This is a genomic window from Methylomagnum ishizawai (genome assembly GCF_019670005.1).
Taxonomy (GTDB): Bacteria; Pseudomonadota; Gammaproteobacteria; order Methylococcales; family Methylococcaceae; genus Methylomagnum; species Methylomagnum ishizawai.
The window spans coordinates 1,878,716-1,936,201 of sequence record NZ_AP019783.1 but is presented as its reverse complement, the minus strand read 5'-3'; the positions used below and the strand labels follow the sequence as shown (position 1 = coordinate 1,936,201).

The 57,486-nt window shown below is 66.1% G+C and carries 52 protein-coding genes (2 of these 52 only partly in view); 29 read left to right on the top strand and 23 right to left on the bottom strand.

The genetic code is table 11. The annotated features are described in order from the left end of the window. A protein-coding gene (locus tag K5658_RS08905) for an efflux RND transporter permease subunit (protein ID WP_221066585.1) crosses the window boundary here: on the top strand, window positions 1-684 show its 3' end. It extends 2,421 nt beyond the left edge of the window; the window shows 684 of its 3,105 coding nt (coding positions 2,422-3,105); the start codon falls outside the window, past its left edge; its stop codon occupies window positions 682-684. Continuing rightward, on the top strand, window positions 681-2,042 hold the full coding sequence (locus tag K5658_RS08900; RefSeq protein WP_221066584.1) for a TolC family protein: 1,362 nt from the start codon (window positions 681-683) through the stop codon (window positions 2,040-2,042). Before K5658_RS08905 ends, K5658_RS08900 begins: the two co-directional genes overlap by 4 nt. An 11-nt stretch (window positions 2,043-2,053) precedes the next feature. On the opposite strand, the gene K5658_RS08895 is transcribed toward K5658_RS08900, so the two are convergent. From K5658_RS08895 to K5658_RS08820, 16 genes are all read right to left on the bottom strand, one after another. After that, complete coding sequence (locus K5658_RS08895) at window positions 2,054-3,127, bottom strand: GGDEF domain-containing protein (RefSeq protein WP_221066583.1); 1,074 nt, start codon at window positions 3,125-3,127, stop codon at window positions 2,054-2,056. Window positions 3,128-3,393: 266 nt separating this feature from the next. Next, the gene (locus K5658_RS08890; RefSeq protein ID WP_221066582.1) at window positions 3,394-5,781 is read right to left on the bottom strand and encodes a PAS domain S-box protein; all 2,388 of its coding nucleotides are present in this window, start codon (window positions 5,779-5,781) and stop codon (window positions 3,394-3,396) included. Between the two features lie 25 nt (window positions 5,782-5,806). Continuing rightward, on the bottom strand, window positions 5,807-6,163 hold the full coding sequence (locus K5658_RS08885) for a PilZ domain-containing protein (RefSeq protein WP_085212689.1): 357 nt from the start codon (window positions 6,161-6,163) through the stop codon (window positions 5,807-5,809). Between the two features lie 96 nt (window positions 6,164-6,259). After that, window positions 6,260-7,264: a DNA polymerase III subunit delta' gene (locus K5658_RS08880; protein WP_221066581.1), complete on the bottom strand. Its 1,005-nt coding sequence runs from the start codon at window positions 7,262-7,264 to the stop codon at window positions 6,260-6,262. Between the two features lie 90 nt (window positions 7,265-7,354). Further along, a complete protein-coding gene (locus tag K5658_RS08875) occupies window positions 7,355-8,986 on the bottom strand; it encodes an MFS transporter (RefSeq protein WP_221066580.1) in 1,632 nt (543 codons plus the stop codon). A 94-nt stretch (window positions 8,987-9,080) separates the two neighbouring features. Then, on the bottom strand, window positions 9,081-9,710 hold the full coding sequence (gene tmk / locus K5658_RS08870; protein ID WP_221066579.1) for a dTMP kinase: 630 nt from the start codon (window positions 9,708-9,710) through the stop codon (window positions 9,081-9,083). Window positions 9,711-9,737: 27 nt separating this feature from the next. Continuing rightward, entirely contained in the window at window positions 9,738-10,784 is a 1,047-nt protein-coding gene (gene mltG, locus K5658_RS08865; RefSeq protein ID WP_221066578.1) for an endolytic transglycosylase MltG, read from the bottom strand. Then, window positions 10,727-11,572: an aminodeoxychorismate lyase gene (gene pabC, locus K5658_RS08860; RefSeq protein ID WP_221066942.1), complete on the bottom strand. Its 846-nt coding sequence runs from the start codon at window positions 11,570-11,572 to the stop codon at window positions 10,727-10,729. Before pabC ends, mltG begins: the two co-directional genes overlap by 58 nt. An 85-nt stretch (window positions 11,573-11,657) precedes the next feature. Further along, window positions 11,658-12,899, bottom strand: a complete 1,242-nt coding sequence (gene fabF, locus K5658_RS08855; RefSeq protein ID WP_221066577.1) for a beta-ketoacyl-ACP synthase II — start codon at window positions 12,897-12,899, stop codon at window positions 11,658-11,660. A gap of 86 nt (window positions 12,900-12,985) precedes the next feature. Continuing rightward, a complete protein-coding gene (gene acpP, locus K5658_RS08850; RefSeq protein WP_085212675.1) occupies window positions 12,986-13,216 on the bottom strand; it encodes an acyl carrier protein in 231 nt (76 codons plus the stop codon). A 178-nt stretch (window positions 13,217-13,394) separates the two neighbouring features. Continuing rightward, the gene (fabG, locus tag K5658_RS08845; protein WP_221066576.1) at window positions 13,395-14,132 is read right to left on the bottom strand and encodes a 3-oxoacyl-ACP reductase FabG; all 738 of its coding nucleotides are present in this window, start codon (window positions 14,130-14,132) and stop codon (window positions 13,395-13,397) included. Then, window positions 14,129-15,085: an ACP S-malonyltransferase gene (gene fabD, locus K5658_RS08840; protein ID WP_221066575.1), complete on the bottom strand. Its 957-nt coding sequence runs from the start codon at window positions 15,083-15,085 to the stop codon at window positions 14,129-14,131. Before fabD ends, fabG begins: the two co-directional genes overlap by 4 nt. A gap of 13 nt (window positions 15,086-15,098) precedes the next feature. Beyond that, window positions 15,099-16,064, bottom strand: coding sequence for a beta-ketoacyl-ACP synthase III (locus K5658_RS08835; protein ID WP_221066574.1), 966 nt, complete (start codon window positions 16,062-16,064; stop codon window positions 15,099-15,101). After that, on the bottom strand, window positions 16,061-17,092 hold the full coding sequence (plsX, locus tag K5658_RS08830; RefSeq protein WP_221066573.1) for a phosphate acyltransferase PlsX: 1,032 nt from the start codon (window positions 17,090-17,092) through the stop codon (window positions 16,061-16,063). Before plsX ends, K5658_RS08835 begins: the two co-directional genes overlap by 4 nt. A 113-nt stretch (window positions 17,093-17,205) precedes the next feature. Further along, window positions 17,206-17,400, bottom strand: a complete 195-nt coding sequence (gene rpmF / locus K5658_RS08825) for a 50S ribosomal protein L32 (RefSeq protein WP_221066572.1) — start codon at window positions 17,398-17,400, stop codon at window positions 17,206-17,208. A gap of 9 nt (window positions 17,401-17,409) precedes the next feature. Next, window positions 17,410-17,913 carry a YceD family protein gene (locus tag K5658_RS08820; protein WP_221066571.1) on the bottom strand — a complete coding sequence of 168 codons (504 nt, stop codon included), beginning with the start codon at window positions 17,911-17,913 and terminating at the stop codon, window positions 17,410-17,412. A gap of 125 nt (window positions 17,914-18,038) precedes the next feature. Between K5658_RS08820 and K5658_RS08815 the strand changes: the two genes are divergently transcribed. Continuing rightward, a complete protein-coding gene (locus tag K5658_RS08815) occupies window positions 18,039-18,617 on the top strand; it encodes a Maf family protein (protein WP_221066570.1) in 579 nt (192 codons plus the stop codon). A gap of 18 nt (window positions 18,618-18,635) precedes the next feature. Here the strand turns inward: K5658_RS08815 and K5658_RS08810 are convergent, their stop codons facing one another. Both K5658_RS08810 and purT read right to left on the bottom strand, forming a co-directional pair. Beyond that, complete coding sequence (locus K5658_RS08810) at window positions 18,636-19,325, bottom strand: transglycosylase SLT domain-containing protein (RefSeq protein ID WP_221066569.1); 690 nt, start codon at window positions 19,323-19,325, stop codon at window positions 18,636-18,638. Between the two features lie 184 nt (window positions 19,326-19,509). Further along, window positions 19,510-20,706 carry a formate-dependent phosphoribosylglycinamide formyltransferase gene (gene purT / locus K5658_RS08805; protein WP_221066568.1) on the bottom strand — a complete coding sequence of 399 codons (1,197 nt, stop codon included), beginning with the start codon at window positions 20,704-20,706 and terminating at the stop codon, window positions 19,510-19,512. A gap of 72 nt (window positions 20,707-20,778) precedes the next feature. Between purT and recG the strand changes: the two genes are divergently transcribed. From recG to K5658_RS08775, 6 genes are all read left to right on the top strand, one after another. Continuing rightward, window positions 20,779-22,857 (top strand): ATP-dependent DNA helicase RecG, encoded by a 2,079-nt coding sequence (recG, locus tag K5658_RS08800; RefSeq protein WP_221066567.1) that lies wholly within the window; start codon window positions 20,779-20,781, stop codon window positions 22,855-22,857. Between the two features lie 55 nt (window positions 22,858-22,912). Next, a complete protein-coding gene (locus K5658_RS08795) occupies window positions 22,913-23,392 on the top strand; it encodes a Uma2 family endonuclease (protein ID WP_221066566.1) in 480 nt (159 codons plus the stop codon). 135 nt (window positions 23,393-23,527) lie between these two features. After that, window positions 23,528-26,677, top strand: a complete 3,150-nt coding sequence (locus K5658_RS08790) for a beta strand repeat-containing protein (RefSeq protein ID WP_221066565.1) — start codon at window positions 23,528-23,530, stop codon at window positions 26,675-26,677. Window positions 26,678-26,929: 252 nt separating this feature from the next. After that, window positions 26,930-28,771 carry an asparagine synthetase B family protein gene (locus tag K5658_RS08785; protein ID WP_221066564.1) on the top strand — a complete coding sequence of 614 codons (1,842 nt, stop codon included), beginning with the start codon at window positions 26,930-26,932 and terminating at the stop codon, window positions 28,769-28,771. Further along, entirely contained in the window at window positions 28,768-29,865 is a 1,098-nt protein-coding gene (locus K5658_RS08780) for a glycosyltransferase family 4 protein (RefSeq protein ID WP_221066563.1), read from the top strand. Before K5658_RS08785 ends, K5658_RS08780 begins: the two co-directional genes overlap by 4 nt. Before the next feature lie 140 nt (window positions 29,866-30,005). Beyond that, the gene (locus K5658_RS08775; protein WP_221066562.1) at window positions 30,006-30,170 is read left to right on the top strand and encodes a PEP-CTERM sorting domain-containing protein; all 165 of its coding nucleotides are present in this window, start codon (window positions 30,006-30,008) and stop codon (window positions 30,168-30,170) included. 45 nt (window positions 30,171-30,215) lie between these two features. Here K5658_RS08775 and K5658_RS08770 read toward each other — a convergent pair whose 3' ends face one another. Genes K5658_RS08770 through pyrF form a run of 3 tightly spaced genes read right to left on the bottom strand, consistent with a single transcriptional unit; the run spans window position 30,216 to window position 33,285 of the window. Further along, window positions 30,216-31,580 (bottom strand): NAD-dependent succinate-semialdehyde dehydrogenase, encoded by a 1,365-nt coding sequence (locus K5658_RS08770; RefSeq protein WP_221066561.1) that lies wholly within the window; start codon window positions 31,578-31,580, stop codon window positions 30,216-30,218. Between the two features lie 12 nt (window positions 31,581-31,592). Then, on the bottom strand, window positions 31,593-32,546 hold the full coding sequence (locus K5658_RS08765) for an MDR/zinc-dependent alcohol dehydrogenase-like family protein (RefSeq protein ID WP_221066560.1): 954 nt from the start codon (window positions 32,544-32,546) through the stop codon (window positions 31,593-31,595). A 10-nt stretch (window positions 32,547-32,556) separates the two neighbouring features. Continuing rightward, window positions 32,557-33,285, bottom strand: coding sequence for an orotidine-5'-phosphate decarboxylase (gene pyrF, locus K5658_RS08760; RefSeq protein WP_221066559.1), 729 nt, complete (start codon window positions 33,283-33,285; stop codon window positions 32,557-32,559). 95 nt (window positions 33,286-33,380) lie between these two features. Between pyrF and K5658_RS08755 the strand changes: the two genes are divergently transcribed. From K5658_RS08755 to K5658_RS08690, 14 genes are all read left to right on the top strand, one after another. Continuing rightward, window positions 33,381-34,307 carry an AEC family transporter gene (locus K5658_RS08755; protein ID WP_221066558.1) on the top strand — a complete coding sequence of 309 codons (927 nt, stop codon included), beginning with the start codon at window positions 33,381-33,383 and terminating at the stop codon, window positions 34,305-34,307. Window positions 34,308-34,436: 129 nt separating this feature from the next. Further along, on the top strand, window positions 34,437-34,850 hold the full coding sequence (gene ndhC / locus K5658_RS08750) for an NADH-quinone oxidoreductase subunit A (RefSeq protein WP_221066557.1): 414 nt from the start codon (window positions 34,437-34,439) through the stop codon (window positions 34,848-34,850). A gap of 13 nt (window positions 34,851-34,863) precedes the next feature. Next, the gene (locus tag K5658_RS08745; protein WP_221066556.1) at window positions 34,864-35,508 is read left to right on the top strand and encodes an NADH-quinone oxidoreductase subunit B; all 645 of its coding nucleotides are present in this window, start codon (window positions 34,864-34,866) and stop codon (window positions 35,506-35,508) included. 10 nt (window positions 35,509-35,518) lie between these two features. Further along, window positions 35,519-37,264, top strand: a complete 1,746-nt coding sequence (nuoC, locus tag K5658_RS08740) for an NADH-quinone oxidoreductase subunit C/D (RefSeq protein WP_221066555.1) — start codon at window positions 35,519-35,521, stop codon at window positions 37,262-37,264. 35 nt (window positions 37,265-37,299) lie between these two features. Continuing rightward, window positions 37,300-37,788 carry an NADH-quinone oxidoreductase subunit NuoE gene (nuoE, locus tag K5658_RS08735; RefSeq protein WP_221066554.1) on the top strand — a complete coding sequence of 163 codons (489 nt, stop codon included), beginning with the start codon at window positions 37,300-37,302 and terminating at the stop codon, window positions 37,786-37,788. Further along, window positions 37,781-39,031 (top strand): NADH-quinone oxidoreductase subunit NuoF, encoded by a 1,251-nt coding sequence (nuoF, locus tag K5658_RS08730; RefSeq protein ID WP_221066553.1) that lies wholly within the window; start codon window positions 37,781-37,783, stop codon window positions 39,029-39,031. The genes nuoE and nuoF overlap by 8 nt, the downstream gene beginning before the upstream one ends. A gap of 3 nt (window positions 39,032-39,034) precedes the next feature. After that, complete coding sequence (gene nuoG, locus K5658_RS08725; protein WP_221066552.1) at window positions 39,035-41,710, top strand: NADH-quinone oxidoreductase subunit NuoG; 2,676 nt, start codon at window positions 39,035-39,037, stop codon at window positions 41,708-41,710. Continuing rightward, complete coding sequence (nuoH, locus tag K5658_RS08720) at window positions 41,707-42,651, top strand: NADH-quinone oxidoreductase subunit NuoH (RefSeq protein ID WP_221066551.1); 945 nt, start codon at window positions 41,707-41,709, stop codon at window positions 42,649-42,651. The genes nuoG and nuoH overlap by 4 nt, the downstream gene beginning before the upstream one ends. Further along, entirely contained in the window at window positions 42,642-43,175 is a 534-nt protein-coding gene (nuoI, locus tag K5658_RS08715; RefSeq protein ID WP_221066550.1) for an NADH-quinone oxidoreductase subunit NuoI, read from the top strand. The genes nuoH and nuoI overlap by 10 nt, the downstream gene beginning before the upstream one ends. Then, the gene (gene nuoJ / locus K5658_RS08710; protein ID WP_221066941.1) at window positions 43,175-43,675 is read left to right on the top strand and encodes an NADH-quinone oxidoreductase subunit J; all 501 of its coding nucleotides are present in this window, start codon (window positions 43,175-43,177) and stop codon (window positions 43,673-43,675) included. Before nuoI ends, nuoJ begins: the two co-directional genes overlap by 1 nt. After that, complete coding sequence (gene nuoK / locus K5658_RS08705; RefSeq protein ID WP_221066549.1) at window positions 43,672-43,986, top strand: NADH-quinone oxidoreductase subunit NuoK; 315 nt, start codon at window positions 43,672-43,674, stop codon at window positions 43,984-43,986. The genes nuoJ and nuoK overlap by 4 nt, the downstream gene beginning before the upstream one ends. 205 nt (window positions 43,987-44,191) lie before the next feature. Next, window positions 44,192-46,024: an NADH-quinone oxidoreductase subunit L gene (gene nuoL / locus K5658_RS08700; protein WP_221066548.1), complete on the top strand. Its 1,833-nt coding sequence runs from the start codon at window positions 44,192-44,194 to the stop codon at window positions 46,022-46,024. Beyond that, window positions 46,021-47,505: a complex I subunit 4 family protein gene (locus tag K5658_RS08695; RefSeq protein WP_221066547.1), complete on the top strand. Its 1,485-nt coding sequence runs from the start codon at window positions 46,021-46,023 to the stop codon at window positions 47,503-47,505. Before nuoL ends, K5658_RS08695 begins: the two co-directional genes overlap by 4 nt. Further along, complete coding sequence (locus K5658_RS08690; protein WP_246628599.1) at window positions 47,502-48,941, top strand: NADH-quinone oxidoreductase subunit N; 1,440 nt, start codon at window positions 47,502-47,504, stop codon at window positions 48,939-48,941. The genes K5658_RS08695 and K5658_RS08690 overlap by 4 nt, the downstream gene beginning before the upstream one ends. Window positions 48,942-48,951: 10 nt before the next feature. Here K5658_RS08690 and K5658_RS08685 read toward each other — a convergent pair whose 3' ends face one another. Further along, window positions 48,952-49,806 (bottom strand): HDOD domain-containing protein, encoded by an 855-nt coding sequence (locus K5658_RS08685; protein ID WP_221066546.1) that lies wholly within the window; start codon window positions 49,804-49,806, stop codon window positions 48,952-48,954. Between the two features lie 126 nt (window positions 49,807-49,932). Beyond that, entirely contained in the window at window positions 49,933-51,144 is a 1,212-nt protein-coding gene (locus K5658_RS08680; protein ID WP_221066545.1) for an HD-GYP domain-containing protein, read from the bottom strand. 398 nt (window positions 51,145-51,542) lie between these two features. Between K5658_RS08680 and K5658_RS08675 the strand changes: the two genes are divergently transcribed. The 6 genes in view from K5658_RS08675 to K5658_RS08650 are tightly spaced (at most 35 nt apart) and all read left to right on the top strand, a layout consistent with a single transcriptional unit that may run on beyond the window. Then, window positions 51,543-53,159, top strand: a complete 1,617-nt coding sequence (locus K5658_RS08675) for a hypothetical protein (protein ID WP_221066544.1) — start codon at window positions 51,543-51,545, stop codon at window positions 53,157-53,159. Then, window positions 53,152-53,754, top strand: a complete 603-nt coding sequence (locus K5658_RS08670) for an RAMP superfamily CRISPR-associated protein (protein WP_221066543.1) — start codon at window positions 53,152-53,154, stop codon at window positions 53,752-53,754. The genes K5658_RS08675 and K5658_RS08670 overlap by 8 nt, the downstream gene beginning before the upstream one ends. A 1-nt stretch (window position 53,755) precedes the next feature. Continuing rightward, the gene (locus tag K5658_RS08665) at window positions 53,756-55,294 is read left to right on the top strand and encodes a hypothetical protein (RefSeq protein WP_221066542.1); all 1,539 of its coding nucleotides are present in this window, start codon (window positions 53,756-53,758) and stop codon (window positions 55,292-55,294) included. A gap of 10 nt (window positions 55,295-55,304) precedes the next feature. Continuing rightward, window positions 55,305-56,714 carry an RAMP superfamily CRISPR-associated protein gene (locus tag K5658_RS08660; protein ID WP_221066541.1) on the top strand — a complete coding sequence of 470 codons (1,410 nt, stop codon included), beginning with the start codon at window positions 55,305-55,307 and terminating at the stop codon, window positions 56,712-56,714. Then, on the top strand, window positions 56,711-57,232 hold the full coding sequence (locus K5658_RS08655) for a hypothetical protein (protein WP_221066540.1): 522 nt from the start codon (window positions 56,711-56,713) through the stop codon (window positions 57,230-57,232). Before K5658_RS08660 ends, K5658_RS08655 begins: the two co-directional genes overlap by 4 nt. A 35-nt stretch (window positions 57,233-57,267) precedes the next feature. Then, on the top strand, window positions 57,268-57,486 hold the start of the coding sequence (locus K5658_RS08650; protein ID WP_221066539.1) for a TIGR03986 family type III CRISPR-associated RAMP protein. The gene runs 1,713 nt beyond the window's last position; 219 of the gene's 1,932 nt are visible here — the first part of the coding sequence; its start codon is at window positions 57,268-57,270; its stop codon lies off the right edge, out of view.

Here is a 57,486-nt window from a genome sequence, read left to right as displayed (position 1 = left end):
CGCCGGTTCCTGGCGCTCAAGTTCAACGTGGAAGGCCGCGACCTGGGTTCGGTGGTCCACGACGCCAGGGCGGCGGTCGAGGGCAAGGTCCAGATGCCGGAAGGCCATTTCCTGGTCTGGGGCGGCGAATTCGAGAACCAGCAACGCGCCATGGGACGGCTGGGCGTGATCGTGCCGGTGGCGGTGTTGATCGTGCTGGGCCTTTTATACAGCGCCCTGCAATCGGCCCGCAGCGCCCTCGCCATCCTGCTCTCGACCCCGTTCGCCCTGACCGGCGGCGCGTTCGTGCTGCTCTTCACCGGGATCGCGCTCTCGGTCAGCGCCGCCATCGGCTTCATCGCCCTGTTGGGCCAAGTGTCGCTGATGGGCCTCTTGGTGCTGAGCGCCACCGAGGAGCGCCGCCACGCCGGGATGGAACTCAGGGCGGCCATCGTCAGCGGGGCCACCGACCGGCTGCGGCCCGTCCTGATGGCGTCCACGCTGGCCCTGCTGGGACTCTTGCCCATGGCGGTGTCCACCGGCATCGGCAGCGAGACCCAACAGCCGTTCGCCGTGGTCATCGTCGGCGGCATGTTCACCACCTTCTTCGTGGCGATGTTCGTGCTGCCCGTCCTCTATTCCTATATCACCCCCCAACATCTCCTCTCCCCCGAAGAAGAAGACGAATTGCCGGACCCCACATGAACCCACCACGCCATCGTTCCCGCGCGCCGCGCGGGAACGCCGTCCCGGACGCTCCGCGCTCCCCGCAATCCCGGCGATCCTGGCGCTGGCTGCCCCTGCTGCTGGCCCTGGCACTCCCGGCCCCGGCCGCGCCGCCACCCGACGCCCTGCCCCAGGCCATCGACCTGGGCCAGTTGTTCCGCATCGTCCGCGAACACAGCCCGCGCTACGCCGCCGCCCGCATCCGCGTCGATGCCGCCCAGGCCGAGGTGGTCGGGGCCGGGGTCCTGCCCAATCCACGGGTGACCTACGGCACGTTCCAGCTCAGCAGCCGCAGCAACACCATGTACGAGGGCAAATCCCAGGAAAACCTCCTGGTGGAAATCCCGGTCCTGATCGCCGGCCAGCGGGGGGCGCGGGTGGACGCGGCGGAAAAGAAGGTGGAAGCCACCGCGGCCGGGGTCGAGGCCGAACTCGCCGGCCTGCTGCGCGAAGCCTGGGGCTTGTTCCTCAAGCTGCAAGCGGGCCGGGAACGGGTGGATATCCTGGACGAGGCGGCGCGGGACATGGACCACCTGCGCGCCCTGGTCGAAGGCCGGGAAATGGCGGGCAGCGCCAGCCCCTACGACCTCCTGAAGATCGGCATCGAGACCAAGAACGTGGAAACCCGGCTGGAAAACGCCCGCACCGAGCAAACGGCCACCGCCGGCGAAATCGGCATCCTGTTGGGGCTACCCGGCTGGCGGCCCGAAGCCCTGGGCGAACCCGGCCCCCTGGGCGTGCCCGACGACCCGCGCCAGCTCTGGAGCGCGGCGGAGGAAAAAAACCCCGAACTCGAAACCATGCGCCGCGAGGAAATCGCCGCCGAGGCCGGCATCGAACGCGCCCGCCGCGAACGCTGGCCCACGCCCACCCTGCAAGCCGGGACCGCCTACACCGACAAGCCCTATGGCATGACGCCCTATGTCGGCATCGCGGTGGAACTGCCGATCTTCGACAGGGGCCAGGGTGGCCTGGCCCGCGCCGAGGCCGAGAAACGGAGGGTCCAGGCCGAGCGCGATTTCGTGGCTTCCCGCACCCGCGTGGAGTTGGAGCGGGCCACGGAATTGCTCAAGCGCCGCCGCGCGGCGCGGGATAGGTTCGAGCGGGAAGTCCTGGCCCACCTCCCGGACCTCAAGCAAATGGCGGAAAGCTCGTACCGGCTGGGCCAGGGCACGCTGTTGGAACTGTTGGACGCCTCCCGCTCGCGCACCGAAATCCGGTTATCGCACCTGGAATTGATCCAGGCCGAGACCGAGGCGGAACTGGACGCGCTCAAGGCTTCGGGCTTGCTGGTGGGGGTGGCCGAAGGACAATCGCAACCGAACCCCCATCCCTAAGGCCGGGCGGATCATATTTCGATCCAAGAGCCGGGATGTTGCTTCGCTTCGTACATCCTGGCATCGGCCCGCTTAATCAAATCGTCCGGGGAATCATAAATATCCAAGCCCGTCTGGGCGATACCTATGCTCAGCTCCACGCCCGGTATCTCCTTGGCGAGCACATCCAAAAGCCGCCCGGCATAAGACCCCCTGGCTTGCTCCAATAGCGTACCTTGCAAGATCACGCAGAATTCGTCCCCGCCATAGCGGAAGCACATATCCACATCCCTGGAAACCGAAAGCAGGATATGGCCTATGGATTGAAGAATCTCGTCCCCCCGGTGGTGGCCCAGCCTATCGTTGATGGTTTTAAAATTATCGACATCGAAATACACCAAGCACAACGGCAGCCTATTCCTCTGGGCATAGCGGATTTCCCGGCAGAGGGCTTCCTGCAAGACACGGCGATTGCTCAATCCGGTCAAGGCGTCGATCCGGCTCAGCCTTTCAAGCTCCCTGGTCCTATCCGCCACTTTTTCCTCCATGATCTTCGCATAGCGCTCCGCCTTATCCTTGGCCACCTCTATCTCCGCCAAAAGGCTGCGGATATAGGTTTCAAACACCAAGGTCACATCGAAATACAAGAGCTTTCCCAAGGCGCTCTGGATACTGGCATAGCCATCCACATCCTCTTCGTGCGGCCTCAGCACCCTGAAGAGCAAATCCTTGAGCGTATGTATGGCGGCCAGATATAGCTTGGGCTCGACCCCAATCCGCTTATGCACCAAACCAATACGCAAGCGATTATTGACATATTCCATGTCATAAATCCCTTGGAACAAATCCCGGATATAGCGCTTCTGGGCATCCATTAACCGCCCCAGGGTATCGGAATCCCCGATGAGCAATTGTATTTCGTCTATCGCCGTCTGCTTGCTATAAAAGTCGGCGACAATCGCCCCTATTTCATGTTCTATAATCGGCTTATACTTGAGCAAAATCTCCACATCCTTGACAGTAAAATTTAATAATTCCTTACGCCGCTCGATATCCAACTCGGTGATCCGCATTTGCTCCAAAAGTGTTTGGTCGGTTTGCCTCATCATCGACTCCATCGGGAAATCCGCTGCTTTGCCCACGGAAAATAAAATCCGACCTATTCCGCAAAAAGCCACGCTGCACCGGGCAGCGGCATCAATCCCATCCCTCCATTTCCAATGAGTATAGTAAATTGCCCCGCCATGCCAGGACCGGGATGGAATTGGGATACGCTCAAGATTCCGCTCCGGGCTTGCAAACGCCGGGGCGGTTCGATCTTTAGGAAAACGCGGCGAAGCCGCGGGCTGCGCCCGGCAGGCCGACCCAGCCCTCAACCCCGCCCGGCCCCGCCCAGCCACCGCAATAAAGCCCGGTAAAGCTGCTCCGGCTCCACCGGCTTGCTGAGGAAATCGTCCATCCCGGCCTCGAGGCAGGCCCGGCGATCCTCGCTGAAGGCGTTGGCGGTCATGGCGACGATGGGCGTCGTGGCGGCTCCGGGCAATTGGCGGATGGCGCGGGTGGCGTCCAGGCCGCTCAGGCGCGGCATCTGCATATCCATCAGGATCAGCGGATAGGCGTGGCGGCCCGCCATCTCCACCGCCTGGACGCCGTCCTCGGCGCAGTCCGCCAGGAAGCCCAGGTCTTTCAACATCAGGATGGCGATTTCCCGGTTGATCGGCTCGTCTTCGACCACCAGCACCCGGGTGCCCGCGTGGTCCCGCCGCAGCGCGGCCTCGGCGGCCCCCAAGGCCAGCGCCTCCGCCGCCGCGGCCACCGCCCCTTTCCGCAGCCGCGCCGTGAACCAGAAGGAACTGCCCTGCCCCAGGACGCTCTCGGCCCCCGCCTCGCCCCCCATCGCCAGCGCGATTTTCCGGGTGATCGCCAAGCCCAACCCGGTGCCGCCATATTTCCGGGTCATCGAGCTATCGGCCTGCTCGAACGCGCCGAACAGCCGGGACATCGCCTCGGGCGCGATGCCGATGCCGGTGTCCTTCACCTCGAAACGCCACAAGCCGCTGGCCACGTCCTCCTCGACCATCCGCGCCGAAACCCGGACCCGGCCTTCCGGGGTGAATTTGAGGGCGTTGCTGGCGTAGTTCAGCAGGGCCTGTTGCAAGCGCGTCGGGTCGCCCACGAACTGCCGGGGCGCGGATTGCACCTCGCTGATCAATTCCAGCCGCCGCTCGTCGGCCCGCTCCTTCAGCATCGAGACGACATTGGCGACCACGGCCTCGACCCGCAGCGGCCTTTCCTCCAGGGCGAATTTGCCCGCGTCGATCTTGGACAGGTCGAGGACGTCGTTGATGACCGACAACAGGTGCCGCCCCGCCTCCGTGATTTTCTCCAGGTGCTGGAGCTGGCGGGGATCGTCGGTTTGTCTACGCATCATATGGGCGAGGCCGAGCATGGTGCCGATGGGCGTGCGGATTTCATGCGACATGTTCGCCAGGAACGCGCTCTTGGAGCGGTTGGCGGCCTCGGCCTGTTCCAAGGCGACGCCCAGTTCGGCGGTTTTCTGGGAAACCCGTTCTTCGAGGCGCTGGCGGTATTCTTCGAGTTCGAATTCGGCCCGCTTGCGGGCGGAGATATCGCGCACCACGGCGTAGAGGATGTCGCTGTCTTCCAAGGCGAGGGAGGACAGGGTGACCTCGGCGTAGAAATCGCCGCCGTCGGCCCGCCGATGGACCCACTCGAAGCGGTTCAGGCCGTTGATTTCGGCCACCCGCATCATGCGCTCGGCCTTGGCCTGGGAATCCTCGCCGTCCGGCTGGGTGGGCGGGGAAATCTGCGCGGGGTGGACATCGAGGAAGGCCGATCTCTCGCCATAGCCGAACAGGTCGAGGGCGGCCTGGTTGCATTCCACGAAGCGGTGGCCCTCCATGAGCCAGGTCGGGTCCGGGGAGGACTCGAACACCGTGCGGAAACGCTGGTCGCTCCGCCGCAACGCCTGCTCCACCCGCCTGCGCTCGGTGATATCGCGGGAGGAATTGAACAACACCCGCCGCCCGCCGAATTCGAGTACGCACCCGCTGATCTCGACATCGAACACGCCGCCGTCCTTGCGCCGGTGCCGGGTCGTGAACAGATACCGCCCCGGCTGCTCGAATCGCCGCCCGAGCGGGGCCGCGAGTCCTCCGCCCACGGAATCCGCCTCCCATTGGGAGAAATGCATCCCCAAGACTTCCTCCCGGCGGTAGCCGAGCATCTGGCAGAAGGAATCGCTGGACTCGACGATATGGCCCTGTTCGTCGAGGATGTGGATGCCGTCGCTGGCGTTGCGCAGCAAGGCCTGGCTCTTGTCGTGTTCGTGGCGCAAGGCCCGCTCGGTGTCGAGGCGGGCGGAGAGCGCCGCCGAAGTACGGAAGGAATGGGCCTGGAGCTGCTTGACGATGAAACCGATCATGCAGGCGGAAGGCAGGAAGGTCGCGACCGCCATATCGCCCAGGGGCTTGTGCTGCAACAGCATGAAGGGCGGCGTCAGGGCCACGTAGCCGGTGACCACGCTAAGCAGGACGCTCAGGATGCCCGGCCCGGTCCCGCCCAGGTAGAAACTGAGGGCCAGGGCGGGATAGAACGTGGTGAAGGTCATCCGCGACTCCATGGGCAAGACCCAACAGCGCACCAGGGCCGCGGCGAGGAAGACCAGCGCGGCCAGCGCGTAACGCGCCGGGGCCGGCCAGCGCGCATGGATGGTGTTCATGGCCTTGAGGGAGATCATAGGCGTGGGTCCGCCCGGCACCCGTTCACATGGTATGGGTGGGCCGCTGGGATTCCAGGATGCCGGCCAGATGGTTCTCGATGCGGTTGCGGGTGGCCCCGCCGTCCTCGTCGCTGAACTGGACGCCGATGCCATGGGAACGGTAGCCCTCCGCGCCCTTGGGCGTGATCCACACGATCTTGCCGGCGATGGGGATGCGGTCGGCCTCGTCCATCAGGTTCAGCAGCATGAACACCTCGTCGCCCAGGTTATAGGCGCGGTTGGTGGGGATGAAAAGGCCACCGTTCTTCACGAACGGCATATAGGCCGAATACAGGACGCTCTTGTCGCGGATGGTCAGGGACAGGATGCCCTGCCGGGCACGGCTTTCGGTATCGCTCATCGGGAGGCTCGCTTTTTTCAATTCGGACTATGGGGACGCCAGGACACCAACGCCCCAGGCCCGCGTACAAACCGAAGCTTGTATCCCAGGCCGGCCTTAACCCAAGCGTGGTGGACTCGCGGGACGGCCCAGGCGCGACCCATGGATCAGCAATTCCTCCAACAGCAATTGCCGGTTGGCCTGGCCGCCCAAGGCCCGCTTGGAACGCAGGACAAGGTTCCAATACTCGAACAAGTCCCGCAAGTTTAGCCGCCCAGCCAAGGTCCGCATACCCTTGGCGAGATCGGGGTTATAGCGGGGCGGGGCGGCGGGGGCGCTCAGCAGCCGGATCAAATCCATGGTCCAGGTCGAAATCCATTCGACAAATTCCTCGTGGGCCTGTTTCTCCCAGAGTTCCGCCACCGCCACCGGCTCTTCCTGGCCCAGCAGCACCCCGCCCCATTGGCGGAACACCGTGCGCCGCCGCTCCGCCACCTCCGAACCGACCAGGGCCAAGGCCCGCAAGGGCGAACCCTGCGCCGCCGCCAACAGGGTGGCCACGTCGCAGCCGGGATGGCGGGCTTCCAGCCATTGGCAGGCGGTGGCCGTGTCCGGCGGCGCCACCGGCAAGCGTTGACAGCGGCTGAGGATGGTGGCGGGCAGGCCGGCCGGTGCTTCGCTCAGCAACAGCATGACGGTGCGCTCGGCGGGTTCCTCCAAGGTCTTGAGCAAGGCGTTGGCGGCGCTGCCGTTCATGGCCTGGGCCGGGGCGATGACGACCACCCGGTAGCTTTCGAACTGGGATTTGAGGGCGAGGTCGGCGATCAGATGGCGGATGGCATCGACGCCGATGCCCTTGCCCGGCTCGGCGGGCTGGACCTTGAGGAAATCGGGATGGCTACCGGCCAGGAACAAGCGGCAGGCGGGACACCGGCCACAAGCGAATTCGCCGGGGGCGGAACACAATAGGCGCTGGGCGAACAATCCGGCCAGATGGGTTTTGCCGATCCCCGCCGCGCCCTGGATCAGCAAGGCTTGCGGCACCCGTCCAGCGGACAGGTGCGCCCCCAGGGTGTGCCAAGCATCGGCCAGCCAGGGGTAAAGTTCGATTTCGGTGGGCATCGCCCCTCCACGGGTAAAAGGCGCATTCTGGCCTGTTCGCGGCCAAAAATGAACCTTGTGGCGGGAGGGCGCGGGACGGTTGCCCCGGCCCTAGCCACAGGCCACGCCGCCGCCGTCGCTGGCCACGGCGAGGTAATGGGAAACCACCGGCGGCCCGGCGGGTTCGAGCAAGCAGCGGCGGATTTTTTCCTGCAAGACCCGCTCGGCCTGGGTGACGCGCTCGTGCTGGCGCAGATGTTCCAGCCAGGACTCGGTGAGGAAGGTCTCCAAATAAGCATCGCCGGCGGCGGCATCCTGGAACAACTGCCAATAAAACGCCCCGCTGCGCCGCCGGGCGGCACCCTGCCTCGCCATCAGGCCCAGGAATTCGGCCAGATGCCCAGGGTCCACCCGGTAGGCCACGGTGACCAGGACCGGACCCCGGTCCGGTTCCGGGGTTTGGTCCACGGCGGGCGCGGGCCAATGCATCGAGCGCGTCAAATCGACGCCTTCCCGCGGCAGCAAGCGCACCCGCCAGGTGGCGAGCACCCCCAAGGCCAATCCGGCCGCCGCCAACCTCAGCGCCTCGGGCACCGAAAGCGCGGTCGCGACCCGACCCCAGGCCAGGGAGCCGCCCGCCATGCCGCCCATGAACACCATCATCACCAAGGCCAAGCCCCGCGCCCGCACCCAGGCGGGCAAGGCGGTCTGGGCCACGCCTTGCAGGCAGGTGATCGCGATCAACCAAGCCACCCCCGAAACCAAGGCGGTGGCCCACAACCAGGCCAGATCCGGCGCCCAGGCCAGCAGCGCCAACATGGCCGCGTAGAGGGTCGCGGCGGACTTCTGCAAGACATCGATCCCCATCCAACCGCGCAGCCGGGGCAAGGCGAACACCCCCAGCACCGCGCCCAGGCCCACGGCGGTCAAGGTCAAGCCATAATCACCCGCCCCGCCGTGCAAGCCCTGCCGCACCCACAACGGCAACAAGGCCCAGGACGCGCTGCCGAAGAAAAAGAAAGCCCCGGCCCGGATCAAGACCGAACGCATCGTGCGGGAATGGCGCACATAGCGCAGGCCGCTCTGGATGGCCCCGGCCAAGCGCTCGGCGGGCAATCCGCTGGGATTGGGCGGGTGCTTCCAGCGGGACAGCACGGCGATGATGCCGAGGAAGGACAAGGCGTTGAGCAAGAACACCACGCCCGGCGAAGTGAGCGCCACCAAATAGCCGGCCACGGCGGGACCGACCGCCCTGGAAGCGTTCATCGCCAAGCCATTGAGGGCGACGGCGGCGTGCAAATCCTGGCGCGGCACTAGTTCCGGGACGATGGCGGCCCAGGCCGGAAAGGTGAAGGCGGAACCCAGCCCCAAGGCCAAGGTGAACCCCAGCAAGGATTCCACCGTGGTCAACCCGGCCAGGGTCAAGCCGCCCAGGACGGCGGCGGCCAGCAGCATCCAGCCCTGGGCCAGCAACAAGAGCCGCCGCCGGTCCACGATATCGGCCAGGGCACCGGAGGGCAGCGCCAGCAGCATGATGGGCAGGGAAGTCGCCGCCTGCACCAAGGCCACCATCCAGGGCGAGGTGGACAGGCTGGTCATCAACCAGCCGGCCCCGACATCCTGCATCCAGGTGCCGATATTGGAAGCCAGGGCCGCGATCCAGAGCGCCCGGAACACGGGTTGCCGCAAAGGTGCCCATGGGCTGGTTTGGGTTTGGGGAGTGTGCGTGGATGCTTGGGTCATGGGGACGCTCTCCTGGCCTAATCGGGGATGGCCGCCGGGCGGTGCCGGGCCAGGGCGGCCTTGGGGGATTGTGACCGATTCCGGGCCGCGCCGACTATCTCGCCAAGGCCCGGTCCAGCGCCGCGAGGGCTTCGGTTACGACTTGTTCCAACGTTTGGGAGGCATCGATCACGACGAAATGCTCCGGGTCGCGCCGGGCCTGTTCCAGATAGCCCCGCCGCGCCCGGCGCTGGAAATCCAGGTTTTCCTGTTCCATCCGGTCCAGGCCGTCGCCGCGCCGGCCCAGGCGTTCCAGCCCCAACACCGGATCGATATCGAGGATGATCGTGAGGTCGGGCTTGAAGCCATCGATGGCGATGGCGTTGATTTGCTCGATCAAGGCCAGCGGCAGGCCCCGCGCATAATGCTGGAAGCTGACCGTGGCCGAATCGAAGCGGTCCGAGACCACGACCCGGCCCGCCGCCAGGGCCGGGAGGATTTTCTCGCGCAGATGCTGCGCCCTGGCGGCGGCGAACAGCAGCAATTCCGCCACATCGCACATTTCCGGGGTGTCGGGGCTGAGGAGGACTTGGCGGATTTTCTCGCCGATGGGGGTTCCGCCCGGTTCGCGGGTCATGATGGGGTCGCGGTCCCGCGCCACGAGATGGGTTTCCATCGCTTTCAACACGGTGGTTTTACCCGCGCCGTTGCCTCCGTCGCAGACGATCATGCGGCCTGGGTACATAGATGCTTTCCTGTTCAACCGGGGGAATCAACGCTTCTGGAACCGCTCCACCGCCCGCCGATGCTCCTCCAAGGTCGCGGAGAACACATGGGAGCCATCGCCCCGCGCCACGAAATACAGGCTATCGCCCACATCGGGATGCAAAGCGGCCTGGATGGCGGGCAATCCGGGCAGGGCGATGGGGGTCGGCGGCAGGCCGGAACGGGTATAGGTGTTGTATGGGGTGTCGCGCAGCAGGTCGCTCTTGCGGATATCGCCGTCATAGGCCGCGCCCATGCCATAAATCACCGTGGGGTCGGTTTGCAGCCGCATCCCCTTCCGCAAACGCCGCAGGAACACGCCGGCCACCGCCGTGCGTTCCTCGGGGCGGGCGGTTTCCTTCTCGACGATGGAAGCCAGGATCAGCGCCTCGTAGGGCGAGCCGAACGGCAATCCCGCCGGGCGTCCTTGCCATTCCCGGTCGAGGATATCGTCCATCTTGGCATGGGCGCGGCGGAGGATTTCGAGGTCGCTGGTGCCCTTGGTGACGAAATAGGTGTCGGGGAAAAAGCGGCCCTCCGGCGCTTGGCCGGGAAACCCGAGCGCGGCCATGACGGCTTCGGGCGGCTGGCCGGCCAGTCGATGGTTCAGGACCGGGTTCAAGGCCAACGCGGCCAGCATCTCCGAGAATTTCCAGCCCTCCACCACGGTGATGGGATGTTGCAGGACTTTACCCGCCACGATCCTATCGAGGAGGGTCCTGGGCGTGGCGTCCACCGGGATTTCATATTCGCCATATTTCAGGCGCTGGTGGGCACCGCTGCTATAGGCCAGCCACTCGAACCACAGGGGTTTCCTAAGGATGCCGCGCCGTTTCAAACCCAGGGCGATGGCCTGCAAACCCTCGCCCTGGCCGATCTCGAACACGACGGGGGACTTCAGGCCCAGGGGACTGTCGACGAAGCGCCGGTAATCCATCCACAGCCAGCCGGCCAGCAGGCTGGACAGCAGGACCAGACCGCCCAGCAGGCGGTAGCCTAGCGGGAAATGGGGCCGCTGGGGTCCAGCGCCGCCTGGATTTTCGTCGTCAACCATCGCCATATCGCCCCGCTGATCGGGCCGACCGGATAGGCACGCGCTTCCAGGCGGCTGACCGGCCACAGCCCGATCACGCTGTTGGTCAAGAAAAGTTCGTCCGCCGCCCGGACCTCGTCCAGGGATAGCCGCCGTTCCTCGACGGCCAGCCCCAGTTCCGCCGCGCCCGCCAGCACCCAGCCGCGCATGACCCCGGCCACGCCGCACCGATCCAGCTTGGGGGTATGGAGTTTCCCCTGCCGGACCAGGAACAGGTTGGTCATGGTGCCTTCGACGACATGGCCCCCGGTGTCCAGCATCAAGCCTTCACGGATATCGGCTTGGGACCATTCGGCGCGGGCCAGGATTTGCTCCAGCCGGTTCATGTGTTTCAAACCGGCCAGGGCGGGATTGATGCCGAGCCGGGTCCGGCACACGCGGACCGCGACGCCTTGGTCATGGAGCATGGCGGGATAATCCGGCAAGGGATGGAGGCCCAGCACCCGCGTGCCGGTGGGCGCGTCGGGGCGGCGATAGCCGCGGCCACCACCGCCGCCGGTCCACTGGATTTTCAGCACGCCCTCGGGCTTGAGTCCGCAGAGTTGGCGGACTTCGGCCTCCAGGACCGCCCGGTCGGGCACCGGCAGGAACAGCCGGGCGGCGTCGCGCTCCAAACGCGCCAGATGGGCGTCCAGGAACAAGGGAACGCCGCGCAGCACCTTGAGCGTGGTGAAAACGCCGTCGCCGTACTGGAAACCCCGGTCGGCCACGTCCACCCAGGACACCGGCTCGCCATCCACCAAGACCATCGCGCTCACCGGAGCCACCTTCGCTGGATAAGGGCGGGAGGAAATCGACGGGGATTCCGGCACGGAATCCCCGGTGCCGGGCACCTCAAGCGTAGCGCTTGAGGATCACCGTGCCGTTGGTGCCGCCGAAGCCGAAGGAATTGGACATGACATATTCCAGCTTCATCTCGCGGGCGGTGTGGGGGATGAAATCCAGATCGCACTCGGGATCGGGATGATCGAGGTTGATGGTGGGCGGGGCCACCTGGTCGCGCAAAGCCAGGGCCGAGAACAGGGCTTCGATACCGCCCGCCGCGCCCAGCATATGCCCGGTCATGGATTTGGTGGAGCTCACCGCGACCTTGTAGGCATGGTCGCCGAACACCGTTTTCATCGCCCGGGTTTCGGCGATATCCCCGGCGGGGGTCGAAGTGCCATGGGCGTTGATGTAATCGATGTCCTCGGGATTGAGGCCCGCGTCGCGCAGGGCGGCTTTCATGCAGCGGGCCGCGCCTTCGCCGTTTTCCGGCGGCTGGGTCATGTGATAAGCGTCGCCGCTCAGGCCATAACCCACCACTTCGGCGTAGATTCTCGCGCCACGCCGCTTGGCGTGTTCGAGTTCCTCCAGCACCAGGACACCAGCACCGTCGCTCAGCACGAAGCCATCGCGGTCCTTGTCCCAGGGGCGGCTAGCCCGCAAGGGATCGTCGTTGCGGCGGGTCAGGGCGCGGGCCGAGGCGAAACCACCCAGCGAGGTCGGCGAGGTCGCCATCTCCGCGCCGCCCGCCACCATGGCGTCGGCGTCGCCATAGGCGATCAGCCGGGCGGCCTCGCCGATGTTATGGGTGCCGGTGGCGCAGGCGGTGACGATGGCGAAATTCGGGCCTTGCAAACCGTACTTGACCGACAGGTTGCCCGAAATCATGTTGATGATGTTGCTGGGCACGAAGAAGGGGGAAATCTTGCGCGGCCCGCCTTTGAGGAAGCAATCGTGGCCGTGTTCGATGCCAGTGATGCCGCCGATCCCGGAACCGATGGCGACCCCGATCCGTTCGGCGTTCTCCGGCGTCACCACCAGCCCCGAATCCTCGAAAGCCTGGCAGCCCGCGGCGATGCCATAATGGATGAAGATATCCATCTTCTTGGCTTCCTTCTCGCTGATATAGCGGGCGATGTCGAAATTCCTCACGCTGCCGCCGATGCGGGACGAGAATTCCGATACGTCGAAATGTTCGATGTGCCCGATGCCGCTCCGGCCATTCAGCACATTCTCCCAAGCCTCGCCCACCGACAGGCCGACGGGGGAAACCACGCCCAGCCCGGTGACGACCACGCGTCTCTTACTCAAGGTCTTTCCTTCCAAGCGGATTGCGTCGATACAAAAGAAAGCCCCGCGAAGTATCGACTTGCGGGGCGGTGATCCGGCCCTATCGATTAAACGTGAGCTTCGATGTAATCGATGGCCTGTTGCACGGTGGTGATCTTCTCGGCGTCTTCGTCCGGGATCTCGCACTCGAATTCTTCTTCCAAAGCCATGACCAATTCGACCGTGTCCAGCGAATCGGCACCGAGATCATCGACGAAGGAGGCTTCGTTGGAGACTTCTTCCTTCACGCCCAATTGCTCGGCCACGATTTTCTTAACACGCTCAGCTACATCACTCATTTTTATATCCTCAAGTGTTTCTCTGGTTTTAATCGAGTTGGCAAATTTTAATTTGAAACCCAATGATTACAAGATTTTTCTCCGCGGCGGGAAAATTTAATCCGCCTGGGCTGTCGGAAACCGCGCTGGCTGCGCGGCCTCCCTTCCCCGCTGGCACCAGCGGCCACGCGGGGCCGCATTATGCCATATGCATTCCGCCGTTGACGTGCAGGGTTTCGCCGGTGATGTAGCCAGCCCCGTCGGAACAGAGGAAGGCCACGGCGCTGGCGATTTCATGGGCCTCGCCGAGACGGGCCAGCGGGATGTTGTGGAGCAGCGCCTTGCGGTGTTCTTCCGGCAGGGCGCGGGTCATGTCGGTGTCGATGAAGCCGGGGGCGACCGAGTTCACGGTGATATTGCGCGAACCGACTTCCTTGGCCAGCGATTTGCTGAAACCGACGATGCCCGCCTTGGCCGCCGCGTAATTGGCCTGCCCGGCATTGCCGGTGGCACCGACCACCGAGGTGACGTTGACGATGCGCCCGGTCCTGGCCTTCATCATGCCCTTGAGGCAAGCCTTGCTCAGGCGGAAGATCGAGGTCAGGTTGGTGCGGATCACATCGTCCCATTCCTCGTCCTTCATGCGCAGCATGAGGTTGTCGCGGGTGATGCCGGCGTTGTTGACCAGGATCGTGGGCGCGCCGAATTCGTCCGACACCGCCTTGACGAAAGGCTCGATGGCTTCGGCCCCGGCCACGTTCAGCACCTTGCCCGCGCCTTTCAATCCGGCGGCGGCCAAGGCTTCCGTGATGGCCGCGGCCCCGGCCTCGGTGGTGGCGGTGCCGATGACGGTATGGCCGTCTTGGGCGAGGCGCAAGGCGATGGCGCGTCCGATGCCCCGGCTCGCGCCGGTGACTATCGCGATCTGTGGACTCATGGGGCAAGCTCCAGGGCTTTGGCTAGGGAGGCGGGATCGAACAGGTTTTCGGTCTTGGCTTCGGGGACGATGCGCTTATTGAGACCGGCCAGCACCTTGCCGGGACCGCATTCGACGAAACGATCCACGCCCTGTTGCGACATATGGCGGATGGAATCGGCCCAACGCACCGCGCCATGGAGTTGCCGGGCCAGGGCGGCGCGGATGGCGGCGGGTTCTGGATGGGTGGCGACATCGACATTGTGGACCACGGCGAGGGTCGGCGGCACGATAGCGGTGGCTTCCAGGGTCGCCGCGAAACGCTCGGCGGCGGCTTGCATCAAGGGGCAATGGGAAGGCACGCTGACCGGCAGCACCACCGCCCGCTTGGCCCCCGCTTCCTTGGCGAGATCGACCGCCCGCATCACCGCCGCCTTGTGGCCCGCGATGACGATTTGCTTGGGATCGTTGAAATTGGCCGCCGTCACGATTTCGCCGTCGCCGCTGGCGCGGGCGCAAACCTCCACCACTTCGGCATCGTCGAGGCCCAGGATCGCGGCCATGGCCCCGACATCGGCGGGCACGGCCTCCTGCATCAAGCGGGCGCGTTCGGCGACCAATAAAACCGCCGCCTGGAAATCCATCGCCCCGGCGCAGACCAGGGCGGTGTATTCGCCCAGGCTATGCCCGGCCAGCCAGCCCGGCCTGGCCTGGGTCTGTCCGCACCACACCCGCCACGCCGCCACGCCCGCCGCCAACATGGCGGGTTGGGTATGGACGGTCTGGTTCAAGCGCTCGGCGGGACCGTGCCGGACCAAGTCCCACAGGTCGTAGCCCAGCACCTCGGACGCGGACCCGAAGGTCGCCTCGACTTCCGGGTGGGATTCGGCCAAGCCGGCCAACATGCCCACCGCCTGGGAACCCTGTCCCGGAAACACAAACGCCAGATTGTTATCGGTAATCTTCACTTCCATCGTCACACCTACCTCAATACCGCAGCAAAGCCGAGCCCCAGGCGAAACCCGCGCCGAAGGCTTCCATCAACACCGTCTGCCCGCGCTGGATGCGTCCGTCGCGGATGGCCTCGTTCAAGGCCAAGGGAATCGACGCCGCCGAGGTATTGCCCTGGTTCTCGATGGTGACCACGACCCGGTCCATGGGCATCCTCAGTTTCTTGGCGGTGGCGGTGATGATGCGGATATTGGCCTGGTGCGGCACCAGCCAGTCGATATCGGATTTGTCCAGGCCGTTGGCTTCCAAGGTTTCATCGACGATGCGGCCCAGGGTGTTGACCGCGATCTTGAACACCTCGTTGCCTTCCATCTTGAGGAAGCGGCCCTCGTCGCGCAGGCCGTTGTTATTGGCCGGATTGGGCGCGTAGAGCAAATCCTGGTATTGCCCGTCGGAATGGATATGGGTGCTGAGGAGGCCGGGTTGATCGGACACGCCGATCACCGCCGCCCCCGCGCCATCGCCGAACAGCACGCAAGTGGCGCGGTCGGACCAATCGACGATGCGGGAATAGACTTCGCTGCCCACCACCAAGGCCCGCCGGGCACCGCCCGCCCGGATGAATTGGTCGGCGACGCTGAGCGCGAAAATGAAACCGGAACACGCCGCCTGCACATCGAAGGACGCGCATTCCCGCACCCCCAAACGCTGCTGCAACAAACAGGCGGTGCTGGGGAATATCCGGTCGGGCGTGCCGGTGGCGACGATGATGAGGTCGAGGTCGCCGGGTTCCAGCCCGGCGGCGTCCAGGGCTTGGCGGGCGGCGATTTCCGCCATGCTGGACGCGGTCTCGTGCGGGGCGGCGATGCGGCGCTGGCGGATGCCGGTGCGCTCGACGATCCAGGCGTCCGAGGTCTCGACGGTCTGGGCGATCTGATCGTTGGTGAGGATGGTTTCGGGGAGGTAGCCGCCGGTTCCGAGCAAGGTGGAGTAACGGCTCACGCGCTCTTCCTCTCGGCGAAGATGCTTTCCACCCGTTCGCCGATGCGCGAAACCACCGCCTTCTCGACTTCCTTGACGCCGATCTGGATGGCGTTGCCGAAGGAATGGCGGTCGGCGTTGCCATGGCTTTTGATGACGATGCCACGCAGGCCGATCAGGCTGGCGCCGTTATAGTTGCGGGGATCGAAACGGTTCTTGAAGGCTTTCAGCACCGGCAGGGCGATCAAGCCGGCCAGTTTGGTGAAGAGGTTGCGCCCGAATTCGTCCTTGAGCGATTGGCTCAACATCTTGGCCATGCCTTCCAGGGTTTTGAGCGCCACGTTGCCGACGAAGCCGTCGGTCACCACGACATCCACATCGCCGCTGAAAATATCGTTGCCTTCCACGAAGCCGATGAAATTGAGATGGGAATCGGCCAGCAGGCGGGCCGCCTGCTTGACCTGTTCGTTGCCCTTGATTTCCTCTTCGCCGACATTGAGCAGGCCCACCCTGGGCTGATCCTTGTCCTCGACGGCGCGGACCAACTCGTAGCCCATGACGGCGAATTGATAAAGATGCTCCGCCGTGCAATCGATATTGGCCCCGAGGTCCAGCATATGGACATGTCCGCCCTGCTTATTGGGCAGGATGGCGATGATGGCGGGACGGTCGATGCCGGGGATGGTCTTCAGCACGAATTTGCCGATGGCCATCAAGGCCCCGGTATTGCCCGCGCTGACGCAGGCCGAGGCCACGCCTTCCTTGACCAGGTTGATGGCGACGCGCATGGAAGAATCCTTCTTGTTGCGCAAAGCCTTGGAAGGGGGTTCGTGCATCTCCACCACTTCCGAGGCGTGGTGGACCGCGATGCGGTCGCCGTAGCGGGTGGCGGCTTCGCCCAGATGCTGGCGGAGGATGGTTTCATCGCCGACCAGGATCAAATGCAAGCGGGGATCGGCCTCGACGCTGTCCAAAGCGGCCGGCACGGTGACTGTGGGGCCGTGGTCGCCGCCCATGGCATCCAGCGCGATTGTCAGCTTTTGCGTCATAGCTTGGGAGTTTCTTCAATCAAACGGCGCGGCACGGGACTGGCGTCGCGCGGGATACTCAAGGCTCGGCGGCCCCTGCCGCCTGGGGGCAGCACGGGCGGAAAACCCGGCGCTTATTCCGCGCCGGTGTCTTCCGGCTTGGTGGCGAACACCCGACGGCCCCGGTAGAAACCATCGGGGCTGATGTGGTGGCGCAGATGGACTTCGCCGGTGGTGGGTTCGAGCGACAGGGCGGCGGCGGTCAGCGCGTCGTGGGAACGGCGCATACCGCGCTTGGAACGGGTTTTACGGTTTTGTTGGACGGCCATTTCGGACTCCTAAAGGTTGGTTTTTTTAAGCTGCGCCAAGGCGGCAAAGGGGTTTTCGCGGGTTTCCGCAGCGGCCTTGCCGGGTTTTTTCGGCGGGCCGCAGTATTCGTGCTGGGGGATCGGCGGTATCGCCAGCAATAATTCATCCTGGACAATATCCGCCAAGGCCATCGGCTCTTCGGATTCCACCAGCAAGGGCTCGAACGCTTCCGGCAGGAGGTTGGCCTCGTCGATGGAGCGGACCAACCCCAAGCGCACTTCGCCCGCCACCGGCCAGGGCAGGGCTTCCAGGCAACACTGGCACCGCAGCACCAGTTCGGCCTCGATCCGCCCCACGACCGCCGCGATCCTTGCCTCGCGCCGGAATTCGAGGTCGATGTTCACCGCGCCTTCGCAATTCAGGAGGAGGTCGTGCAGCCGGTCCAAAGCGGCGAGCGCGAGCTTCCCTTTGATTCGCCGCTTTTTTTCGACGAATTCATAGGGGTCGAGCTTATCGGGCAAGTGGTCGAGCATAATCGGACAATGTTATCGGGAAAACTTGATCCCTGTCAAAAACATCTTCCTTGGGAACCGATCTTCCCGTGACTGTGCGCAGCCGGTAAAAACGGGACTTTCAACAAATGCACCGGACACCCGCCATGACCCGACTCATCCTGGCCTCGACCTCGCCCTACCGGCGGGAATTGCTGGCGAAACTCGGCCTGCCCTTCGACTGTATCGCGCCCGGCGTCGATGAAACGCCACTGCCCGGCGAAGCCCCGGCGGCGCTGGCCGCACGCCTCGCCGCCGAGAAGGCGCTGGCCGTGGCCCGCGTATCGCTGGACGGCTGGGTCATCGGCGCGGACCAGGTGGCGGTGCTGGACGGCGAAAAACTCGGGAAACCCATGACCCGCAGCCACACCCTCGCGCAATTGCGCAAGGCATCGGGAAAAACCATGGAATTCCACACGGCGCTGTGCGTGGTGGACGCGGCGACGCTGGAAACCAAGGCCGATATCGACCGCTGCGCCGTGGTGTTCCGGGAACTTTCGCCCGGCCAGATCGAACGCTACGTGGACCGCGACCGGCCCTACGATTGCGCCGGGGGATTCAAATCGGAGGGCTTGGGTATCGCCCTGTTCGAGCGGTTCGAGGGGGAAGACCCCAACGCCCTGGTGGGGTTGCCGCTGATCCGCTTGGTCCGGCTGCTGGAGGCTTTCGGCGTGGCGGTACCATGAAGCCGGGGCGGGGGCCGATCAGTCGAAGCGGTTGTAATAGCCCAATACGCGGCTGACGTAGTTCTGGGTTTCCTGGAACGGGGGGATGCGGTTGCCGTATTTGATGACATTGTTTTCCCCGGCGTTATAGGCCGCGACCGCCAGCGGGACATCGTCGAACATCCCCAGCAAATCGCTGAGGTACCGCGCCCCGCCATAGATGTTGTCCACGGGGTCGTAGGGGTCTTGCACCCCGTAGCGGGCGGCGGTGGCGGGCATGAGCTGCATCATGCCGATGGCCCCCTTGTTCGAGACCGCGCCGGGATTGTAGGAGGATTCGGCGCGGATGACGGCGTGCAGCAAGGCGGGGTCGAGACCGTGGCGGCTGGCGGCTTCGGCGATGAGTCCGGCGTATTGGCTGCGGTTGCGTTCGAGGGCGGCGCGGTGGGCGGCGCTCTTGGCATTATTGGCGGGCGCGGCCCCGAACAAGCCGCCGCCGAACAGGCCCTTGGCCCCCAGCGTACTCTTGCCGCCGAAAGTCACCTTGGTGGGCCGGGTGAAGGGTTCGGGGGTTTCGATAATCATACGGAAGCCTTTATGGTCCGGCTTGTCGGTGTATTCGACATGGCCGTTGGCCGGATTGACGTATTTATAGACATCGGCCTGGACCCCATGGGACAGGAAGCAAGGCAATAAAACCAGCGGCAGGCTACGGAACAATCTCGGCATCGGTCCCCCCTTGTTGGTCGCCGAATCAAACACAGCTAAAAAAGTCTTACACGGATCGTTGGGTTTGCAAAGACCACGGATTTTGCCCCGCCCTCCGGCCAAGCGCCGGTAGCTTAGCGGCCCCCGCTTAGGGCCAGCTTAAACCAGGGGCGGGTGGCGGCGCTGCCAATCCCGTCCCAGAATCTCAGGGCAGCATGGGCCGGACCCGCCCCGCCGCTTCCCGCGCCCGTTCCCGCGCTTCCTCGACCGTGGCCCCCGCCGCCAAAGCCACCCCCATGCGGCGGCGCGGGAACGAAACCGGCTTGCCGAACAAGCGGACTGCGGCGGTCGGCACCGCCAGGGCGTGGTCCAAACCCTCGAAAGCGACGCCCTCCCCTTCCACGCCGCCATAGATCACCGCGCTGGCGCCGGTATCGCGCAGGGCGGTCGAGACCGGCAGCCCCAGGATGGCGCGGGCGTGTAGCTCGAATTCGCTCTGGGCCTGGGTCACCATCGTGACCATGCCGGTATCGTGCGGCCTGGGGCTGACCTCGCTGAACCACACTTGGTCGCCGCGCACGAACAACTCCACCCCGAACAGGCCCAGCCCGCCCAGGTTGTCCGTCACCGCCTGGGCGATGCGGCGGGCTTCGGCGTGGGCGGCGGGACTCATGGGCTGGGGTTGCCAGCTCTCGACATAATCGCCTTGTTCTTGACGGTGGCCGATGGGTTCGCAGAACCGGGTTTCCACTCCGCCCTGGCCGTTCAAGGCCCGCACCGTCAGCAGGGTGATTTCGTAATCGAAGTCGATCCGGCCCTCGACGATGATGCGGGCGTTCTTCACCCGCCCGCCTTCCTGCGAATACCGCCAAGCCGCCTCGATATCGGCCTCCGAGCGCAGCATCGACTGGCCCTTGCCGGACGAGGACATGATCGGCTTGACGAAGCAGGGATAGCCGACCTTAGCCGCGCCCGCCCGCAAGCCTTCCAGGCTGTCGGCGAACACATAGGGCGAGGTGGGCAGGCCCAGGGTTTCCGCCGCCAGGGTGCGGATGCCTTCGCGGTTCATGGTCAGGGCCACGGCGCGGGCGGTGGGGACGATGCGGGCCAAGCCTCCAGCCTCGATTTCGGCCAGCGCCTGGGTGGCGATGGCCTCGATTTCGGGCACGATGATGTGGGGCCGTTCCTGCTCGACCAGTTGGCGCAGGGCCAGGGGGTCGGTCATGTCGATCACCTGGGCGCGATGGGCGACCTGCTGGCCGGGCGCGTTGGGATAGCGGTCCACCGCGATCACCTCGACCCCGTAGCGCTGCAAGGCGATGACCACTTCCTTGCCCAATTCGCCGCTGCCCAGGAACATCACCCGCGTCGCGCCGGGCGTGAGCGCCGTACCGATTCTCATGCTTGATCCCCGTGATATGGATAATATGCGGCAGTTTAATACGGTTTCACGCGGCACGGCCCGGTTTTCGGCATGAACCAGCACACCTCCCCCGACCACATCCCCATCACCGCGCTCAAGGGCGCGGGTCCGCAGACCCTCAAACGGCTGGAGCGGCTGGGCCTCGCCAGCGTGCTGGATTTGCTGCTGCACCTGCCATTCCGCTACGAGGACCGCACCCGCATCGAACCCCTGGGCGCCTTGCAGCCGGGCCAGAGCTACCAAGTCGAGGGCCGGATCGAATTGGCCGAAGTCGCCGCCAAGGGCAAGCGCTCCTTGGTGGTCCGCATCGCCGACGGCACCGGCTTCTTGAACCTCCGCTTCTTCCATTTCTCGCCGGGACAGCACGCCTTGTTCGGCCGCGGGCGGGCGCTGCGCTGCTATGGCGAAGTCCGGGCCGGTTATTACGGCGCGGAAATGACCCACCCCGATTACGAATTCCTGGAAGACGAGGAAATCGGCCAGCCCGACGCCAGCCTGACCCCGGTCTATCCCTCCACCGACGGCCTGCACCAAAAAACCCTGCGCAAACTCATCGAGCAAGCCCTGTTCCATGCCGACCCGGAACACTTGCCGGATTGGCTGCCCGCCGCCACCGCCCGCCGCCGCCCCAAGCTGGCCGAGGCGCTCAGGCTGATCCACCAGCCACCGACCGGCTGCGATCCATCATCGCCCCAACTCACAGCGGCCCGCGCCCGGCTGGCCTTCGACGAACTCTTGGCCCACCATCTCAGCCTGAGCCGCTTCCGCGCCCAGACCCAGGCCCACGCCGCGCCCGCGCTCCGTGCCGATCCCGCCACTTCGGCCCGCTTCCTGGACAGCCTGCCCTTCCGCCTGACCGGGGCGCAACGCCGGGTCATCGGCGAGATCGAGGCCGACCTGGCCCAGCCACGCCCGATGATGCGCTTGGTGCAAGGCGACGTGGGTTCCGGCAAGACCGTGGTGGCGGCCTGCGCGGCCTTGGCGGCGCTGGCTTCGGGCCATCAGGTGGCGGTGATGGCCCCGACCGAACTCCTGGCCGAACAGCACCAGCGCAGTTTCCGGCAATGGCTGGAGCCCCTGGAGGTGCGGCTGGCCTATCTCTCCGGTAGGCTCAAGGGCGAGGCCCGGCGTTCCGCCCTGGAAGCCGTGGCCCTGGGCACGGCGGGCGTGGTGATCGGCACCCACGCCCTGTTCCAGGAACAGGTGGCATTCCAGCGGTTGGGGCTGGTGGTCATCGACGAACAACACCGTTTCGGCGTGCATCAACGTTTGGCCCTGCGCGAGAAGGGCTCCCGCGACGGTGCCTATCCGCACCAACTCATCATGACCGCCACGCCCATCCCCCGCACCCTGGCGATGCTGGGCTATGCCGACCTCGATCTTTCCATCATCGACGAGCGCCCGCCGGGCCGCACCCCGGTCAAGACCGCCGCCGTGCCGACCACGCGCCGGGCCGAGATCGTGGGCCGCATCGGCGATTGGGTGGCGAAGGGGCGGCAGGTGTATTGGGTCTGTACCTTGATCGAGGAATCCGAAGCCCTGCAATGCGAGGCGGCGGAGAAGACGGCGGAACTCCTGGTCGCCGCCCTGCCCGATCTCCGGGTCGGCTTGGTGCATGGCCGCCAGAAATCCGCCGACAAGGAAGCCGCCATGCAAACCTTCAAGGCCGGGGAAACCGACCTGCTGGTCGCCACCACGGTGATCGAGGTCGGCGTGGACGTGCCCAACGCCAGCCTGATGATTATCGAAAACCCGGAGCGGCTGGGCTTGGCGCAATTACACCAGCTGCGGGGCCGGGTCGGGCGCGGGCCGGGCGAGGCGCATTGTGTGCTGCTCTATCAACCGCCGCTCTCGCCCAGCGCCAAGGAACGGCTGGGGATACTCAGGGATTCGGACGACGGTTTCGTCATCGCCGAAAAGGATTTGGAATTGCGCGGCCCCGGCGAATTGCTGGGCACCCGCCAGACCGGGCAGGTGCAATTCAAAGTGGCGGATTTGGGGCGGGACGGGAGCGTATTGGACGAGGTCCAGGCCGTGGCGGACACGCTGTTGAAGCGGCATCCCGAGTGGGTGGAGCCCTTGATCCGGCGCTGGATGGGGCAGGAGGTGGCGCGGTATGTGGAGGCTTGAGCGGCGTGAATGCGTAAAATCGAAACCTTCCATCCATAACCCCCGGTAACGCGCCATGAATCCACACCTACTCACCGCCAACGAACTCGGCGTCCGTCTGGAAATCGTCAACGGCATCCCGTTATGGGAAGCCCAGCCGGTCTACAAGCACCAAAAGGCCATCGACCGCATCCGCGCCAGTATCGCGCCGGTCGGGCCGGAGGCTTGCGGCTGTATCCACGCCTCGGATGTCTATGTGAGTTTCCCGGATAGTTCGCTCAAGCGGCCCGATATCGCCATTTTCCGCCGGGAACCGGACGAGGAAGACGAAGCCATTACCCTGGTTCCCGAAGCGGTGATCGAGGTCATCAGCAAGGGCTACGAATACAAGGATTTGGAAATAGGGCCGGGTTTCTATCTGGCCCAGGGCGTGAAGGATGTGGTGGTATTCAATCCCTATACCCTGGCGGTTTTGCATGTGCGGCGGGATGGGACGGAACAGGGGGTTTCGCCGGTGGATATAACGCTGGAATGTGGATGCCGGGTGCGGGTGTGATCCCAAAGCCCCGCCCGTCGGACTGCCAAGGCGGGTATTTTTAAAACGCTGGAAATCCTCCTGTACCCTGGCCACGCATAACAACCCCAATCATGTAAAAACCGGCGTCTTACTCCCACACCCACAGGCAACCGCATGACCACCTATAAATTCGGCACCTTGGCCCAAAACCAAACCCTGGCCTTCAATCCCGCCGTGGATATCTTGAATTTCGATAGCGCCACCCTGGCGGCGACCGCGGGCACCTTCGCCCAGAACGGCGCGGACCTCTGGATCACCTACGGCGGCAAGACCGTCAAGCTGACTGGCGTATCCCTGGATCAAGTCGCCAGCGCCCATTTCACCTTCGCCAGCGGCGGCAAGGTCTTGATCGGCGACGACACCTCCGGCACCGCCAGCGACGCCGCCGCCAACAAGCTCACCGGCACCGCCCAGGCCGATTATCTCGATGGCCGCGGCGGCGCGGACACGATGACGGGCGGCGACGGCAACGACGTATACGTGGTGGACAATGCCGGCGACAAGGTGGTCGAGACCAACCCCAGCGCCACCCAGATCGACACCGTCAATTCCTCGCTCGCCACCTACACCCTGCCCGCCAAGGTCGAAAACCTGATCCTGACGGGCAGCGGCAACCTCAACGGCACCGGCAACAGCCTGGGCAATGCGATCTACGCCAACGCCGGGAACAACGCGCTGGATGGCGGCGCGGGCAACGACACCGTGTCCTACCAGTACGCCGCCGCCGCCATCACGGTGGACCTGAGCAAGACCACGGCCCAGGCCACGGGCGGTTCCGGTTCCGACACGCTGCTGAATTTCGAGAACCTCATCGGCAGCGTGTTCGGCGACACGCTGGTGGGCAACAGCCTCGGCAACGTCCTGAACGGCCTGGGCGGGGCGGATAACCTCAATGGTGGCGATGGCAATGATACCTTGATCGTCCCCAGCTTGGCCTTCCAAAACCTGGAAGGCGGCACCGGGACCGACACCTTGAAGTTGAGCGGGACCGGCTTGACGCTCGACCTGACCGCCCATGGATCGAAGCTCCACAATCTGGAAGGCATCAATCTCAATGGTGCCAATACCCTCAACCTCACCGCGGCGGCGGTGCTGAAGCTTTCCAGCACCAGCGACAAGCTGGTCGTGGATGGCACGACGGCCAGCGTGGTCAACGCGGGCGGGGGCTGGACCAAAGCCGCCGACGCCACCGCGAACGGCCATACCTACCATGTTTATACCGAGGGCGGGGCCACGCTGTGGGTGGATAGTGGGGTTGCGCTCCATATCAACGGAGTGGTTGCGCTATCCAGCCTGAATGGCACCAACGGCTTCCGGTTGGATGGCGTGGCGGCGGATGACTATTCGGGTCATCCGGTCAGCGCGGCGGGCGATGTCAATAGCGATGGCTTCGCAGACCTCATCGTCGGGGCCGCCGGGGCTGACCCGCACGGGTCTAATTCGGGTTCCAGCTATGTGGTGTTCGGCAAGGTGTCGGGGTTCGCGGCCAGCCTGGACCTGTCCACGCTCAACGGGACCAATGGCTTCCGGCTGGACGGCGCGGCGGCGGATGACTGGTCGGGCTTTTCGATCAGCGCGGCGGGCGATGTCAATGGCGATGGCTACGCCGACCTCATCGTCGGGGCCTTTAGGGCCGAGCCGCACGGGTCTTATTCGGGTTCCAGCTACGTGGTGTTCGGCAAGGCGTCGGGGTTCGCGGCCAGCCTGGACCTGTCCACGCTCAACGGAACCAATGGCTTCCGGCTGGACGGCGCGGCGGCGGATGACTGGTCGGGCTTTTCGATCAGCGCGACGGGCGATGTCAATGGCGATGGCTACGCCGACCTGATCGTCGGGGCTTGGGGGGCCGAGTCGCACGGGTCTTATTCGGGTTCCAGCTATGTGGTGTTCGGCAAGGCGTCGGGGTTCGCGGCCAGCCTGGACCTGTCCACGCTCAACGGAACCAATGGCTTCCGGCTGGACGGCGCGGCGGCGGATGACCAGTCGGGCTCGTCGGTCAGCGCGGCGGGCGATGTCAATGGCGATGGCTACGCCGACCTCATCGTCGGGGCCTTTGGGGCCGACCCGCACGGGTCTTATTCAGGTTCCAGCTACGTGGTGTTCGGCAAGGCGTCGGGGTTCGCGGCCAGCCTGGACCTGTCCACGCTCAACGGAACCAATGGCTTCCGGCTGGACGGCGCGGCGTATGACAGTTCGGGCTCGTCGGTCAGCGCGGCGGGCGATGTCAATGGCGATGGCTACGCCGACCTCATCGTCGGGGCCGATGGGGCCGAGCCGCACGGGTCTTATTCGGGTTCCAGCTATGTGGTGTTCGGCAAGGCGTCGGGGTTCGCGGCCAGCCTGGACCTGTCCACGCTCAACGGAACCAATGGCTTCCGGCTGGACGGCGCGGCGGCGGATGACCAGTCGGGCTTGTCGGTCAGCGCGGCGGGCGATGTCAATGGCGATGGCTACGCCGACCTCATCGTCGGGGCCGATGGGGCCGACCCGCACGGGTCTAAGTCGGGTTCCAGCTACGTGGTGTTCGGCAAGGCGTCGGGGTTCGCGGCCAGCCTGGACCTGTCCACGCTCAACGGAACCAATGGCTTCCGGCTGGACGGCGCGGCGGCGGATGACCAGTCGGGCTTGTCGGTCAGCGCGGCGGGCGATGTCAATGGCGATGGCTACGCCGACCTCATCGTCGGGGCTGGGGGGGCCGACCCGCACGGGTCTTATTCGGGTTCCAGCTACATCCTCTACGGCGGCAACTTCACCGGGGCCGTGACCAAACTCGGCACCGCCAACGCCGACACCCTGACCGGCACCAGCGCCGCCGAGCGCTTCGTCGCGGGCCAGGGCAACGACACCCTGACCGGCGGCGGCGGCAAGGATGTGTTCTACGGCGGGCAGGGCAACGATCTCATCAAGGTGCCGGATTTGGGTTTCCAGAAGATCGACGGCGGCAGCGGCACCGACACCCTGGCCCTGACGGGTTCCGGCCTGAACCTCGATTTGGCGAAATTCCGCAACCACCTGGACGGCCTCGAAAGCATCGACCTGACCGGCAGCGGCAACAATACCCTCACATTCACCAAGCGGGACATGCTGGCCCTCAGCGACACCGGCAACACCCTGCGAGTGACCGGCAACGCCGGGGATCATTACCACTTCTCCGACGGCGGCTGGGTCCAGAAGGCCGATGTGACCTTGGTGGGCGTCGCCTACCATGTGTTCGACAACGGGGCGGCGCATCTCCTGCTGAATAACGCCCTCACCGCCGTCTAGCGGCGATGTACTCCGCGTAGCCCGGATGAAACACCGTGGAACCCGGGAGCTTGGACGGAGCGCCGGGCTCCCGGATTCCGTCCACGCCATCCGGGCTACACGCCGCGCCGTACCCGACATGCCTTCGCCGCGCAAGCGCCCGGCCCATCCTTGAATATCCGGCAAAGCCGAACCCGCCACCTACCCGCCCCAAACCCCAACCCGCTACAATCCCCGCCCATTTCCACCGCACCAGCAACCAAGGGGATGCACATGGCTTTATTGTTCGGCTGTCACGACCCGGCCCTGGACCCGGCGGAAGCCGCGGCGTTGTTGGACCGGGTGGAACGGGACGCCCCGTTCCCGTTGCCCCGGTCTTCGGCGCGGGAAGGCTCCGGCCTTTGCGCCGCCTGGGGCGGCGATGCGCGGCGGGAAGCCGACGGCCTGCTGGCCGCGCTCATCGGCCATCCACAGTGGAAAAGCCCGGAACTCGCCCAACTCGCGGCGGAACTCGGCCCCGCCGCCGCCCTGGCCGCGGCCTACCGCCGCCACGGCGCGGACCTGGCGCGGGAACTCGCGGGCGCGTTCGTCCTGGCGGTGATCGACCCGGCCCAACAGCGCACCCTCCTGGCCCTGGACCGCATCGGCCAGCGCCATTTGTTCTACGCCCGCACCGCCACCGGCTTGGTGTTCGGCACCAGCGCCGATGCCGTCCGCGCCCATCCCGGCGTGGGCGGGGAAATCGATCCGCAGGCGGTGTTCGACTATGTCTATTCCCACCACTGCCCCAGCCCCGGTTCCATCTATAAACACCTCCGCAAGCTGGACGGCGCGGAACTGCTGCTGTTCCAAGCCGGGGAAATCCAGGTCCGGCGCTATTGGCAGCCCCGATTCAACGAAACCGCCGCGCCCCTGGCCGAACTGGCGCAAGCCCTGCGCGAAGGGCTGTTCGGAGCGGTGGCCCGGTTCGGCGCGGACGGGCGCAAGGTCGGCGCGTTCCTGAGCGGTGGCTTGGATAGCTCCACCGTGGCCGGCGCCTTGGCGCGGGCGAGGCCGGGCGCGGCCCCGACCTTCTCCATGGGCTTCCCGGTCGAGGGCTACGACGAGATGGCCTACGCCCGCATCGCCGCCGCCCATTTCCAGACCCAAGCGCACGAGTATTACCTCGGCCCCGACGACGCCGTCGCCGCCATCCCCAAGATCGCCGCCGCCTACGACGAACCCTTCGGCAATTCCTCGGCCCTGCCCACCTATTTCTGCGCCAAGCTGGCGAAGGCGCACGGAATGGATTTATTGCTGGGCGGCGATGGCGGCGACGAGTTGTTCGCCGGGAACACCCGCTATGCCACACAACTGCTGTTCCAGCCCTATCTGGCTTTGCCGGGCGCGGTGCGCGGCGGTATCGAAACCGCGTTCAGGGCGCTGCCGGAATCGCTGGCCGGCACCTTCCCCTTGCGCAAGCTCGTCCGCTACCTCGAACAGGCCAAGACCCCGCTGCCCGACCGCCTGCACGATTACAACTTCCTGCACCGGATCAAACTGGACGCGGTGTTCGCCGCCGATTTCCTGGCCCAGGTCGATGGCGACGCGCCGCTGGAAATCCAACGCGCGAGCTATCAGCGCCCGGCGGGGGCTTCGGCGCTGAACCGGATGCTGTATCTGGATTGGAAAACCACCCTGCACGACAACGACCTGGTGAAAGTGAACAAGATGTGCGAGTTGGCCGGGGTGGCGGTGGCCTATCCCATGCTGGACGACGCCGTGGTCGAACTGTCCTGCCGGGTGCCCTCTGGCATGAAACTCAGGCTGGGCAAACTGCGCTGGTTCTATAAGCGGGCCATGGCCGACTTCCTGCCCCCGGCCATCCTCGACAAACCCAAGCACGGCTTCGGCCTGCCCTTCGGCGTCTGGCTCAAGGAACACCCGCCCCTGCGCGAACTGGCCTACGACAACGTACTGAAACTCAAGGACCGGCCCTATTTCCGGCCTTCGTTCCTGGATGAGGCGATCCAGATGCACCAATCGGGGCACGCCGGTTATTACGGCGAATTGATCTGGATTTTGATGATGTTGGAGCTATGGTTCTCGGCCAAGGCTGGCGGGAGCGGACTATGAACCCACCCCTCGCCACCCTGGCCTTGGTGGGACCGCTGCCGCCACCCTCGGGCGGGATGGCCAACCAAACCCGGCAACTGGCCCGCCTTTTGACCGAAGCCGGGATCGAAGTCGTGGTGGTGCGGGTCAACGCGCCCTACCGCCCCGCCTGGGCCGGGCGGCTGAAAGGCGTGCGGGCGCTATTCCGCCTGTTGCCATACCTTAGGGAATTGTGGAATGCCGCCGGGCGTTGCCGGTTGATGCATGTGATGGCGAATTCCGGCTGGTCCTGGCATTTGTTCGCCGCGCCCGCCGTCTGGATCGCCCGGCTGCGCGGCGTACCGGTGGTGGTCAATTACCGGGGCGGCGAGGCGGAGGAGTTTTTCGCCCGCGCCTTCGCCTGGGTGCGCCCGACCCTGCGGCGGGCCACCGTGATCGCCGTGCCTTCGGGCTTCCTGGACGGGGTGTTCCGCCGCCGGGGTTTCGCGCCCCGCATCGTGCCCAATATCATCGACCTATCGCGCTTCTCCCCGGCCACCGGCGCGGGTGCCGGGGACGCCGCCCCCGAGGTGGTGGTGGCGCGGAACCTGGAGGATATCTACGACATCCCCACCGCCCTGCGGGCCTTCGCCCGGCTGCGGGAACGCTTCCCCAGGGCGCGGCTGAGCGTGGCCGGTTCCGGTCCCCGCCTGGAAACACTGCGGCGGCTGGCGGAAGAACTGGGCATCGCCCCGGCCACGCGGTTCACCGGCCGCCTGGACAACGAGCGCATGGCCGAACTCTACCGGGACGCCCGGCTCATGCTCAATCCCAGCCTGGCCGACAACATGCCGATCTCGATCCTGGAAGCGCTGGCTTCCGGGGTGCCGGTGGTCAGCACCGATGTCGGCGGGATTCCCCATCTGGTCGAGGACGGAACCACCGCCCTGCTGGTCAAGCCCGGCGACGCCGAAGCCATGGCGGCCGCCGCCGTCCGCCTGCTCGAAGACGCGGAATTGTACGGACGCCTGCGGGAGGCGGGCTTGGCTGCGGTGCGGCGATATGCCTGGGACGAGGTGCGGGAACGGCTATTCGCGGTGTACCGGGAAGCCGTGCGCGGTTCCGGCCCGGCCTAAGCGCCGGGCGGGACCGATGGGCCCACCCGGTGCGGCCCCCCATCCGTAGCGCCGGGGTTGCAGTAGGGCCTTGTTTTTAATACAATCTTTGGCGATGGTATCGATGCCATCCCCTTTTTCCATTCCACAGGAGAAGCCCTATGAACAACAACATTTTTTCCAAAGCCATCGGCATTGTGTCCCTGATGCTGATCTCCCAGATCGCTTCCGCAGCGCCGGTCCCGGAGCCTGAGACCTTGAGCCTGTGGGCGTTAGGAGCCGGCGCCCTGGCCTTCGTCAAATGGCGTGGCCGCAAGCGGGGCTGAAGTCCAGCCGACGGGGAGCGGACCGCCGTTCCCCGTTGCTCACCGTCAATCCACCCACACCGTCTTGACATTGACGAACTCGCGCAGCCCGAACCCGCCGAGTTCGCGCCCATAGCCCGAAGCCTTGACCCCGCCGAACGGCAACCGCGGGTCGCTCCGCACCCCGCCATTGACGAAGGCCAGTCCGCATTCCAAGCCGCGGGCGAAGCGTTCGCCCCGTTCCCGCTCCCGCGTCCATACCGAAGCCCCCAGCCCGTAGCGGTGGCGGTTGGCGAGCGCCAAGGCTTCCGCCGCGTCCCCGGCCCGCACGATAGCCGCGACCGGACCGAACACCTCCTCGTCATAGGCGGGCATTCCGGGCCATACCCGGTCCAGGATCGAGGGCGCATAGAAAAACCCTGGCCCCGCCAGAGGCGCGCACCCCAACACCGGCACGGCCCCGAGCCGGATCGAGGCTTCCACCTGGGCCTGCAAGCCCCCGCGCAAATCGGCGCGGGCCAAGGGGCCGACCTGGGTGGTTTCCCGCAGCGGATCGCCCACGGCCAAGGCCGCGACCCCGGCACGGAACCGTTCCAGGAACTCGTCGGCGATGGCCTCCACCAAGATGAAGCGCTTGGCGGCGATGCAGCTTTGGCCCGCGTTCTGGAACCGCGCCGTCACCGCCGCGGCGACCGCCTCCGCCATATCGGCATCTTCCAACACCACGAAGGGATCGGAACCGCCGAGTTCCAGCACGGTTTTCTTGAGGGCCGCGCCCGCCAAGGCGGCGATGCGGTGGCCGGCCTTTTCGCTGCCGGTCAGCGTGACCGCCTGCACCCGCGGCCCGGCGATCAAGGCTTCCGCCTGGGCGTGGGTGATGGGCAGCCAGCGGAATACGCCGGGCGGCAACCCGGCTTCCCGCCATAGCTCGTCGATGGCGGCGGCGCATTGGGGGACGTTGGGCGCGTGTTTCAACAAAGCGCAATTGCCCGCCACCAGGATCGGGGCGGCGCAACGGAACACCTGCCAGAACGGGAAGTTCCAGGGCATCACCGCCAACACCGTGCCCATAGGCTCATAGGCGGCGTAGCTGGCGCGGGCCTCGGTGGCGATGGCTTCGTCTTCCAACCAGCGGGCGGCGTGGTCGGCGTAGAAGTCGCAGGCCAGGGCGCATTTTTCGATTTCCTCGCGGGCTTGGTGGATGGGCTTGCCCATTTCCAGGACGATGAGGCTGGCGTAGGCATCGGGCCGTTCGCGCAATAAGGCGGCGGCGCGGCGCAGGATGGCGGCGCGTTGTGGCAGCGGGGTATTCCGCCACGCGGGCGCGGCCTCGGCGGTTTGAGCCAGGGCGGCGTCGAGTTCGGCGTCGGTCCAGGCCGGGCGGGTGTGGAGCAAAACGCCGGTGGCGGGATTCAGGCTGTAATAATCCATAACGGGCGCGGCTCAGGGCCGCAACAAGTATTTCAACGCCCCCGGCTGCCCCGCCGCCGCGAAGGCTTCCAGCCCCCGCGCCAGGGGGTATTCGGCCTCGATCAAGCCGGTGGGATCGACCAGTCTCCGTTCCAAGCAGCGCAAGGCCGCGCCGAACGGTCCACAGCGCGAACCCACCACACTGATTTCATCCACCACCAGCGCGGAAAAATTGACGCTGATTTCGCCACGATAGGTCGATTTCAACACCAGGGTGCCACGCGGACGCACGGCCTTCAGGGCCAACTCGAAACCGGACGGCGAACCCGTGGCCTCGACCACCAGATCGAACCGCCGTTCCGCCAGGTTTGCGGCCTCGACGGTGGGAATACCGCGTCCGGCCAATAACCGGCATTGCTGGGGATGGCGGGCCACCACTTGCAGATCGCAGCCGGTCAGGGCCAAGGTCTGGGCGATCAACTGGCCCAAGCGCCCGGCCCCGACCAATAGCACCCGGCTGTCCGGGTTCACCGCGACCTGGGTTTGGATTTGCAACGCCGCCGCCAAGGGTTCCATGAACACCGCCGCCTCGTCCGGGACGCTATCCGGCACGGGATGGAGGTTTTGAACGGGCAGGGCGAGATATTCGGCGCACGCGCCATGACGGCCCCGGATGCCCAGCACATCGCGGCGCTCGCAATGGCTGCGGCGTCCGGCCCGGCAGTTTTCGCACTCACCGCAAACGGCGTTGATCTCGCCGACCACGCGCCGCCCCACGAGGCCGGGATCGTCGGCTTGCACCACCTCGCCGACGAATTCATGGCCGGGAATGCCGGTGTAGGGGTAATAGCCGCGCACCAGTTCCAAATCGGTGCCGCAAATCCCGGCGAGGCGGACCCGCACCACGGCCTCGCCCGCACGGGGACAAGGCTCGGGCAGTGCTTCGCGCAGGGACAGCCGTTGTTCTTCCAGCCACAGTGCCCGCATGGCCCGTCCCTCAGGCCGCGCCGAACACCGCCGCGATCTGGGCTTGCGCCCGCAGCGCGGCCTCCCTCGGGTCCGCCGCGTCGCGGATGGGGCGGCCCACCACGATGTAATCCGCCCCGTTCTGGAAGGCTTGCTCCACCGTCACCACCCGCTTCTGATCGTCGGCGGGGCGGTTCTCCACCGGGCGGATGCCGGGGGACACCACCAGTAATTTATGGTCCACCTCGCGGCGCAGGGCGGGTACTTCCAGGCCGGAGGAGATCACCCCGTCGCAGCCCAAGGCCAAGGCCCGGCGGGCGCGGGACAACACCAATTGCTGCACATCGCAGGAGAATCCCAGGTCGTCCATATCGCCCTGGTCCAGGCTGGTCAGCACGGTGACGGCCAGCACCTTCACCTCGCCCTTGTTCTGGGCGGCGGCTTGCATGATGGCGTCGTTGCCGTGGACGGTGGCGAAATCCACCCCGTGCTGGCTCAAGGCCTTCACCGCCCGGCCCACGGTTTCCGGCACGTCGAAGAACTTGAGGTCGGCGAACACCCGCTTGCCCCGGCCCTTCAACCATTCGACCAGCCCGAAATAATCGCCGGCCATGAACAATTCCAGGCCGATCTTGTAGAAATGCACGGCATCGCCCAAGGTCTCCACCAGCGCCTTGGCCTCGTCCACGCCGGGCACGTCCAGGGCCATGATGAGGCGTTCGTGGGGGGGGATGTTTTTCTGGGAAAGCAATTCGGTCATGGTCGTTCCTGAGTCTGAGGGTTGAGCGGTGGGGCCGGCAGCCCTGGCACCCCGCTTGCTAGAATAGCCGCCCGGTTCAATCAAGAGGGACGGCGATGGTCGAGGTGCTGATGCAGATGGGCGCGTTGATCCTCTGCGGCGCGGCGTGGCGCATTATAAGGCCGGGCGGCGTGGATGCCGACCTGGCCCGGCGGGTGTTGACCACCCTGGTCTTCAATTTCTCGCTGCCCGCCTTGGTGCTGACGGTGCTATGGCAAGCCGATCTGGGGCGACAAACGCTGGGCATCGCCCTGTTCGGCCTGGGGACGGTGCTGGCGGGCGTCGTGGCGGCTTGGCTGTTGTTCACCTTGTTGCGGGTCCAGCCCCGGCGGCGCGGCGCGGCCATCCTGGCCGTGGCCTTCGCCAACGTGACCTATATGGGCCTGCCGGTGCTGGAACATATCTTCGGTCCCTGGGCGCGGGCCGTCGCCATCCAGCTCGACCTATTCGCCAACACGCCCTTGCTGTTGGGCCTGGGCGCGTTGATCGCCCGCCATTACGGCACGGCGGAAACCCAGGGCGAGGGGCTGTTGCGGCCCCTGCTGGTGAATCCGCCGCTGTGGGCGGCGCTGCTGGCGGTGGGACTCGATGCCTACGGCGTGGCCGAACCCACTTGGCTGGCCCGCCCGCTGCAATTGCTGGCGTCCCCGGTCGTGCCCTTGATGCTGCTGGCCTTGGGGCTGGGTTTGCGTTGGGATGCCTGGAATCCGCGCAACCTGCCCACGGCGGCGCTGGTCATGGCCCTGAAGCTGATGGCGATGCCCTTGTGCGGGCTGTGGCTGGGGCGGTGGCTGGATTTCCAGGGCGGGACCTACCAAGCCCTGGTCTTGGAATCGGCCATGCCCAGCATGTTGCTGGGCGTGGTCTATTGCGACCGCTACCGGCTGGACACGGCGTTCTATGCCTTGGCGGTGTTGCTGACGACGCTGGGGGCGATGCTGTCCTTGCCGTATTGGCATGGGCAGGCGGCGTTGGCGGGATAAGCCGGACGCGCCTGGAATCCAAAGCCCGGTCGCCGCGCCCCTCCGCAACTCCACCCGCTTTGCAGCGCCGGGGATTTCCGTTAGGCTTGGGTCCACCGGCCCGACCGGGCCATCCCACGGAGCCTCGCGATGGACGATTTCGTACAGGTCTCCCAACTCTGGCCGCTGATCGCCTATGCCGCCGCCGCGCTGGCCGTGGTGGCGGCGATGCTGGTCCTGCCCCGCTTCTTGTCCAGCCAGCGCCCGCCGGGACGTTATACCGGCAGCCCCTTCGAATCCGGCGTGGTGCCGGTCGGCGATATCCATGTGCGGCTGGCCGTGCAGTACTACCCCGTCGCCCTGTTCTTCGTCATCTTCGACCTCGAAGCCATCTTCATCTACGCCTGGGCCGTGGCCTTCCGGGAAGCGGGCTGGCCGGGCTATGTCGAGATGCTGACCTTCATCCTGGTCCTGCTGGTCGCGCTGTTCTATCTCTGCCGCTCGGGTGCGCTGGATTGGCGCACCCGGCGGCAACGCAGCCAAGACGCCTATTTCAAGCACTGAAGGAGCCACCGCCATGCGCTGGAGCCTCACTCCCGCCGATGCCGACCCCGCGCCCACCCCTGGCGAACGGGTCAACGAGGACATCTTCCGCCGCAACCTGCTGTTGGCGAAGCTGGACGATATGATCGCCTGGGGCCGCGCCCATTCGGTGTGGCCGTTCAATTTCGGGCTGTCGTGCTGTTATGTCGAAATGGCGACCGCCTTCACCCCGCGCTACGACATCGCCCGCTTCGGTTCGGAAGTCATCCGCGCCAGTCCCAGGCAGGCCGATCTGATCGTGATTTCAGGCACGGTGTTCATGAAGATGGCCCCGGTGATCCAACTCTTGTACGAGCAATTGCTGGAACCGCGCTGGGTGATTTCGATGGGTTCCTGCGCCAATTCCGGCGGCATGTACGATATCTACAGCGTGGTGCAGGGGGTGGATAAATTCCTGCCGGTGGATGTGTATGTGCCGGGGTGTCCGCCCCGGCCCGATGCCTTGTTGGAAGGTTTGCTCTTGCTGCAACAGGCCATCGGCCAGGAGCGGCGGCCCTTGGGCAAGGTGGTCGGTCCCGGCGGCATCCAGGACAAAACGAATCTGCCCGGTTTCCGTGATTTGAAGACGCCGGAGCGGATGCGGGCCACGTTGCTCAGGGAACCGGATTCGATGGATTAGCAGGACAGCGATGGACAGCAGCCCGCTCATTACCGAACTCGAACAGCGCTACGGCGCGGACAGCTTCGTCCGCCAGGCCGCCGCCGACGGCATCGCCACGCTGTGGCTAGCGAGAGAACGCCTCTTGGAGATCGTCGGCCACCTCAAGCACGGAATCGACCGGCCCTTCTCCATGCTGTTCGACCTCTACGCCATCGACGAGCGCCAGCGCCAGCACCGCACAGACCAACCCGACAGCGCCTTTACCGTGGTCTACCACCTATTCTCGATAGGCCGCAACCAGGATGTGCGCCTGAAGCTGGCCCTGCCCGCCGACAAGCCCACCGCGCCCAGCATCACCCCGGTCTATCCCAACGCCAATTGGTACGAGCGGGAAGCCTACGATCTATTCGGCATCCGCTTCGAGGGCCATCCCAACCTGCGGCGTATCCTGATGCCGCCGACCTGGAACGGCCATCCCCTGCGGAAAGACCATCCCGCCCGCGCCACCGAGTTGGAACCCTACACCCTGCCGCCGCAGAAGGAAGAATCCGAACAAGCCGCCCTGCGCTTCGTCCCCGAACAATGGGGCATGAAGCGCCACGGCGAACACAACGATTTCCTATTTCTGAACCTCGGGCCGAACCATCCCAGCGTGCATGGGGTATTCCGCGTCGCCTTGCAATTGGACGGCGAGGAAATCGTCGATGCCGTGCCCGATATCGGCTACCACCACCGCGGGGCCGAGAAGATGGGCGAGCGCCAATCCTGGCATTCCTACATCCCCTACACCGACCGGGTGGATTATCTCGGCGGCTCCTTGAACAACCTGCCCTATGTCATGGCCCTGGAAACCCTGGCCGGCATCGAAGTCCCCGAACGCGCCCAGACCCTCCGGGTATTGCTGTCCGAACTCCACCGCATCGCCAACCATCTGCTGTTCTATGGCACCTTCGCCCAGGATGTCGGGCAGTTGTCGCCGATCTTCTATATGTTCGTGGACCGGGAGAAGGTGTTCGAGATCATCGAAGGCATCAGCGGGGCGCGGATGCATTCCAGCTTTTTCCGCATCGGCGGGACGGCGCTGGATTTGCCCGTGGGCTGGGATAAGAAACTCGCCGAATTCTGCGACTATTTCCCCAAGCGGCTGGACCAGTACGACAAGATGGTCATGGGCAATAGCATCCTCAAAGGCCGCACCGTCGGCATCGGGGCTTACACCACCGCGCAAGCCCTGGACTGGGGCGCGACCGGGCCGGGCCTTAGGGCCACGGGACTGGCGTTCGATTACCGCAAGGCGCGGCCTTATTCGGGCTATGAAAATTTCGAGTTCGAGGTGCCGACCGGCCATAACGGCGATTGCTACGACCGTTGCCGGGTGCGGGTGGAAGAGATGCGGCAGAGCGTCCGCATCCTCCGGCAATGCGTGGCGAACATGCCTTCCGGTCCCTACAAGGCCGAGCATCCCCTGACCACGCCGCCCCCCAAACCGCGCACGCTGCACGATATCGAAACCCTGATCCAGCATTTCCTCAACGTGAGTTGGGGGCCGGTGATGCCCGCCGGGGAAACCTCGGCCTGCGTGGAAGCCACCAAGGGTTTGAACCGGTATTCCCTGGTCAGCGATGGCGGGTCGATGTCGTACCGGACCCGCATCCGCACGCCGTCCTTCCCTCATTTGCAGATGATCCCCCTCATGGCGAAAGGCTTGATGATCGCGGATTTGATCGCGATTTTGGGGAGCATCGATTTCGTGATGGCGGATGTGGATCGATAGGCGCGGCGATGACTGGCAACACGGAGGCATCCACGATGAACACCGATACCGGCCTCGACCCCGAGGAAACCGCTGAAATTCAAGCGGCCCTCACCCATTATCCCGACCCCGCCGCCGCCAGCATCGAAGCCCTCAAGATCGTCCAGCACCATCGCCGCTGGGTTTCCGACGAAGCCCTAGCCGCCGTGGCCGATTTGCTGGGCATGCCCATCGCCGAATTGGAAGGCGTCGCCACCTTCTACAACCTGATCTACCGGAAACCCGTGGGCCGCAAGGTCGTCCATTATTGCGACAGCGTGAGTTGCTGGCTGCTGGGCGCGGACGAAGTGCGGGCGCATCTTTGCAAGCGGCTGGGCATCGGCTTGGGCGAAACCACCCAGGATGGCCGCTATACCTTGCTGCCCATCGTCTGCCTCGGGGCTTGCGACCATGCCCCGGTGTTGATGCTGGGCGGGCAACTGCACGGCGACCTGGACGCCGCCAAGCTCGACACGATCCTGGCACGGGAGCAACACCGTGGATAAGCCCCTGACCCGCAACCTCAAGCCGGACGGCAGCGCCGCCACCCTGGCCGAATACCAAAGCACCGGCGGCTATGAAGCTTGGCGCAAAGCCCTCCGCGATCTGGCCCCCGCCCAAGTCGTGGCCCTGGTCAAAGACGCGGGACTGAAAGGCCGGGGCGGCGCGGGTTTTCCCACCGGGGTCAAATGGAGCTTGATTCCCCAGACGCCGGGCCAGAAATACGTGGTGGTCAACGCCGACGAAATGGAGCCGGGCACCTTCAAGGACCGGCGTTTGCTGGAAGGCGACCCGCATCTTTTGCTCGAAGGCGCGGCGCTCGCGGCCTATGCGGTCGGGGCCGACACCGCCTATATCTTCCTGCGCGGCGAATACATCGAAGCCGCCCGCCGTCTGGAACACGCCCTGGCCGAAGCCCGCGCCGCCGGATTGCTGGGCCGGAATATCCTGGGTTCGGAATTCAGCTTGGGAATACACCTCCACACCAGCGCCGGGCGCTATATCTGCGGCGAGGAAACCGCCCTCCTCAACGCCCTCGAAGGCAAACGCGCCAATCCCCGCACCAAGCCGCCGTTCCCGCAAATCGCGGGGCTATGGGGCAAGCCCACCGTGGTCAACAATGTGGAAACCCTGTGCAATGTGCCGGGCATCGTGGCCCAAGGCGCGGCGTGGTACAAGGGCTTGAGCCGCAGCCAGGACGCGGGCACCAAGCTTTATGGCGCGAGTGGCCGGGTCAACCGTCCGGGCCTCTGGGAATTGCCGATGGGCACGCCGATCCGCGAGATTTTGGAAGAACACGCGGGCGGCATGAAACCGGGCTATCGGCTGCGGGGCTTCCTGCCCGGCGGGGCGTCCACCGATTTTTTGCTGCCGGAACACCTGGACCTCGCCATGGATTACGAGACCATCCAAAAGGCGGGTAGCCGCATGGGTACCGGCACCATGATCGTCCTGGACGACCGCACCTGCCCGGTGCGGATGGTGTTGAACCTGGAGCGCTTCTTCGCCCAGGAATCCTGCGGTTGGTGTACGCCCTGCCGCGATGGCCTGCCATGGGTGGCGCGGATTCTGGAGGATTTGGTCGAAGGGCGGGGTCGGCCCGAGGATTTGGACCAGTTGGCGAAATTGGCGCGGTTCATGGGACCGGGGAATACTTTCTGCGCCTTGGCACCGGGGGCGGCGGAGCCTTTGCAGAGCGCTTTGAAGTATTTCCGGGGGGATTTCGAGCGGTATGTGGAACGGGGGTAAACCATGGCGAAAATCATCCTCGACGGCCAAGCCCACGAAGTCCCCACCGGCGGCAACCTGCTCCAAGCCTGTTTGTCGCTGGGCCTGGACCTGCCTTACTTCTGCTGGCATCCGGCCCTGGGTTCGGTCGGTGCCTGTCGGCAATGCGCGGTGCGGCTCTACAAAGATGAGAGCGACCCCAAGGGCCGCTTGGGCATGGCCTGCCTGACGCCCGTCACCGAAGGACTCCGCGCCGACCTCCAAGCCCCGGAAGCCCAGGACTTCCGCGCCGGGATCATCGAAACCTTGATGACCAACCACCCCCACGATTGCCCGGTCTGCGAAGAAGGCGGCGAATGCCATCTGCAAGACATGACCCTGATGACCGGCCATACCGTCCGCCATTACCGGGGCTTGAAACGCACCCACCGCAACCAACAGCTCGGCCCCTTCATCAACCACGAGATGAACCGCTGCATCGCCTGCTACCGCTGCGTGCGCTACTACAACGATTACGCGGGTGGCGGCGATCTCGGGGTGTTTTCCATCCGCAATAACGTCTATTTCGGGCGGGCGCAAGACGGGGTTTTGGAGAGCGAATTCAGCGGCAATCTGGCCGAGGTCTGCCCGACCGGGGTGTTCACCGACAAGACCTTCAGCGCCCACTATGCCCGCAAATGGGATTTGCGCTACGCCCCGTCGATCTGCCCACATTGCGCGGTGGGTTGCAATATCAGCCCCGGCGAGCGCTTGGGCACGCTGCGGCGCGTCATCAACCGTTATCACGGCGCGGTGAACGGCTATTTCCTGTGCGACCGGGGCCGGTTCGGCTATGGCTTCGTCAACGGCGGGCAGCGGATCATGAACGCGGAGCTTCAAGGCGAGCCGGTCTCGCCCCACGCCACCGTGGCCCAGTGGGCCCGGAGGATGAACGGGCACGTCATCGGCATCGGTTCGCCCCGCGCTTCGTTGGAGGCCAATTTCGCGTTGCGGGAACGGGTCGGGCCTGCGAATTTCTACGCCGGGTTTTCCCGCATCGAGGCCGGATTGGCAGCGGCGATTGTGGACATCCTGCACGATTGGCCGGTGCGGGTGCCCGCGGTGCGGGAAATGGAACGGGCCGACGCCGTGCTGGTGTTGGGCGAGGACGTGACGAACACCGCGCCGCGCTTGGCGCTGGCCTTGCGGCAGGCGGTACGCAACCGGGGCTTGGCTATCGCCGCGGCGCTCAAGATTCCCGCTTGGTTGGACAGTGCCGCCCGCCACGCGGCCCAGGCCGAAAAAAGCCCGCTGTTCATCGCCAGCCCCGCGCCGACCCGGCTGGACGATGTGGCGAGCGCGACCCATCGCGCCACGCCGGAAGCCATCGCCCGGCTGGGTTTCGCCATAGCCCACGCGCTGGACGCCGAAGCGCCGCCAGTCGTCGGCTTATCCGCAATGGAAGCCGGTTTGGCGGAAACCATCGCCGCCACCTTGGCCGCCGCCGAACGGCCTTTGCTGGTGTCGGGGATGGGCTGCGCCAGCCTGGCCGTGGTGCGGGCGGCGGGGAATATCGCCCGCGCCCTGGCCGTGAAGCGCGGCGTGCCCACGGTGGACCTGTGCTACGCCGTGCCGGAATGCAATACACTGGGCTTGGCGCTGATGGATGGGCACAGCGTCGAGGACGCCTTCGCGGCGGCGCGGGAAAACGACGCGTCCAGCTTGATCGTGCTGGAAAACGACCTCTACCGCCGCGCACCCGCCGCCTTGGTGGATGCGGCCCTGGCCCGGTTCCGCCAGCGCATCGTGATCGACCACAGCCGCAACGCCACCACCGCCCGCGCCGATTTGCTCCTGCCCTCCGGCAGCTTCGCCGAAACCGAAGGCACCCTGGTCAGCTTGGAAGGCCGGGCGCAACGCTTCTTCTCGGTCATGCCGCCCCTGGGCGCGGCCCGCGATGCTTGGCGCTGGCCGTTCGCCGCGCAGCGCGATACCTGGCAAAACCTCGACGCCGTCACCGCCGCCTGCGCCGCAGCCTTGCCGGTGTTCGCCCGCATCGTCGAGGCCGCGCCCGCTGCCGGTTTCCGCATCGAGGGCGACAAGATCGCCCGCGCCCCGGCCCGCTACAGCGGCAGGACCGCGATGCACGCCGACCAGCGTTTGCACGAACCCAAGCCGCCGGACGATCCCGATTCGGCCCTGAGCTACAGCATGGAAGGCGCGGAGTCCGGGATTCCCCCGGCCTTGCGGCCCGTGGCCTGGGCACCGCACTGGAACTCCCATCAGCAGGCGACGACCCAATTCCAGGACGAGGCGGGCGGGACTTTGCGCGGCGGCGATCCGGGCGTGCGCTTGATCGAACCGGCGGACACCCCCGCGCCCTGTTGGTTCGAGGATATTCCGCCCCTCCTTTCCCCGGACGAACCCGATTTCCGCGCCGTCATCCTGCACCGGATTTTCGGCGGCGAGGAACTCAGCGCCCTGGCCGCGCCCATCATCGAGCGGGCCCCCGCCGCCTGCGCCCTCATGCACCCGGACGATATCGCCCGGCTGGGCCTTGGCGATGGCGTGACCGTGGCCTGGGAGCGATGCCGCTTGGATTTGCCGCTGCGCCCGGAACCGGGCTTGGCCCAGGGTGTGATCGGCCTCCCGGAAGGCGGGGTTCCGGGCGGATTACCCGAACGGGTGGAAGTATGGGCTCCCCAGGAGGAACAACCATGAACGTGGGTTCGCCCCTCAATGTGGTCTCGATCCTCGCGGCCTTGATCGTCGTGGCGGCTTGGCTGATTTGGGTCGAGCGGCGGCTCCTGGCGATTTGGCAGGACCGGCTCGGACCCAACCGGCTCGGACCCTTGGGTTTGTTCCAAATCGTCGCCGACATGCTGAAGATGCTAAGCAAGCAGGATTGGATTCCGCCCTTCGCCGACGCCCCGGTGTTCGTGCTGGCCCCCACCGTGGTGATGCTGACCGGACTGACCGCCTTCGCCGTGGTGCCCATCGCGCCGGGAGTGGGCATCATCGACCTGGGTTTCGGATTGTTGTATTTCCTGGCGCTGGCTTCGCTGTCGGTCTACAGCGTGATCCTGGCGGGCTATGCCTCCAACAGCAAATACGCCTTGTTCGGGGCGCTCCGAGCGGCGGCGCAAACCCTCAGCTACGAAGTCTTCATGGGCCTGTCGGTGATGGGCGTGGTGATGCTGGCGGGCAGCTTCGACCTCCGCGTTATCGTCGAGGCGCAGCGGGACGGCTGGTTCGTGGTGCCGCAGTTTTTGGGTTTCCTGCTGTTCCTGGTCGCCGCCGTGGCCGAGAGCCATCGCGGTCCCTTCGACCTGCCGGAAGCCGAAACCGAATTGGCCGCGGGCTTCCATGTCGAGTATTCCGGCATGAAATTCGGCATGTTCTTCGTCGGCGAATACATCGGCATCACCCTGGGTTCGGCCATGATCGTGACCTTGTTCTTCGGCGGCTGGCTCGGCCCCTGGTTGCCGCCGGTGGTCTGGTTCGTCCTGAAAACCCTGTTGTTCATCCTGCTGTTCATCCTCCTGCGCGGCGCCCTGCCCCGCCCCCGCTACGACCAATTGATGGCCTACGGCTGGAAGGTCTTGCTACCCTTGTCCCTGCTGAACCTATTGGCGACCGGAGCGCTGCTGCTATGGGATTGATCGGCGGTTTCCTCAGCCAGGTGCGGACCCTATGGACGGTTTTGGTCCATACTTTCGCCCGCGCCGACACCGTACAGTACCCGGAACAGATGCCGAAGCTCGCGCCGCGCTACCGGGGCCGCATCGTGCTGACCCGCGACCCGGATGGGCAGGAACGCTGCGTGGCTTGTAACCTCTGCGCCGTGGTGTGCCCGGTGGACTGCATCGCCCTGCAAAAGGCCGAAACCCCGGAGGGCCGTTGGTACCCGGAATGGTTCCGCATCAATTTCTCGCGTTGTATCTACTGCGGGCTGTGCGAGGAAGCCTGCCCGACCTATGCCATCCAACTCACCCCGGATTTCGAGATGAGCGAATACGACCGCCACAATATGGTTTACGAAAAGCCCCACCTCCTCATCGACGGTCCCGGCAAATACCCGGATTACCACTTCTACCGGGTGGCGGGCAAAAGCATCGCCGGCAAGGACAAGGGCGGGGCCGAGCACGAAGCCGCGCCGGTCGATATCCGGAGCCTGCTGCCGTGATGCTGTCCATCCTGTTCTATTCGGCGGCCCTGGTCGCGGTGGTCGCGACGCTCTTGGTGGTCGCCAGCGCCCACGCGGTCCATGCCTTGCTGTATTTGATCCTGTCCCTGCTGGCCTCGGCGGTGGTGTTCTATCTGATGGGGGCGTATTTCGCGGCCTTGCTGGAAGTCATCATCTACGCCGGGGCGATCATGGTGCTGTTCCTGTTCGTGGTGATGATGTTGAACCTGGGCCAGCAAACCCAGGAGCAGGAAAAACGCTGGCTGGAACCCTCGGTTTGGCGCTGGCCCTCGGCCATGGCGACGGTGTTGCTGATCGAATTCGTCTATGTGGTCCTGCTGGGCGACGGACGCCATCCCACCGGACATATCGTGACCGCCAAGGAGGTCGGTATCGCCTTGCTGGGCCCGTACGTGATCGCGGTGGAATTGGCCTCGATGCTGCTGCTGGCCGGGTTGGTCGGGGCTTACCATCTGGTCAGGCCGGAGGTGGCGCGATGAACGCGGGCATCATCCCGATGGAACATGGCTTGGCGCTGTCGGCCATCTTGTTCGCGCTGGGACTGACCGGCGTGTTGATGCGGCGCAACCTGATCGCGGTGCTGATGTCGCTGGAAATCATGCTGAACGCCGCCGGGCTGGCCTTCATCGTGGCCGGCTCCCGTTGGAACCAAGCGGATGGGCAGATCATGTTCGTGTTGGTGCTGAGCTTGGCGGCGGCGGAAATCGGGGTGGCCTTGGGGCTGGTGATGCGGATTTATAGGACTTACAAAACCTTGGACGCGGATGCTTTGAGCGGGATGCGGGGATGAATCGACACCGCATCGCTCGTTCCCAAGCTCCGCTTGGGAACGCCGCCCTGGACGCTTCAGCGTCCCGGCTCGCGACGCTAGAGCGTCATAGGATGCATTGCCACGGAAACCGTGGGAACGATCACAAAACCCCGCGCCGCAGCTTGAGCTTCGACCGACCCGGCCAGCGACGGAACGAGCAAAAACAACAACAGGAGCCCACCCCATGCTGGACCATCTCTGGCTAATCCCCGCCCTGCCCTTGCTGGGCTTCGTGGTGCTGGTCCTGAGCCAGGGCCGGATGCCGCGCCGCCTCACGCCCTGGATCGGCGCGGGTTCGGTCGGGCTCGCCGCCGTACTGGCGGGGCTGATCGGCCAGCACTTCCTGGGCGATCACATCGCCTATTACAAACTGCCGCTGTGGACCTGGCTGCGGGTCGCCGAATTCTCCTCCGGCTTCGGGCTGTATCTCGACGCCCTGTCGCTGAATATGATGCTGATCGTGACCGGCATCGGTTTCCTCATCCATCTCTATTCCGCCGGATTCATGGCCGACGATCCGGGCTATGCCCGCTTCTTCGCCTATATGAACCTGTTCGTCGCCGCCATGTTGTTGCTGGTATTGGCGGACAACCTGTTGTTGCTTTATGCGGGCTGGGAGGGCGTGGGGCTGTGCAGCTACCTCCTGATCGGTTTCTGGTACGAGAACCCGGCCAACGGGGCCGCCGCCCGCAAAGCCTTCGTCATGACCCGCGTCGGCGATATGGCGTTCTTGCTGGGGCTATTGCTGCTGTTCGAGGTGCTGGGCAGCCTCGATATCCAAACCCTGATGCAACGCGCCACCCTGCAATGGCCCGTGAACACCGTCTTTCCCGTGGTCGCCGCCGCCTTATTGCTCGGGGGCGCGGTGGGCAAATCGGCGCAATTGCCACTGCAAACCTGGCTCCCGGACGCCATGGCCGGTCCCACGCCCATCAGCGCCCTGATCCACGCCGCCACCCTGGTCACCGCCGGGGTTTATCTCATCGCCCGCACCTATGCCCTGTTCCAACTGGCCCCGCCGGTACGGGAAGTGGTGGCTTATCTGGGGGCGGCGGGCTTGCTGATGGCGGCTTGCTCGGCCCTGGTCCAACGCGATATCAAGCGCATCCTGGCCTATTCGACCATGAGCCAGCTCGGCTATATGTTCCTGGGGCTGGGGGTGGGTGCCTATGGCGCGGCGGTTTTCCACCTCACCACTCACGCCTATTTCAAGGCGCTGTTGTTCCTCGCCGCCGGGGCGGTCATCCATTGCTATCATCACGAACACGATATCTTCCGCATGGGCGGGCTGAGGCGGCGCTTGCCACTGACCTTCGGGTGCTTCGTGATCGGGGCCGCGGCCTTGAGCGCCCTGCCCTATACCTCGGGCTATTACAGCAAGCACGCCATCCTGAGCGCCGCCCAGGCCGCGCCGCAAGGATTATGGCTATGGGGCGCGGGCGTCTTGGGCGCGGCCTTGACCGGGCTTTATAGTTTCCGCTTGATCTTCGTCGCCTTCTACGGGCCGGAAACCCCGAACACCCGCGAACAGCTGGGTTTCGCCATGACCGCGCCCTTGCTGATCCTGGCCGGGCTGGCCATCGCCGGAGGCTGGTTCGGCCTGCCCTTGGGCGGGCTGTTCCCCACCCCCCCCGCCGGCGAACTGCCCTATACGCTGCAACTCGCCACCGAACTCGCGCCCTGGGCCGGTATCTGGCTGGCGGCGAAGTTCTACCTATTCCGGGAATGGTCGACGGACAAGCTGGTCCGCGGTCCCTGGGGGGCCGCCCTGCATCGGTTTTGGCACAGCGGCTGGGGCTTCGATGGGCTGTATGAACGGCTATTGGTCGAGCCCTTCCGCTGGCTGGCCGAGGCCAACCGCGCCGATGTGCTGGACGATTTCAGCCACGCCCTGGCCTATCTCGGCCGCGAGGGCCACCGCGCCCTGGCCGCCACCCAGAACGGCAAGTTGCGCTGGTACGCGGCGGGCTTGGCGTCCGGTGCCCTGCTCGCCCTCGCCTTGGGGATTTTGTCATGATGCTGGTGTGGCTGGTCGGGATCTTGGTGGCGGGGGGCGGTGTGTGCTGGGCGGCGGAACGGGCGCATCCCGCCGCGCCGCGTTGGTTGGCCTTGCTGAGCTTGGCCCTGGCCGGGGCTTGGTTGGTGCCGTATTTCACCGCGCCGGGGGCGGCGGCGGACGGGGTCTGGCTGGATCGAATCCGGCTGGCCTGGATTCCCCGCTTCGGCATCGGTTTCCATCTGGGACTGGACGGGGTGAGCCTGTTGCTCGCCGCCCTCACCGTGCTGCTGGGGCTGATGGCGGTGGCGGTGTCCTGGCGCGAGATCGAAGCACGGACCGGGCCGTTCCATGCCTGCCTGCTGTGGACCCTGGCCGGGGCGTTGGGCGTGTTCCTGGCGCTGGATTTGTTCCTGTTCTTCGTGTGCTGGGAACTGATGATCCTGCCCATGTATGCCATCATCGCGGTCTGGGGACACGAGAACCGGGGCTATGCCGCCCTCAAGTTCCTCCTGTTCACCCAGGTCAGCGGGCTTTCGATGCTGTTGGCGGCGGTGGTGCTGGCCTTGTCGCACCAAGCCAAGACCGGCCAATTCAGCTTCGATTATTTCGCCCTGCTCGGCACCGAACTCGATCCCGCCACCGCCCGCTGGCTGATGCTGGGCTTCTTCGTGGCCTTCGCGGTCAAATTGCCGACCGTACCCTTGCACACCTGGCTCCCGGACGCCCACACCCAGGCACCGACCGGCGGCAGCGTGATCCTGGCCGGGGTTTTGCTCAAGACCGGGGCTTACGGGTTGCTGCGCTTCGCCATCCCCTTGTTTCCGGGGGCGACGGCGGAATTCGCGCCCACCGCCATGGGCCTGGGCGTGGTGGGGATCATCTACGGCGGGATGCTGGCCTTCGCCCAGACCGATATGAAACGGCTGGTCGCCTATTCCAGCATCAGCCATATGGGCTTCGTGCTGGTGGGCCTGTACGCCCAGACCGGGCTGGGCTTCCAGGGCGCGGTGCTGACGATGCTGGCCCACGGCCTCAGCGCCGCCGCCTTGTTCATGCTGGCCGGGGCTTTGCAGAACCGCCTCCACACCCGCGATATGAACCGCATGGGCGGCTTGTGGGGCGTGGTGCCGCGCATGGCCGCCATCGGCCTGTTCTTCTCGGTCGCGGCCTTGGGGATGCCCGGCCTCGGCAATTTCGTCGGCGAATTCCTGGTGCTGGCCGGCGCTTTCCAATTGCACCAGGGCACCGCCACGCTGGCGGCCTTGGGGCTGGTCATTGGGCCGGCCTATGCGCTGATCCTGGTGCAACGCGCCTTCCACGGCCCGCGGCCAGAAGCCCAGGGGATCGAGGATTGCGGCCCCAGGGAAACGGCGGCGCTGGCGGTCCTGATCGCCGCCACCTTGGCGATGGGCCTTTATCCGCAACCCTTGATCGACATCATCCACGCCACGCCACATCCCGTCGTCAGACCCAGCCTCGCCCACCGGAGCCCGCCATGATCGCCGCCGCCGAACTCGTCGCCCTGTCACCGCTCTTGGCCTTGGCGGGCAGCGTGGTCCTGGCGTTGCTGGCCATCGCCTGCCACCGCGGCCATGGGCTGATCTTCGCTTTGACCCTGGCGGGGATGGTGGCCGCGCTGGGTTCGATCCCGTTCGCGGCGGAACTGGCCCCGCGCGCGGTCACGCCCTTGCTGCGGGTGGACGGCTACGCCCTGGCCTTCATGGGCTTGGCGGGACTGGCCGGGCTGTGCGTCGCCGTGCTGTGCCGGGATTATTTCGCCAACCGCGCCGAGCGGCCCGAAGAGCTTTATGTGTTGCTGCTGACCGCGTTGCTGGGCGCGTTCGTGCTGGCAGCGAGCCACCATTTCGCCGGGTTCTTCCTGGGATTAGAAACCCTCAGCGTGTCGCTGTTCGCCTTGATCGCCTACCCGTGCCGGGACGGGCGGCCCCTGGAAGCGGGCATGAAATATCTGGTGCTGTCGGGCACGGCCTCGGGCTTGCTGGCGTTCGGCATGGCCTGGGTCTACGCCGACACCGGCAGCCTGGAATTCGCCGCCTTCGCCCAGACGGCGGACGGCGGCTTGCTCAGCCTCACCGGCCTGCTCCTGATCGCCGCCGCGCTGGGCTTCAAGCTCTCGCTGTTCCCGTTCCACCTCTGGACCGCCGATGTCTACCAAGGCGCGCCGGTGCCGGTCACGGCCTTGCTCGCCACGGTCGCCAAGGGCGCGGTGCTGGTCCTGTTGTTGCGCTACACCCTGGCCGGTGGCCTGGCGCAAGAACCCGCGCTGGAACAAGCGCTCGGCCTGATGGCGGGTTTGTCGATGCTGGCCGGCAACCTCCTGGCCCTGCGCCAGGACAACCTCAAGCGCCTCCTGGCCTATTCCTCCATCGCCCACATGGGCTATCTGGTCATCATCCTGATGGCGGGCGGGCGGGTCGGCGCGGAATTCGCCGCCGAAGCCTTGCTGTTCTATCTGGCGGCCTATTTCATCACCAGCCTGGCGGCGTTCGGGGTGGTCGCCGTCCTCAGCCCCCAGGACCGCGAGGCCGAACACTTGGACGCCTACCTGGGGCTGTTCCACACCCGGCCCTGGCCCGCCAGCGTGCTGGCCCTGGCGCTGTTGTCGCTGGCGGGGATTCCCTTGACCGCCGGTTTCGTCGGCAAGTTCTATGTGTTCGCCTCGGGCGGGCGGGGCGCTTTGTGGGCGCTGCTGGGCACCCTGGTGGTGGGCAGCGGGTTGGGGCTGTATTACTACCTGCGGGTGATCGTCCAGATGGCGCGGGAACCGGCCCCGGCGGACGGGGCGGCATCCAAGGTGCCGCTGCCCTGGGCGGGTGGTGTGGTGCTGGGATTCCTGGCGCTGCTGCTGCTGGGACTCGGGGTCTATCCGGGCGGCCTGATCGGGCTATTGGCGGCGGCGGGCGGATCGCGCTGAGGACGGCGGCTCATCGGATCGCATCGAGGAACTGTTCCTCGATATCGACCATATCCTGGGGATAAAGTCCGAGAATATCCAGAAGCCCCGAGTTAGCCTCCAGCCATTCGGAAACCTCGACGGCTTTCATATTCCCCGAGGCGTCGTAATTCTGGACGATGTATTCGCTCACCCTCAGGATCGCGGCCAAGGTCCGGGCATCGATATCGTCCGAATATTCCGGCTCGCCATCGTGGTGGCGGAGTATCGCCAGCCGCACCGTCTCGGGCAGATACCACGAACGGGTGAATAGATACCCCATCACGCAATGATTGGTGGAGTAGCGCCGCTCCTCTTCCTCGACCACTTCCTGCCGACAACTCAAAGCCTTGTAAACCAAATCCTGGTAATCGGGGAATTTCCTGCCCAATATCGAGATTGCGCAATCATGGAATAACCCGACCAGATAAGCCTGCTGGGCCAGTTGCGGCCTGAGCCGCTTGGCGACGACCTCGCAGCAGCGGGCGGTCAGTTCGGAATGGATCCAGAAAACCTCGCTGGTCGGCGAGCGGTCGCCCTGCAACACATCGCGCAAGGACGAAGCCAATATCGCCCGCTGGAACAACTGGAACCCCATCAGATGCAGGGCTTGGCCGATGGAATCCAGGGAGCGCTTGAGGCCGAACAAGGGGGAGTTGGCGACTTTCAAGACCTTCGCCGCCAAGGCGGGGTCTTTTTCCACCTTTTTGGCGATCTGATGGACATCGACCCCCGGCTGGTTCGATAGCTTCATCAATTCCATGACGATCCGGGGCTGGGCCGGAATGGCCACCGATTTCAAGACCGCCTGCGCGGCTTGCAAGAGTTCTTCTTCCCTAGGGTTCATAATGGAGCCTCTGGTTGGTTAGCGCGCTTGGATTCCAAGCGCGGTTTTTTCGGTATCTTATTAGCAATTCATCCGGCTGGTTCCACCCCTTTATCGGTTGGTGTGGATTCCCCGGCCCGGCCCCGCTCATAACCCCAAAAGCTTATCCTTGTCGAACCCCCATTTGCGGGGTTCCTCCGGGCTGGCGATGGCGTCCTGGGATTTCGATAAATCCACCGTTTCCTGCATGAGGGGGGAATTGGACCGGGTGGAAAAAAATACCTTGACCACCGGGGACAGGAGGTTATTGGGGGTTTGTTCCACCACCACGGCCAGCTTCCCGGATTTGAGTTTCACCAAGGTGCCGGTGGGGTAGATGCCGACGACCTTGATAAAGGCCTGGAACACCGCCGGGTCGAAATGGCCATCCCGCCATTCGGCCATCTTGCGCAGGGCCTCGGCGGGTTCCCAGCCCGCTTTGTAGCAGCGGTTCGAGGTGATGGCGTCGTACACATCGCAGACCGCGCCCATCCGCGCGAACAGGCTCAGCGCCTCGCCGGACAGGCGGTCGGGATAGCCCCGGCCATCCATCCGCTCGTGATGGTGCAGGCAGACATCGAGCGCGATCTCCCGGATGCCGTCGGTGGTGCGGAGCAGTTCCCAACCCAACCGCGGGTGGCGCTTGACCGTCTCGAACTCCGCGTCGGTCAGCCGCCCCGGCTTGTTCAGGACTTCGGGGGGAATGAAGATTTTGCCCACGTCGTGCAGCAACCCGGCCACGCCGACTTCCCGCACCAAATCATCCTCCAAGCCGAGTTGCCGCCCCAGCGCGATCATCAGGGCGCAGACGGCGACCGAATGCAGATAGGTGTAGTCGTCGGCGTGCTTGAGCCGGACCAGGCTGAGGAGGGCGCCGGAATTGCGGGCGATGGTGGCGTTGATCTCGTCGGCCAGGGCGGCGGCCTGCTCCAGCTTGATGGCCTTGCCCATGCGGGCCTCGGTGAACATGGCGACCACGGCCTGCTTGGCCTTGGCGTGGACCTTCTTGGCCCGCGCCAGTTCGTCGCGCAACGCCACCTTGGAGATGGGCTTGTCGGACCGGGCCGCGCGCCGCAGCGCGGTATCGACCTCGGCGTTCTGGGCTTCCGGGGATACCGTCTGGACCCTGGCCTCCACGTCCAAACCCTTGGCCGCGTCGATCCATAGTTCCTCGATGCCACAGGTCAAAAGCGTGTCCAAATCCTTTTGGCGCTCCAGTTTGAAGGAGGTTTTCCAAAATGGATGCTCCATCCAACTGCCGCAGAGTTCTTGGATATACATGCCCAGGCGCAGGTCTTGGATTTTGATTTTTTTCAACATGGGCGGATGCGGGAAAACGGGGGGCTTGGCCGTTCCAAGCGAGGGGGTCCGTCCAGCAAAACCAGCCATCGTAAAGGAGGCGCTGTACCGGATGAAGGGCGGTTCGGGCTTAGTATAGACAATGCGGACGCCGTGAACGGACCGTTTTTCCACGGTCGAAGCCGGCCAGGGCCGCGCCCTATCCCCAGGCCCGGCCTCGCCGTTCCAAACGGCGGCCCGCCCGCCCAGCCCCGTTCCCACCACCGGCCCGACCCGGCCTTGTAGGGATTTCCCTACAAAATTTTCAGCAAGTTACCGACTTGAACCCAATCTTTGGATGGGATTTACTGCGGGTGCCTTTTCAACGCGGCGCGGCCATCCGGTCTTTTCCCCGCGGGGGCCCCCACCAAGGAATCACAGTGACTTACTGGGCATATCTTTTCGAGGCCCGCTCCGTCCAGGACTACATCCTGGAAGGCCGGAACCTCTCCGAACAAATCGCGGCGGGCAAATTGATCGAATCGATTTGCGGCGAACCCCTATCCGCCGTCCTGGACGCCCTGGGCATCGGGACGGATATCCGCTTCTGCCGCCGCACGGCGGGGGCTTTCCAGGCCGTCCTGGGCGGGGCGCACGCCGCCGAACAAGCCCGCCGCCTGCGCGACCTATGGGGGATCGCGGTGGGGCATTATTGCCCGGCGCTGGAATTCGCCCACGCCCTGGCCGCGGGCGACACCCAGTACCAAGCGGTCTACCGGGCCGGCCAAGAGCTGGACTGGCTGAGCCGCCGCCGCGACCCGGCCTTCCCGGAAGCCCCGCCCATCGCCCGCCGCGATCCCCATTCGGGCCGGGCGGCGGTGCTAGAGTCGCGCCATCCGCGCGAAGGCTCCGATGCGGCCAGCCTGCGCAAGCGCCATGCGTTCCCCGGACCCAACCCCGACCGCCACCCCAGCCTGGCCGAACACCCGCTCATGGAAGGCTGGCCCGGCCATGCGGCCTGGCCGGTGCGCCTGCATCCCAAAGAGTCCGCCACCGCCCAGGAACCCGGCTTTCCCTGGCTGCCCGGCAATGGCTATCTCGCTACCTTGCGTATCGGCGTCGAAGGCCAGGCCGGTTGGCTGGCCGGCCTGTCCGCCGCGGCGGAAACCCGGCCCGACGAATTCACCGCGCTGTTCCGCCTATTTTCCCAAGGCGTCGAGGCCGCGTTGCGGCAGGCGGCGCTCGAGGCCGGCGCCAAGGTGCTGGTCCCCGCCGCCCCGGCCCGCGAGGGCGGGGTCGCGGTCTTGCCCGCCCGGCCCCTCTTGTTGCGGGATGGCGAATTCACGGCCCTGGTCCGCGCCGACCTGGGCGTGCCGTTCGCGGCGGCGTTCCTGGCCGGCTTCGGACCGGCCGCCGAGCGCCTCCTGGCCGGGCTGCGCATCGACCTGGACTACGAGGGCGCGGGCTTGACGGCCTGCGCGGGCCTCGCCTTCACCAAGGCCGGGCACCCGTTGTGGTCGGCGGATCCGCTGGCCGAAACGCTCTGCCTACAGGCCAGGACCGAGGCATGCCGGGCGCAGGCCCAAACGGGCGGCTCCACCCCGGCCTGTCTGGCGTTCGCCCTGGCGGGCGCGACCAGCGGACCGGTCCTCCGCGCCGACACCGAAGCGGCCCCGCTACAAAACGGGCTGCCCGGTTACGGACTTCCCACCGGACCCCTGCCCCCCTGGTCGGCGCTGGCCGACCTGGCCGCGTTGCTCAGCGAGGACGACCTCGCCATCGGGCCGGTCCGGCAATTGGCCTTCCTGCTGCGCCTGCCCGCCCAGGACGCGGCCCGGCAATACCGGCGCTGGCGCGACGTGGTCGGCAAAGCCCTGCCCCAGCGCCTGGAAAGGCTGGACGCCTTGCTAGCGGCGCTCGGCGTCCGCGATCCGGATTGGCCGACGCGGCGGCGCGACGACCGCTTGTTTTCCCCGCTGGTGGACGCCTTGGTGTTGCGGACGGTCGGCCTGGCCACGCAGCCCGCACCTTCCTTCCGGGAGCCCGCCCATGCCTGAAGCGACCATCCTGGAAATCGAAATGCTCGATTATTGGCATTGCGGCAGCGGCAATGGCAGCGGCGACTATCTCGACCGGCTGGCCGAACGCGATTCGCTGGGCCTGCCCTTCGTGCCGGGGCGTTTGCTCAAGGGCTTGCTGCGCGAAGCATGCCTGCGTTGCGAAGCCCTGGACCATGTGCCGACGGGCACCACCCTGGCCCTGTTCGGCGCACCCAACGGCGCGGAGGCGCACAGCCTGCCCGGCGGCCTGCGGGTGGCCGACGCCCGCCTGCCCCAAGCCCTGCGCGATTGGCTGGGCGCGCCCGCCAGCACGCCCTATCGCCAAGCCTTGTCGCGGGAATTGTTCACCGCCGCCGTGGACGAATCCACCGGCACCACCCGCGAACGCCGCCCGCGCGGCATGGAAGCCATCGTGCCGGTGACCCTGCACGCGGCGCTGGAACCCCTGGCCGGCGCGGACCTGCCGACCGGTTGGCGGGCCAGCCTCGCCTTGGCCCTGCCCTTGGCGGGCGCGGTCGGGGCCTACCGCACCCGCGGCCTGGGCCGTTGCGCCATGCGCATCCTCGACGGGGGCACGCATGGGGCGGTTTAGTTTGCGTTTCGAGCTGTTGGACGAGGTGGTCATCAGCAGCCGGGCGGCCTCGGCCGGCGGACAGCCCGGACTCGATTACCTGCCCGGCGCCAACCTCCTGGGCGCGGTGGCGGCGGCGTTGTACCGGACGCTGTCGCGGCGCGACGCCTGGACCCTGTTTCACTCCGGCCAGGTCCGTTTCGGCAACGCCTTGCCCGTGGTGGGCGGGGAACCGGCCTGGCCCTTGCCGCTGTGCTGGCACCGTAGCGCCGGCCAGCCCGGCTGGTGCGAGCGGGGCCGGATCAGGGCCGACCATGTCCACAACTTCATGCACGGGCACCCGGCCGCCCCGCCCCCGGCGGCGCTGCCCTTGCCACGGGGCTATGTCGCCCTGTCCGGCCAATACCTCAAGCCCAAGCTGCTGTTCCGCATGAAAACCGTGGTTTCCCGCGAAAGCGGACGCCCGGCGGAAGAACGCACGTTCGGCTACGAGAGCCTGGCCGAAGGGCAGCACTTCCTGGGCGAGATCGCCTACGACGCGGAAGTCGCCGCGGGCTTGGTGGCGGCGTTGGAAGCGTTCTTCGCGGCGCGGCCCATCCTGCATTTCGGGCGCTCCCGCTCGGCCCAATACGGGCGGGTCCGTTGCGAGCCGGTGGCCCGGCCCTTGGCGAATCCCCCGCGCTCGGAGGCGGCCGGGCCGGAACTGAGCCTGTGGCTGCTCTCCGACCTCGCCGCCTGCGACCGCCATGGCTTCCCGACCCTGGCCCCGGCGGCGGAAGACCTGGGGCTGCCACCCGCCGACCCCCTGCCGCGCCAGACCTTCGCCGCCAGCCGGGCCTATTCGCCCTACAACGGCTTCCACCAGCTCTATGGCTCGGAACGGCAGGTGCTGAGCCAAGGCTCGGTGCTGGCCTACCGGTTGCGCGAACCTTTGGACACGGTGGCCTGGGCCGATTTGGCGGCGCGGATCGAGCAGGGGCTAGGGCTGTACCGGGAGGCCGGGCTGGGCCGTTGCGCCCTGGCCCCGGCCCTGCTGGCGACCCGGCATCCCTGTTTCGCGGCAACGGCCCCGGCCACCCCGGCCACCCCGGCCACCCCGGCCACCCCGGCCCCCGGCCTGCCGGACCATCCCCTGGCCCGCTGGCTGCTGGACGCGGCGGAAACCCGCTCGGTGCAAGGCGGGATGCGCCATTGGGCCGGCCAAGCCCTGGCCGAGTTGGATCAATTGGAACGCAACGCCCGCCGCCTCAACGGCCTGCGCGAAGACCAAGCCGCTTCCCCCGGACGTTCGCAATGGGGCCGGGTCGCGGAAGCGGCCCGCCAAGCCACCGCCGCGCCGCACAGCCACTGGCGTTTGCGCGAAGCCTTGTTCGGCGACGCCAACGCGGTGTGCCGCACCCATCCGGAAGATTGGAACCGGCCCACCGCCAACGCGGCGGGCCACCCCCTGACCTACCGCGATTGGCTGGAAACCAAGCTGGCCGAACGCCCCGAGGACGCGCCCAGCGCCATCGGCCTCCTGGCCGAATTGGCCCAGCGCCGCCTCGCCGCCAAACCTTAGGAGTCCCCCGATGCAGGCCAACACGCCCATCCTCCGCCTGGCGCGGATCACCCTGGAAGCCACCAGTCCCCTGTCGTTGTCCACGGGCCGCCATAACACCTTGTTCGACACCCAGGTCGTCACCGACGCCAATGGCCTCCCGGCCATCCCCGGCACCGCCCTGGCCGGCGCCTTGCGCCACGCCTTGGCGCGGCGATTGGGTCTCGCGGCCACGCGGGCGGTGTTCGGCCAAGCCAGCGACCACGACAGCACGCCCTCGCCCCTCTCCGTGACCTGGGCGCATATCCACGATGGCCACGACCATCCCATGGACGGCCTGGACCTGGAACGCGCCTGGACCCGCGACCCCCTGCTCTCGGCCTTCGCGGTCAACGAACTGCCCCACCGCGACCATATGCGCCTGGGAACCCGGGGCGTCGCCCAGTTCCAAGGCCGGTTCGGACAGCGCTTCGTCGCGCCGGGACATCGGTTCAGTTTCGAGATGGCCCTGTGGGACGGGACCGGGGACGCCCTGGCCCCGGCCTGGGAAGCGCTGCAAGCGGTGCTGGCCGGGGCCGAATTCCGGCTCGGGGGGGCGACCCGGCGCGGCTACGGGCAATTGCACATCCAACGCTATGCCGAGCGGCGCTTCGATCTGCGCGAACCGGCGGATTTCCGGGCCTATGCCCGCCACCCCCGGCGGCTGGACCGGCCCGCCGAAGCCTTGCGCGAGATCGAACTGGTGGCGGACCCCGGCCTGTCCGGCAACTGGCTGCGGCTGGACCTCAACCTGGAGGCGGAGGATTTCTGGCGCTTCGGGGGCGGCGATATCCCGGTGACGGACGCCACCCGGTCCAGCGAGGCGCTGCCCTATACCGAGGAGCGGGTGGCCTGGGTCGGTACCAGGGGGCATCTGGCCCGGCGGCGGGTGATCGTCCCGGCCAGCGCGGTCAAGGGTGCCCTGGCCCACCGCACGGCCTTCCATTACAACCGCCTGACCCGGCGCTACGCCGACGGGCTCGACCCCCGCCGCCTCGAACAGGAAACCCCCGACCACAATCCCGCCACCCGCTACCTGTTCGGCCACGGTGGCCCGGACCCGGCCCGGGGCCGGGGCGGCCATGTGTTGATCGAGGACGCGGTGGCCGACGATCCCGCCACCTTCCGGCTGGCCCATAACAGCCTGGACCGCTTCACCGGCGGGGTGCGCGACGGGGTGTTCTATTGCGAGGAGGCCGTCTACGGCAATGCCTTCCAACTGCGGCTGCGGGTCGCCAAGGATATTTGGCGGGGCGCCCCCAAGGCGGTGAGGCAGGCGTTCCGCGCCACCCTGGACGACCTGCTCGAAGGCCGCCTGGCCCTGGGCGCGGCCAGCGCGCGGGGCCTGGGTTATTTCCAGGGCGATATCGTCCGCGACGAACTCAAGGAGTCCACCCCATGAACCGCGCCCACCGCACCGCCGAAGATTGGCGGAAGCTCAAACTGGCCCAGGCCTGGCGGGAACTCGGCCCGCCGGGACTCCCGGACCTGGTGCCCTGCGTGGTCCGCCTGGAATCCAGCCTCGCCACCGACCCGGACGCGGTGGAACAAGCCATCCAGGGCTTCGACGCCCAAGCCGGCTGGCTGGAACGCCAATCCCGGCTGGCCCTGGTCCTCGGGGGCGCATCCCGGCCCGGTCCCGATGGCGATTTCGACCCCATCCTGGCCGGGGAATTGGCGGGCGCACGCGGCAGCCTGTGGGTGCGCCGGGTCGCCGAAGGCTGGCGCTTGACCCATATCACCGACATCCCCGCCGCGGACGGCGGCTACCTCAGCCAGGAACGGTCCCTGGCCGGGGTCGACCACCTGCCCGCCACCGGCCAAGCCTTCGGCGCCCGCCTGCGCTACCGGGTGTATTGGCGCTACGACGAGGACACGGGTTGGCGTCAATTCGCCGCCCGCTTGCTCGGTTTCGCCTAGGCCTCTTTCAACCTCCCAGCCCAAGGTATCCTCCCATGAACCGTCCCATCCACCGCCGCGATTCCAGGGCCAACCCGCCCGCGCAAGATGCGCCCAACGCCAAACGCGAGTTCAGCAAACCCAATATGAGCGCCATCCCCCGCCCCGCCATCGCGCTGCGCGGCATCCAAGCCCCGTACAACTTCGTGCCGCTGGCCGATTGGGTGTATTTCCCGCCGTGGAGCGCGTCCGCCAGCCACGACCTGCCATTCTCG

Coding starts and splice junctions, on each gene's coding strand:
- K5658_RS08895 (WP_221066583.1), bottom strand. CDS start 3,127: ATGAGGCAAACCGACCAAACACTTTTGGAGCAAATGCGGATCACCGAG.
- rpmF (WP_221066572.1), bottom strand. CDS start 17,400: ATGGCCGTCCAACAAAACCGTAAAACCCGTTCCAAGCGCGGTATGCGC.
- purT (WP_221066568.1), bottom strand. CDS start 20,706: ATGAGAATCGGTACGGCGCTCACGCCCGGCGCGACGCGGGTGATGTTC.
- K5658_RS08770 (WP_221066561.1), bottom strand. CDS start 31,580: ATGGATTATTACAGCCTGAATCCCGCCACCGGCGTTTTGCTCCACACC.
- K5658_RS08810 (WP_221066569.1), bottom strand. CDS start 19,325: ATGCCGAGATTGTTCCGTAGCCTGCCGCTGGTTTTATTGCCTTGCTTC.
- K5658_RS08765 (WP_221066560.1), bottom strand. CDS start 32,546: ATGCGGGCACTGTGGCTGGAAGAACAACGGCTGTCCCTGCGCGAAGCA.
- nuoG (WP_221066552.1), top strand. CDS start 39,035: ATGGCGAAAATCATCCTCGACGGCCAAGCCCACGAAGTCCCCACCGGC.
- nuoI (WP_221066550.1), top strand. CDS start 42,642: ATGGGATTGATCGGCGGTTTCCTCAGCCAGGTGCGGACCCTATGGACG.
- nuoC (WP_221066555.1), top strand. CDS start 35,519: ATGGACAGCAGCCCGCTCATTACCGAACTCGAACAGCGCTACGGCGCG.
- mltG (WP_221066578.1), bottom strand. CDS start 10,784: ATGGTTGACGACGAAAATCCAGGCGGCGCTGGACCCCAGCGGCCCCAT.
- K5658_RS08875 (WP_221066580.1), bottom strand. CDS start 8,986: ATGACCCAAGCATCCACGCACACTCCCCAAACCCAAACCAGCCCATGG.
- K5658_RS08755 (WP_221066558.1), top strand. CDS start 33,381: ATGGTCGAGGTGCTGATGCAGATGGGCGCGTTGATCCTCTGCGGCGCG.
- pyrF (WP_221066559.1), bottom strand. CDS start 33,285: ATGACCGAATTGCTTTCCCAGAAAAACATCCCCCCCCACGAACGCCTC.
- K5658_RS08795 (WP_221066566.1), top strand. CDS start 22,913: ATGAATCCACACCTACTCACCGCCAACGAACTCGGCGTCCGTCTGGAA.
- K5658_RS08655 (WP_221066540.1), top strand. CDS start 56,711: ATGAACCGCGCCCACCGCACCGCCGAAGATTGGCGGAAGCTCAAACTG.
- ndhC (WP_221066557.1), top strand. CDS start 34,437: ATGGACGATTTCGTACAGGTCTCCCAACTCTGGCCGCTGATCGCCTAT.
- pabC (WP_221066942.1), bottom strand. CDS start 11,572: ATGGTCTTGGTGGATGGCGAGCCGGTGTCCTGGGTGGACGTGGCCGAC.
- K5658_RS08820 (WP_221066571.1), bottom strand. CDS start 17,913: ATGCTCGACCACTTGCCCGATAAGCTCGACCCCTATGAATTCGTCGAA.
- K5658_RS08690 (WP_246628599.1), top strand. CDS start 47,502: ATGATCGCCGCCGCCGAACTCGTCGCCCTGTCACCGCTCTTGGCCTTG.
- fabG (WP_221066576.1), bottom strand. CDS start 14,132: ATGAGTCCACAGATCGCGATAGTCACCGGCGCGAGCCGGGGCATCGGA.
- recG (WP_221066567.1), top strand. CDS start 20,779: ATGAACCAGCACACCTCCCCCGACCACATCCCCATCACCGCGCTCAAG.
- nuoH (WP_221066551.1), top strand. CDS start 41,707: ATGAACGTGGGTTCGCCCCTCAATGTGGTCTCGATCCTCGCGGCCTTG.
- nuoL (WP_221066548.1), top strand. CDS start 44,192: ATGCTGGACCATCTCTGGCTAATCCCCGCCCTGCCCTTGCTGGGCTTC.
- K5658_RS08885 (WP_085212689.1), bottom strand. CDS start 6,163: ATGAGCGATACCGAAAGCCGTGCCCGGCAGGGCATCCTGTCCCTGACC.
- K5658_RS08880 (WP_221066581.1), bottom strand. CDS start 7,264: ATGCCCACCGAAATCGAACTTTACCCCTGGCTGGCCGATGCTTGGCAC.
- fabD (WP_221066575.1), bottom strand. CDS start 15,085: ATGGAAGTGAAGATTACCGATAACAATCTGGCGTTTGTGTTTCCGGGA.
- K5658_RS08790 (WP_221066565.1), top strand. CDS start 23,528: ATGACCACCTATAAATTCGGCACCTTGGCCCAAAACCAAACCCTGGCC.
- K5658_RS08745 (WP_221066556.1), top strand. CDS start 34,864: ATGCGCTGGAGCCTCACTCCCGCCGATGCCGACCCCGCGCCCACCCCT.
- K5658_RS08695 (WP_221066547.1), top strand. CDS start 46,021: ATGATGCTGGTGTGGCTGGTCGGGATCTTGGTGGCGGGGGGCGGTGTG.
- tmk (WP_221066579.1), bottom strand. CDS start 9,710: ATGTACCCAGGCCGCATGATCGTCTGCGACGGAGGCAACGGCGCGGGT.
- nuoK (WP_221066549.1), top strand. CDS start 43,672: ATGAACGCGGGCATCATCCCGATGGAACATGGCTTGGCGCTGTCGGCC.
- nuoJ (WP_221066941.1), top strand. CDS start 43,175: ATGCTGTCCATCCTGTTCTATTCGGCGGCCCTGGTCGCGGTGGTCGCG.
- K5658_RS08890 (WP_221066582.1), bottom strand. CDS start 5,781: ATGATCTCCCTCAAGGCCATGAACACCATCCATGCGCGCTGGCCGGCC.
- K5658_RS08780 (WP_221066563.1), top strand. CDS start 28,768: ATGAACCCACCCCTCGCCACCCTGGCCTTGGTGGGACCGCTGCCGCCA.
- K5658_RS08685 (WP_221066546.1), bottom strand. CDS start 49,806: ATGAACCCTAGGGAAGAAGAACTCTTGCAAGCCGCGCAGGCGGTCTTG.
- K5658_RS08660 (WP_221066541.1), top strand. CDS start 55,305: ATGCAGGCCAACACGCCCATCCTCCGCCTGGCGCGGATCACCCTGGAA.
- K5658_RS08670 (WP_221066543.1), top strand. CDS start 53,152: ATGCCTGAAGCGACCATCCTGGAAATCGAAATGCTCGATTATTGGCAT.
- K5658_RS08680 (WP_221066545.1), bottom strand. CDS start 51,144: ATGTTGAAAAAAATCAAAATCCAAGACCTGCGCCTGGGCATGTATATC.
- K5658_RS08785 (WP_221066564.1), top strand. CDS start 26,930: ATGGCTTTATTGTTCGGCTGTCACGACCCGGCCCTGGACCCGGCGGAA.
- K5658_RS08775 (WP_221066562.1), top strand. CDS start 30,006: ATGAACAACAACATTTTTTCCAAAGCCATCGGCATTGTGTCCCTGATG.
- nuoE (WP_221066554.1), top strand. CDS start 37,300: ATGAACACCGATACCGGCCTCGACCCCGAGGAAACCGCTGAAATTCAA.
- acpP (WP_085212675.1), bottom strand. CDS start 13,216: ATGAGTGATGTAGCTGAGCGTGTTAAGAAAATCGTGGCCGAGCAATTG.
- K5658_RS08815 (WP_221066570.1), top strand. CDS start 18,039: ATGACCCGACTCATCCTGGCCTCGACCTCGCCCTACCGGCGGGAATTG.
- K5658_RS08900 (WP_221066584.1), top strand. CDS start 681: ATGAACCCACCACGCCATCGTTCCCGCGCGCCGCGCGGGAACGCCGTC.
- plsX (WP_221066573.1), bottom strand. CDS start 17,092: ATGACGCAAAAGCTGACAATCGCGCTGGATGCCATGGGCGGCGACCAC.